Annotated in this window: 56 protein-coding genes and 1 pseudogene (2 of these 57 only partly in view); 47 read left to right on the forward strand and 10 right to left on the reverse strand. The window is 72.1% G+C overall.

Translation table 11 applies throughout. The features are described 5' to 3' along the window. Together ACLQ2N_RS03210 and ACLQ2N_RS03215 are read left to right on the forward strand one after the other, a co-directional pair. Positions 1-417, forward strand: partial view of an NAD(P)H-dependent glycerol-3-phosphate dehydrogenase gene (locus ACLQ2N_RS03210; RefSeq protein WP_425808738.1) — the 3' end only. The gene continues 594 nt to the left of window position 1, outside the view; 417 of the gene's 1,011 nt are visible here — the last part of the coding sequence; the start codon falls outside the window, past its left edge; its stop codon occupies positions 415-417. A gap of 79 nt (positions 418-496) precedes the next feature. After that, positions 497-1,654, forward strand: coding sequence for a D-alanine--D-alanine ligase family protein (locus ACLQ2N_RS03215; RefSeq protein ID WP_425808740.1), 1,158 nt, complete (start codon positions 497-499; stop codon positions 1,652-1,654). Positions 1,655-1,869: 215 nt separating this feature from the next. On the opposite strand, the gene ACLQ2N_RS03220 is transcribed toward ACLQ2N_RS03215, so the two are convergent. Together ACLQ2N_RS03220 and ACLQ2N_RS03225 are read right to left on the reverse strand one after the other, a co-directional pair. Further along, on the reverse strand, positions 1,870-2,355 hold the full coding sequence (locus tag ACLQ2N_RS03220) for a DUF3515 domain-containing protein (protein ID WP_425808742.1): 486 nt from the start codon (positions 2,353-2,355) through the stop codon (positions 1,870-1,872). A 20-nt stretch (positions 2,356-2,375) separates the two neighbouring features. Beyond that, positions 2,376-2,609, reverse strand: coding sequence for an Lrp/AsnC family transcriptional regulator (locus ACLQ2N_RS03225; RefSeq protein WP_425808744.1), 234 nt, complete (start codon positions 2,607-2,609; stop codon positions 2,376-2,378). Positions 2,610-2,849: 240 nt separating this feature from the next. Here ACLQ2N_RS03225 and ACLQ2N_RS03230 point away from each other — a divergent pair, with 240 nt between their 5' ends. Both ACLQ2N_RS03230 and thiD read left to right on the forward strand, forming a co-directional pair. Then, the gene (locus ACLQ2N_RS03230; protein ID WP_425808746.1) at positions 2,850-3,821 is read left to right on the forward strand and encodes a thiamine-phosphate kinase; all 972 of its coding nucleotides are present in this window, start codon (positions 2,850-2,852) and stop codon (positions 3,819-3,821) included. Positions 3,822-3,831: 10 nt separating this feature from the next. Further along, entirely contained in the window at positions 3,832-4,641 is an 810-nt protein-coding gene (thiD, locus tag ACLQ2N_RS03235) for a bifunctional hydroxymethylpyrimidine kinase/phosphomethylpyrimidine kinase (protein WP_425808748.1), read from the forward strand. A 97-nt stretch (positions 4,642-4,738) separates the two neighbouring features. On the opposite strand, the gene rpmB is transcribed toward thiD, so the two are convergent. Beyond that, positions 4,739-4,924, reverse strand: a complete 186-nt coding sequence (gene rpmB / locus ACLQ2N_RS03240) for a 50S ribosomal protein L28 (RefSeq protein WP_003965989.1) — start codon at positions 4,922-4,924, stop codon at positions 4,739-4,741. 279 nt (positions 4,925-5,203) lie between these two features. On the opposite strand from rpmB, the gene ACLQ2N_RS03245 reads away from it, so the two are divergent. The 9 genes from ACLQ2N_RS03245 to mutM all read left to right on the forward strand — a co-directional run bounded on the left by ACLQ2N_RS03245 (position 5,204) and on the right by mutM (position 14,286). Continuing rightward, complete coding sequence (locus tag ACLQ2N_RS03245; protein ID WP_425808751.1) at positions 5,204-6,841, forward strand: DAK2 domain-containing protein; 1,638 nt, start codon at positions 5,204-5,206, stop codon at positions 6,839-6,841. Between the two features lie 63 nt (positions 6,842-6,904). Further along, entirely contained in the window at positions 6,905-9,130 is a 2,226-nt protein-coding gene (recG, locus tag ACLQ2N_RS03250) for an ATP-dependent DNA helicase RecG (protein WP_425808753.1), read from the forward strand. 95 nt (positions 9,131-9,225) lie between these two features. Further along, positions 9,226-9,810, forward strand: a complete 585-nt coding sequence (gene rsmD, locus ACLQ2N_RS03255; protein WP_425808755.1) for a 16S rRNA (guanine(966)-N(2))-methyltransferase RsmD — start codon at positions 9,226-9,228, stop codon at positions 9,808-9,810. Between the two features lie 26 nt (positions 9,811-9,836). Then, positions 9,837-10,316, forward strand: coding sequence for a pantetheine-phosphate adenylyltransferase (gene coaD, locus ACLQ2N_RS03260; RefSeq protein ID WP_425808985.1), 480 nt, complete (start codon positions 9,837-9,839; stop codon positions 10,314-10,316). A 109-nt stretch (positions 10,317-10,425) separates the two neighbouring features. Further along, the gene (locus tag ACLQ2N_RS03265) at positions 10,426-11,523 is read left to right on the forward strand and encodes a cell division initiation protein (protein WP_425808756.1); all 1,098 of its coding nucleotides are present in this window, start codon (positions 10,426-10,428) and stop codon (positions 11,521-11,523) included. A 191-nt stretch (positions 11,524-11,714) separates the two neighbouring features. After that, positions 11,715-12,323 carry a YceD family protein gene (locus ACLQ2N_RS03270; RefSeq protein ID WP_425808758.1) on the forward strand — a complete coding sequence of 203 codons (609 nt, stop codon included), beginning with the start codon at positions 11,715-11,717 and terminating at the stop codon, positions 12,321-12,323. A 2-nt stretch (positions 12,324-12,325) separates the two neighbouring features. Continuing rightward, positions 12,326-12,499: a 50S ribosomal protein L32 gene (gene rpmF / locus ACLQ2N_RS03275; protein ID WP_003965982.1), complete on the forward strand. Its 174-nt coding sequence runs from the start codon at positions 12,326-12,328 to the stop codon at positions 12,497-12,499. A gap of 19 nt (positions 12,500-12,518) precedes the next feature. Then, positions 12,519-13,343 (forward strand): ribonuclease III, encoded by an 825-nt coding sequence (gene rnc, locus ACLQ2N_RS03280; protein ID WP_425808764.1) that lies wholly within the window; start codon positions 12,519-12,521, stop codon positions 13,341-13,343. Between the two features lie 82 nt (positions 13,344-13,425). Beyond that, positions 13,426-14,286 (forward strand): bifunctional DNA-formamidopyrimidine glycosylase/DNA-(apurinic or apyrimidinic site) lyase, encoded by an 861-nt coding sequence (gene mutM / locus ACLQ2N_RS03285; RefSeq protein WP_425808766.1) that lies wholly within the window; start codon positions 13,426-13,428, stop codon positions 14,284-14,286. Positions 14,287-14,306: 20 nt separating this feature from the next. On the opposite strand, the gene ACLQ2N_RS03290 is transcribed toward mutM, so the two are convergent. Beyond that, positions 14,307-14,708 (reverse strand): winged helix-turn-helix transcriptional regulator, encoded by a 402-nt coding sequence (locus tag ACLQ2N_RS03290; protein ID WP_425808768.1) that lies wholly within the window; start codon positions 14,706-14,708, stop codon positions 14,307-14,309. Between the two features lie 98 nt (positions 14,709-14,806). Next, positions 14,807-15,832 carry a CAP domain-containing protein gene (locus tag ACLQ2N_RS03295; RefSeq protein WP_425808770.1) on the reverse strand — a complete coding sequence of 342 codons (1,026 nt, stop codon included), beginning with the start codon at positions 15,830-15,832 and terminating at the stop codon, positions 14,807-14,809. Between the two features lie 142 nt (positions 15,833-15,974). Here ACLQ2N_RS03295 and ACLQ2N_RS03300 point away from each other — a divergent pair, with 142 nt between their 5' ends. The 4 genes from ACLQ2N_RS03300 (at position 15,975) to ACLQ2N_RS03315 (ending at position 22,232) form a co-directional block, all read left to right on the forward strand. Continuing rightward, entirely contained in the window at positions 15,975-16,256 is a 282-nt protein-coding gene (locus tag ACLQ2N_RS03300; RefSeq protein WP_189545860.1) for an acylphosphatase, read from the forward strand. 436 nt (positions 16,257-16,692) lie between these two features. Then, positions 16,693-16,902 (forward strand): hypothetical protein, encoded by a 210-nt coding sequence (locus ACLQ2N_RS03305; protein ID WP_018102403.1) that lies wholly within the window; start codon positions 16,693-16,695, stop codon positions 16,900-16,902. Positions 16,903-17,133: 231 nt separating this feature from the next. Next, positions 17,134-20,706, forward strand: a complete 3,573-nt coding sequence (gene smc, locus ACLQ2N_RS03310; protein ID WP_425808772.1) for a chromosome segregation protein SMC — start codon at positions 17,134-17,136, stop codon at positions 20,704-20,706. A gap of 62 nt (positions 20,707-20,768) precedes the next feature. Beyond that, positions 20,769-22,232 carry a sugar porter family MFS transporter gene (locus ACLQ2N_RS03315; RefSeq protein WP_425808774.1) on the forward strand — a complete coding sequence of 488 codons (1,464 nt, stop codon included), beginning with the start codon at positions 20,769-20,771 and terminating at the stop codon, positions 22,230-22,232. Here the strand turns inward: ACLQ2N_RS03315 and ACLQ2N_RS03320 are convergent. Continuing rightward, on the reverse strand, positions 22,229-23,608 hold the full coding sequence (locus ACLQ2N_RS03320; RefSeq protein ID WP_425808776.1) for a purine-cytosine permease family protein: 1,380 nt from the start codon (positions 23,606-23,608) through the stop codon (positions 22,229-22,231). The genes ACLQ2N_RS03315 and ACLQ2N_RS03320 overlap by 4 nt on opposite strands. A 124-nt stretch (positions 23,609-23,732) precedes the next feature. On the opposite strand from ACLQ2N_RS03320, the gene ftsY reads away from it, so the two are divergent. Beyond that, entirely contained in the window at positions 23,733-24,932 is a 1,200-nt protein-coding gene (gene ftsY / locus ACLQ2N_RS03325; RefSeq protein ID WP_425808778.1) for a signal recognition particle-docking protein FtsY, read from the forward strand. Positions 24,933-25,004: 72 nt separating this feature from the next. On the opposite strand, the gene ACLQ2N_RS03330 is transcribed toward ftsY, so the two are convergent. Then, positions 25,005-25,664: a bifunctional DNA primase/polymerase gene (locus tag ACLQ2N_RS03330; RefSeq protein WP_425808780.1), complete on the reverse strand. Its 660-nt coding sequence runs from the start codon at positions 25,662-25,664 to the stop codon at positions 25,005-25,007. A 361-nt stretch (positions 25,665-26,025) separates the two neighbouring features. Between ACLQ2N_RS03330 and ACLQ2N_RS03335 the strand changes: the two genes are divergently transcribed. From ACLQ2N_RS03335 to ffh, 5 genes are all read left to right on the forward strand, one after another. Continuing rightward, a complete protein-coding gene (locus ACLQ2N_RS03335) occupies positions 26,026-27,498 on the forward strand; it encodes a hypothetical protein (RefSeq protein ID WP_425808782.1) in 1,473 nt (490 codons plus the stop codon). A gap of 377 nt (positions 27,499-27,875) precedes the next feature. Continuing rightward, the gene (locus ACLQ2N_RS03340; protein WP_425808784.1) at positions 27,876-29,225 is read left to right on the forward strand and encodes an ammonium transporter; all 1,350 of its coding nucleotides are present in this window, start codon (positions 27,876-27,878) and stop codon (positions 29,223-29,225) included. Then, the gene (locus ACLQ2N_RS03345) at positions 29,222-29,560 is read left to right on the forward strand and encodes a P-II family nitrogen regulator (RefSeq protein ID WP_425808786.1); all 339 of its coding nucleotides are present in this window, start codon (positions 29,222-29,224) and stop codon (positions 29,558-29,560) included. The genes ACLQ2N_RS03340 and ACLQ2N_RS03345 overlap by 4 nt, the downstream gene beginning before the upstream one ends. A gap of 52 nt (positions 29,561-29,612) precedes the next feature. Further along, a complete protein-coding gene (locus ACLQ2N_RS03350; RefSeq protein ID WP_425808788.1) occupies positions 29,613-32,066 on the forward strand; it encodes a [protein-PII] uridylyltransferase in 2,454 nt (817 codons plus the stop codon). Between the two features lie 234 nt (positions 32,067-32,300). Continuing rightward, on the forward strand, positions 32,301-33,848 hold the full coding sequence (ffh, locus tag ACLQ2N_RS03355) for a signal recognition particle protein (protein ID WP_425808790.1): 1,548 nt from the start codon (positions 32,301-32,303) through the stop codon (positions 33,846-33,848). A gap of 61 nt (positions 33,849-33,909) precedes the next feature. Here ffh and ACLQ2N_RS03360 read toward each other — a convergent pair whose 3' ends face one another. Continuing rightward, entirely contained in the window at positions 33,910-34,755 is an 846-nt protein-coding gene (locus ACLQ2N_RS03360) for an SAM-dependent methyltransferase (RefSeq protein ID WP_425808792.1), read from the reverse strand. Positions 34,756-35,270: 515 nt separating this feature from the next. On the opposite strand from ACLQ2N_RS03360, the gene ACLQ2N_RS03365 reads away from it, so the two are divergent. The 18 genes from ACLQ2N_RS03365 to ACLQ2N_RS03450 all read left to right on the forward strand — a co-directional run bounded on the left by ACLQ2N_RS03365 (position 35,271) and on the right by ACLQ2N_RS03450 (position 48,999). Beyond that, positions 35,271-35,864, forward strand: coding sequence for a hypothetical protein (locus tag ACLQ2N_RS03365; RefSeq protein WP_018521397.1), 594 nt, complete (start codon positions 35,271-35,273; stop codon positions 35,862-35,864). Between the two features lie 157 nt (positions 35,865-36,021). Next, positions 36,022-36,456, forward strand: coding sequence for a 30S ribosomal protein S16 (gene rpsP, locus ACLQ2N_RS03370; protein WP_164400952.1), 435 nt, complete (start codon positions 36,022-36,024; stop codon positions 36,454-36,456). Positions 36,457-36,458: 2 nt separating this feature from the next. Next, entirely contained in the window at positions 36,459-36,698 is a 240-nt protein-coding gene (locus ACLQ2N_RS03375) for an RNA-binding protein (protein WP_005311361.1), read from the forward strand. Between the two features lie 79 nt (positions 36,699-36,777). Next, a complete protein-coding gene (rimM, locus tag ACLQ2N_RS03380) occupies positions 36,778-37,362 on the forward strand; it encodes a ribosome maturation factor RimM (protein ID WP_425808795.1) in 585 nt (194 codons plus the stop codon). After that, positions 37,362-38,183 (forward strand): tRNA (guanosine(37)-N1)-methyltransferase TrmD, encoded by an 822-nt coding sequence (trmD, locus tag ACLQ2N_RS03385; RefSeq protein ID WP_425808797.1) that lies wholly within the window; start codon positions 37,362-37,364, stop codon positions 38,181-38,183. The genes rimM and trmD overlap by 1 nt, the downstream gene beginning before the upstream one ends. A 128-nt stretch (positions 38,184-38,311) precedes the next feature. Next, entirely contained in the window at positions 38,312-38,662 is a 351-nt protein-coding gene (gene rplS / locus ACLQ2N_RS03390) for a 50S ribosomal protein L19 (RefSeq protein WP_425808799.1), read from the forward strand. 45 nt (positions 38,663-38,707) lie between these two features. After that, a complete protein-coding gene (gene lepB, locus ACLQ2N_RS03395; RefSeq protein ID WP_425808801.1) occupies positions 38,708-39,490 on the forward strand; it encodes a signal peptidase I in 783 nt (260 codons plus the stop codon). Continuing rightward, positions 39,483-40,544: a signal peptidase I gene (gene lepB / locus ACLQ2N_RS03400; RefSeq protein ID WP_425808803.1), complete on the forward strand. Its 1,062-nt coding sequence runs from the start codon at positions 39,483-39,485 to the stop codon at positions 40,542-40,544. The genes lepB (ACLQ2N_RS03395) and lepB (ACLQ2N_RS03400) overlap by 8 nt, the downstream gene beginning before the upstream one ends. Continuing rightward, positions 40,426-41,352: a signal peptidase I gene (gene lepB / locus ACLQ2N_RS03405; RefSeq protein ID WP_425808987.1), complete on the forward strand. Its 927-nt coding sequence runs from the start codon at positions 40,426-40,428 to the stop codon at positions 41,350-41,352. Before lepB (ACLQ2N_RS03400) ends, lepB (ACLQ2N_RS03405) begins: the two co-directional genes overlap by 119 nt. Then, positions 41,349-42,275: a signal peptidase I gene (lepB, locus tag ACLQ2N_RS03410; RefSeq protein WP_425808805.1), complete on the forward strand. Its 927-nt coding sequence runs from the start codon at positions 41,349-41,351 to the stop codon at positions 42,273-42,275. Before lepB (ACLQ2N_RS03405) ends, lepB (ACLQ2N_RS03410) begins: the two co-directional genes overlap by 4 nt. A 49-nt stretch (positions 42,276-42,324) precedes the next feature. Continuing rightward, complete coding sequence (gene lepB / locus ACLQ2N_RS03415; protein ID WP_425808807.1) at positions 42,325-43,074, forward strand: signal peptidase I; 750 nt, start codon at positions 42,325-42,327, stop codon at positions 43,072-43,074. Further along, on the forward strand, positions 43,064-43,552 hold the full coding sequence (locus ACLQ2N_RS03420) for an NUDIX hydrolase (protein ID WP_425808809.1): 489 nt from the start codon (positions 43,064-43,066) through the stop codon (positions 43,550-43,552). Before lepB (ACLQ2N_RS03415) ends, ACLQ2N_RS03420 begins: the two co-directional genes overlap by 11 nt. Positions 43,553-43,615: 63 nt before the next feature. Beyond that, complete coding sequence (locus tag ACLQ2N_RS03425; protein ID WP_018102380.1) at positions 43,616-43,924, forward strand: DUF2469 domain-containing protein; 309 nt, start codon at positions 43,616-43,618, stop codon at positions 43,922-43,924. A gap of 84 nt (positions 43,925-44,008) precedes the next feature. Further along, the gene (locus ACLQ2N_RS03430) at positions 44,009-44,368 is read left to right on the forward strand and encodes a YraN family protein (protein ID WP_425808811.1); all 360 of its coding nucleotides are present in this window, start codon (positions 44,009-44,011) and stop codon (positions 44,366-44,368) included. Continuing rightward, on the forward strand, positions 44,368-45,993 hold the full coding sequence (locus tag ACLQ2N_RS03435) for a YifB family Mg chelatase-like AAA ATPase (protein WP_425808813.1): 1,626 nt from the start codon (positions 44,368-44,370) through the stop codon (positions 45,991-45,993). Before ACLQ2N_RS03430 ends, ACLQ2N_RS03435 begins: the two co-directional genes overlap by 1 nt. After that, entirely contained in the window at positions 45,990-47,198 is a 1,209-nt protein-coding gene (dprA, locus tag ACLQ2N_RS03440; RefSeq protein WP_425808815.1) for a DNA-processing protein DprA, read from the forward strand. Before ACLQ2N_RS03435 ends, dprA begins: the two co-directional genes overlap by 4 nt. A gap of 288 nt (positions 47,199-47,486) precedes the next feature. After that, positions 47,487-48,323: an RNA polymerase sigma factor WhiG gene (whiG, locus tag ACLQ2N_RS03445; RefSeq protein WP_026242485.1), complete on the forward strand. Its 837-nt coding sequence runs from the start codon at positions 47,487-47,489 to the stop codon at positions 48,321-48,323. 103 nt (positions 48,324-48,426) lie between these two features. After that, a complete protein-coding gene (locus tag ACLQ2N_RS03450; RefSeq protein WP_425808989.1) occupies positions 48,427-48,999 on the forward strand; it encodes a TetR/AcrR family transcriptional regulator in 573 nt (190 codons plus the stop codon). 68 nt (positions 49,000-49,067) lie between these two features. Here ACLQ2N_RS03450 and ACLQ2N_RS03455 read toward each other — a convergent pair. Continuing rightward, a pseudogene (locus tag ACLQ2N_RS03455) lies at positions 49,068-49,646 on the reverse strand (murein hydrolase activator EnvC family protein); the annotation flags it as partial. A 277-nt stretch (positions 49,647-49,923) separates the two neighbouring features. Between ACLQ2N_RS03455 and rpsB the strand changes: the two are divergent. From rpsB to ACLQ2N_RS03480, 5 genes are all read left to right on the forward strand, one after another. Next, a complete protein-coding gene (gene rpsB, locus ACLQ2N_RS03460) occupies positions 49,924-50,832 on the forward strand; it encodes a 30S ribosomal protein S2 (RefSeq protein ID WP_425808817.1) in 909 nt (302 codons plus the stop codon). A gap of 97 nt (positions 50,833-50,929) precedes the next feature. After that, complete coding sequence (gene tsf / locus ACLQ2N_RS03465) at positions 50,930-51,766, forward strand: translation elongation factor Ts (RefSeq protein WP_093705743.1); 837 nt, start codon at positions 50,930-50,932, stop codon at positions 51,764-51,766. A 156-nt stretch (positions 51,767-51,922) separates the two neighbouring features. Continuing rightward, entirely contained in the window at positions 51,923-52,699 is a 777-nt protein-coding gene (pyrH, locus tag ACLQ2N_RS03470) for a UMP kinase (protein WP_425808819.1), read from the forward strand. A 157-nt stretch (positions 52,700-52,856) separates the two neighbouring features. Then, complete coding sequence (gene frr, locus ACLQ2N_RS03475; RefSeq protein ID WP_018102371.1) at positions 52,857-53,414, forward strand: ribosome recycling factor; 558 nt, start codon at positions 52,857-52,859, stop codon at positions 53,412-53,414. Then, positions 53,414-54,508 (forward strand): phosphatidate cytidylyltransferase, encoded by a 1,095-nt coding sequence (locus tag ACLQ2N_RS03480; protein WP_425808821.1) that lies wholly within the window; start codon positions 53,414-53,416, stop codon positions 54,506-54,508. The genes frr and ACLQ2N_RS03480 overlap by 1 nt, the downstream gene beginning before the upstream one ends. 65 nt (positions 54,509-54,573) lie before the next feature. Here ACLQ2N_RS03480 and ACLQ2N_RS03485 read toward each other — a convergent pair whose 3' ends face one another. Beyond that, entirely contained in the window at positions 54,574-55,101 is a 528-nt protein-coding gene (locus tag ACLQ2N_RS03485) for a hypothetical protein (RefSeq protein WP_425808823.1), read from the reverse strand. 113 nt (positions 55,102-55,214) lie between these two features. On the opposite strand from ACLQ2N_RS03485, the gene rlmN reads away from it, so the two are divergent. Continuing rightward, positions 55,215-56,143 carry the 5' portion of a 23S rRNA (adenine(2503)-C(2))-methyltransferase RlmN gene (gene rlmN / locus ACLQ2N_RS03490; protein ID WP_164401695.1) on the forward strand. It continues 178 nt past the right edge of the window, so 929 of the gene's 1,107 nt are visible here — the first part of the coding sequence; the start codon lies at positions 55,215-55,217; the stop codon falls past the right edge of the window.

Raw genomic sequence — 56,143 nt, forward strand, 5'->3', positions numbered from 1 at the left:
CTCGCCGTCGGCATCGCGGACGGCATGGGGCTCGGCGACAACGCCAAGGGCTCGCTCATCACCCGGGGCCTCGCCGAGACGATCCGGCTGGGCGCGGCCATGGGCGCCGACCCGCTGACGTTCTCCGGACTCGCCGGCCTCGGCGACCTGGTGGCGACCTGCTCCTCGCCGCTCTCGCGCAACCACACCTTCGGCACCAACCTCGGCCGGGGCATGACGCTCCAGGAGACCATCGCCGCCACCAAGCAGACCGCCGAGGGAGTCAAGTCCTGCGAATCGGTGCTCGACCTGGCGCGCAGGCACGGCGTCGAGATGCCGCTGACCGAGACCATCGTCGGCATCGTCCACGAGGGCAAGCCGCCGAAGGTCGCGGTCAAGGAGCTCATGTCGCGCAGCGCGAAGGCCGAACGCCACTGAGGCCACCCGGGTCCCGCCCGCCCCGGGCGGCCCGTGCCGCGCTGACGTGGCCGGTACCAGCAGGTACGCTCATCGCGATATGAGCAGCGAGAACCTCCCCCAGAGCCCGGAGCAGCAGCTCCGCAAGCCGCGCGTGGCCGTCGTGTTCGGCGGCCGCAGCTCCGAACACGGCATTTCGGTGGTCACGGCCGGCGCCGTCCTGAACGCCATCGACCGGACCGCGTACGACGTCCTGCCGATCGGCATCACGACGGACGGCCGCTGGGCGCTCACCGCCGACGAGCCGGAACGCATGGCCATCGCGAACCGGACCATGCCGGACGTGGCGCAGCTGGCCGAGTCCGAGGAGGGCGGGGTCGTGCTCTCCGTCGACCCCGGCAGCCGCGAAGTCGTCTACACCGAACCCGGCGCGGTCCCCAAGGCGCTCGGCGAGGTCGACGTCGTCTTCCCCGTCCTGCATGGCCCGTACGGCGAGGACGGCACCCTCCAGGGACTCCTGGAGCTGTCCGGTGTGCCGTACGTGGGCGCGGGCGTCCTCGCCTCGGCCGTCGGCCAGGACAAGGAGTACATGAAGCGGGTCTTCACCTCCTTCGGCCTCCCGGTCGGCCCGTACCTGGTGGTCCGCCCCCGCGAATGGGACAACGACCCCGCCGGCGCCCGCGAGCGCATCACCGGCTTCGCCGCCGAGCACGGCTGGCCGCTCTTCATCAAGCCCGCCCGGGCCGGCTCGTCCATCGGCATCACCAAGGTCGAGGACGCCTCCGGTCTCGACGCGGCCATCGAGGAGGCCCGCCGCCACGACCCGAAGTTCCTGGTCGAGTCGCTGCTGCGGGGCCGCGAGATCGAGTGCGGCGTCCTGGAGTTCGAGGACGGGCCGCGCGCCAGCGTGCCGGCCGAGATCCCGCCGGTCACCGCGCACGACTTCTACGACTTCGAGGCCAAGTACATCGACGCCGCCTCCGGGATCGTGCCGGCGCCGCTCACCGAGGAGCAGACCGCCGAGGTCCAGCGGCTCGCCGTCGAAGCCTTCGAGGCGTGCTCCTGCGAGGGCCTGGTGCGCGCCGACTTCTTCCTCACCGAGGACGGCGGCTTCGTCATCAACGAGATCAACACCCTGCCGGGCTTCACCCCGATCTCCATGTACCCGCGCATGTGGCAGGAGAGCGGCGTCAGCTACCCGCAACTGGTGGACCGGCTCATCCAGGCCGCGCTCAACCGGCCGACCGGCCTGCGCTGACCCGGCGGAACACGGCGAAGGGTGTGCGCTCCCCGCGAGGAGCGCACACCCTGGTGCCGCGTCGGCCAAGGTTCGCCCCGTCGCGACGCCATGCACGCACTCTCGCCGCACCGGCCGGAAGCCCGAGTACGTCCCGTACGAGGGCATCCGGCCGGCACGCCGAGAGCACGCACCTGACGCCGCTCCTCACCGGGCCAACCTTGGCCGACGCGGCACTACAACCGGTTCGGGACCGTCTTCTTCACCGCAGGGGCGAACGCCGCGAGCGGCGTCGTGTCATGTGCGTACGCCTCCGAGAGCGACACCTCGACGTACGTCTTCCGCAGGGTCGTCGTCAGCCGGGGACCGTCGTTCTCCCGCTGCTCCAGCATCCAGTTGACCCCGCTCGCGGTGATGCCCTTCGACTGGTCGTCGTCCATCTTCGCGGGGCGCTCCACCCCGCAGCGCAGTACGATCGCCCCGTCCCCCCACCCGGCGGTCAGCTCCGAGGCGGGTTCGGGGTCACTCCGCTCCAGACCGCCGACGGTGTCCGGCAGTTCCCGGTCCAGCGCGCGGCAGTAGGCTGCGGCTTCCGGGGACGGGGAGGGCACCGTGACCGACGCCGTCGCGTCGCCCCCGGAACAGCCCGCCGTCAGCAGCACCAGGGCGGCGGACGGAACGAGGAGCACGGGGTGGAGGAGCCGGCGGCTGGAGGACGTCACCGGCCCAGCGTAGACGGGGGCTACAGGTGAACGACCGGGCAGGTCAGGGTTCGGGTGATGCCGTCCACTTGCTGGACCCGCGCCACCACCATGCGCCCGAGCTCGTCCACCGTGTCGGCCTGGGCACGCACGATCACGTCGTAGGGGCCGGTGACGTCTTCTGCCTGGATGACTCCCGGAAGCTTGGAGACGGTTTCGGCGACGGTCGACGCCTTGCCCACCTCGGTCTGGATGAGGATGTACGCCTGTACCACGGAACCTCCAGGGCGGCCACGAGGATCATGTGGGGGAAAGGGACGCCACGTTATCGCGTCGCCGCGCGGAGCGGGGAGACCCGCGGGCCGGATGACGTCCTCAGCGTGGCGTACAGAACGCGCAAGTTGACGTAACTCTTGACAGTACCGACAGCAGAGACGGCACGCGACCGCGAGTGGGGCGGCGCGCACGGGGGACAGGCCGGAGCGTCCGGCCCGACAGATGAGAGGTGACACTCGGTGAAGGCAACCGTGGGCGAGTTGGGGGAGTTCGGGCTCATCAGAGAGCTCACGTCCCGGCTCACCACCACTCCGGCGGTCCGGCTCGGCCCGGGCGACGACGCCGCGGTCGTGACAGCCCCCGACCGCAGGGTCGTGGCCAGCACGGACATCCTGCTGGAGGGACGGCACTTCCGGCGCGACTGGTCGACGGCCTACGACGTGGGCCGCAAGGCCGCCGCGCAGAACCTCGCCGACATCGCCGCCATGGGCGCCGTGCCCACCGCGCTCCTCCTCGGCCTCGTCGTCCCCGCCGAACTCCCGGTCACCTGGGCCGCCGAGCTGATGGACGGACTGCGCGACGAGTGCCAGGTCGCGGGGGCGGCCGTGGTGGGCGGGGACGTGGTGCGCGGTGACACCATCACCGTCGCGATCACCGCGCTCGGCGACCTGCGCAACCACGAGCCCGTCACCCGGGCCGGCGCCCAGCCCGGGGACGTCGTTGCCGTCACCGGCTGGCTCGGCTGGTCCGCCGCCGGGTACGCCGTGCTCTCCCGGGGCTTCCGCTCGCCGCGCGCCTTCGTGGAGGCCCACCGCCGCCCCGAACCGCCTTACCACGCGGGGCCCGCCGCCGCCGGGCTCGGCGCCACCGCCATGACCGACGTCAGCGACGGGCTCGTCGCCGACCTCGGGCACATCGCCGAGGCCAGCAAGGTCCGCATCGACCTGCGGTCCGGGCTCATCGACGTGCCGTCCCAGATGTCGGACATCGGGCAGGCCGTCGGCGTCGACCCCATGCAGTGGGTGCTGACCGGTGGCGAGGACCACGCCATCGTCGCGACCTTCCCGCCCGACGTGAAGCTGCCGGCCCGCTGGAAGGTGATCGGTGAGGTCCTCAACCCCTCGGCGCTGCCCCAGGTGACGGTCGACGGAGCGCCCTGGACCAGCAAGAACGGCTGGGACCACTTCGGCGACATCGAGGACTCCCAGTAGATTGCGGCGTATGCCGATACCCACCTCCGTACCTCCCCGCGTGCTCACCGTCGCCGGATCCGACTCCGGCGGCGGTGCGGGCATCCAGGCCGACCTCAAGACGATGCTCGCGCTCGGCACGCACGGGATGAGCGTGCTCACCGCCGTCACCGCGCAGAACTCCCTCGGCGTCCAGGGCGCCTGGGAACTGCCCCCCGAGGCGGTCCGCGCCCAGTACCGCAGCGTCGTGGACGACATCGGCGTCGACGCCGTCAAGACCGGGATGCTGGCGTCCGCCCCGCTCGTGGAGACCGTCGCGGAACTCCTCGCGGACACCGGGGCGCCCGTCGTCGTGGACCCCGTCGGCGTCTCCAAGCACGGCGACCCGCTCCTCGCCGCCGACGCCCTGGAATCCGTCCGTACGAAGCTGCTCCCCGTCGCGACGGTGGCGACGCCCAACCTGGACGAGGTGGCGCAGCTCACGGGCATCAGCGTCGCCGACGAGGCCGGGATGCGCCGGGCCGCCGACGCGCTGCTCGCCTTCGGGCCCCGCTGGGTCGTGATCAAGGGCGGCCACCTGCCCGGTGAGCCCGTCGACCTGCTCACCGACGGCAGCGAGGAGCACTGGCTGCGCGCCCCCCGTCACGACAACCGGCACACCCACGGCACCGGCTGCACCCTCGCCTCCGCCATCGCGAGCCACCTGGCACGGGGCGCCGGGGTGCCGGAGGCGGTCCGGGCCGCGAAGGCGTACGTCACCGGAGCGATCGCGGCGGGCTTCCCGCTGGGCGCGGGCATCGGCCCGGTCCGCCACGGCTGGCGGCTGCGCGACGCGGGCTGACCGGGAGGCGCGCACCGCACGGGCACAGCAAAAAGCCGGTCCACCGAGGTGGACCGGCTTTTCGGGCAACCGGTAGGGCTGCGCTACGACGGGAACGTCAGCGCGCGACCTTGCCGGCCTTGATGCACGAGGTGCAGACGTTGAGCCGCTTCGGCGTCCGACCGACCACGGCACGCACGCGCTGGATGTTGGGGTTCCAGCGACGGGACGTACGGCGGTGCGAGTGCGAAATGCTGTTGCCGAAGCTCGGCCCCTTGCCGCAAACGTCGCAGTTGGCAGCCACGGGTCACTCCAAAACTTCAGGTGCACTTACAGTGAATTCCGGCACGCCGGATTCATTGACTGAAGCGGCGGTACCGGGGGAATGTCCCGACTTTCGTCGGGCAACCGAAGCAGCATACAACGCCTGCTCCGGAGATACGAAACTACCATGTCTTCCGCCCCCGCCCTCCCCGCCCCCGGACCGCCCGCACCCCCCGACCGGGGCTAACCTGCGGTGCAGCCAGCCGCCCCGCCCCCGTCACGAGTCCCCGTTCCGAGTCCCGTCCGAGGAGGACCCGAGGTGCCGCAGACCGCCGACGAACCGGATGCCGTCGCGGTACGGAGCTGGTGCTCCCTGGCCCTCGAAGCGCTCGGCCGGGAGCGGGAGGCGATCGACGCGATCAACGTCTACCCCGTCGCCGACGGGGACACCGGCACCAACCTCTACCTGACCGTGGAATCCGCGGCGGCCGCCGTCGAAGCGGTCTTCGCCGCCCACGAGACCGGCACCTCGGTGCCCTCCGCGGCGGACGCGGTACGGGCCATGGCCCACGGCGCCCTCATCGGCGCCCGCGGCAACTCCGGCACGATCCTCGCCCAGCTCCTGCGCGGCATGGCCGGCGTCCTCGCGGAGGGCACCGGCGGCGACCGGATGCGCCTCGCCCTCGACCGGGCCGCCGCCTGGGCCCGTGAGGCGGTCGCCCATCCCGTCGAGGGCACCGTCCTCACCGTCGCGGACCGGGCCGCGGCCGCCGCCGGACAGGCGGCACCCGGCGCGGACACGGCCGAGGTGGCCCGGGCCGCCTACGAGGGCGCCCGCGCCGCGCTCGACGCGACGCCCGGACAGCTCCCCGCCCTCGCCAGGGCCGGGGTGGTCGACGCCGGCGGGCGCGGCCTGGTCACCCTCCTCGGGGCCCTGGTCGAAGCCGTCTCGGGACGGGGCCCGGAGCGGCCGTACGAGGCCCCCGCCCTGTTCGTCCCGGCGGACGGCGACGACGCGCAGTGCCCGGCGGGCGACGACGGGGACGAGGGCGGCCCCGCCTTCGAGGTCATCTACCTGCTGGAGGCCGGGGACGAGGCCGTCGAGCGGCTGCGCGCCCGGCTGGACGCCCTCGGCGACTCCCTGGTGGTGGTCGGCGGCGACGGGCTGTGGAACGTCCACGTCCACGTGGACGACGCCGGCGCCGCGGTCGAGGCGGGCGTCGAGGCCGGCCGGCCGTACCGCATCCGCATCACCCACTTCGCCGCCGACCGCGCCCACGCCCGCCCCGAGCCCGCCGGGCGCGCGGTCGTCGTGGTCGTCCCGGGGGACGGGCTCGCCGCCCTCTGCCGGGAGGCCGGCGCGACGACCGTGCTCGCGCGGCCCGGCGAACCGCCCGCCAGCGGCGAACTGGCCGACGCCGTCCGCCGCGCCCACGCCCGCGAGGTGGTCCTGCTCCCGAATGACGCGGACCTGCGCCACACCGCGGCCGCCGCCGCCGAACAGGCCAGGGCCCACGGTGTCCGGGTCGCCGTCATCCCGACCCGGGCCGCCGTCCAGGGCATCGCGGCCCTCGCCGTCCATGAGCCGGACCGCAGCTTCGACGAGGACGTGGTCGCCATGACCTCGGCGGCCGGCGCCACCCGCTACGCCGAACTGGCCGTCGCCGAACGGCAGTCCTGGACCTCGGCGGGCATCTGCCAGGCCGGGGACGTCCTCGGCCTCATCGACGGCGACGTGGCGGTCATCGGCCAGGACGTCCCCGGCACGGCCCGCAAGGTGCTGGACCGGATGCTCGCGGCCGGCGGCGAGCTGGTCACCCTGGTCCTGGACGAGGACACCCCGCCCGCGCTGGCCGAAGCCCTGGAACAGCACGTCCGAGACGGCCACCTCGCGGTGGACACCACCACCTACCGGGGCGGCCGCCAGGGCGCGCCGCTGCTGATCGGCGTCGAATAGCATCCGGCGCGACGACGGGCCGCGGCGGCGCCCGACGGACAACTGTCACTGCCGTGGTGTGCAATGGACCGCGTGTCTGCGTTCGAAGAACCCCTCAAGAAGCTGCTCGGCGGACCCACCGCGAAGGTGATGGCCGAGCATCTCGACCTGCACACGGTCGGTGATCTCCTCCATCACTACCCGCGCCGGTACGAGGAGCGCGGCCGGCTCACGGCGCTGACCGACCTCCCGCTGGACGAGCACGTCACGGTCGTCGCCCAGGTCGCCGACGCCCGCGTGCTCACCTTCAACGGCGGACGCGGCAAGCGCCTCGAAGTGACCCTCACCGACGGCCACGGCCGCCTCCAGCTCGTCTTCTTCGGCCACGGCGTCCACAAGCCGCACAAGGAGCTGCTGCCCGGCCGGCGCGCGATGTTCGCCGGCAAGGTCTCGGTCTTCAACCGGAAGATGCAGCTCGCCCACCCCACGTACCAGCTGCTCGACGCCGCCTCCGCGGACGACGCCGGGGCGACCGAGGCGGTGGACGCCTTCGCCGGCAAACTGCTGCCGATCTACCCCGCCTGCAAGCAGTTCGACTCCTGGCGGATCGCCAAGGCGGTCGACGCCGTGCTGCCCAGCGCCCGCGAGGCCGTCGACCCGCTCCCCGAAGCCCTGCGCGAGGGACGCGGCTTCACCTCGCTGCCCGAGGCCCTGCTGAAGATCCACCGGCCGGCCACCAAGGCCGACGTGGCGGCTGCCCGGGATCGGCTCAAGTGGGACGAGGCGTTCGTCCTCCAGGTCGCCCTCGCCCGCCGCAGGTACGCCGACACCCAGCTCCCCGCCGTCGCCCGCAGACCCGCCCCCGGCGGCCTCCTCGACGCCTTCGACGCGAAGCTCCCGTTCACTCTCACCGACGGCCAGCAGAAGGTCTCCCGGGAGATCTTCGACGACCTCGCCACCGAGCACCCGATGCACCGCCTCCTCCAGGGCGAGGTCGGTTCCGGGAAGACCATGGTGGCCCTGCGCGCCATGCTCGCCGTGGTCGACGCGGGCGGCCAGGCCGCCATGCTCGCCCCCACCGAGGTCCTGGCCCAGCAGCACCACCGGTCCATCACCGAGATGATGGGGGAGCTGGCGGAGGGCGGCATGCTGGGGGGCTCCGACCAGGGCACCAAGGTCGTCCTGCTCACCGGGTCCATGGGCACCGCCGCCCGCCGGCAGGCCCTGCTCGACCTGGTCACCGGCGAGGCCGGCATCGTCATCGGGACGCACGCCCTGATCGAGGACAAGGTCAAGTTCCACGACCTGGGCCTGGTCGTCGTGGACGAACAGCACCGCTTCGGGGTCGAACAGCGCGACGCCCTCAGGTCCAAGGCGCACTCCCAGGGGGAGAAGAGGTCGCCCCACCTCCTCGTCATGACCGCGACCCCCATTCCCCGCACCGTCGCCATGACCGTCTTCGGGGACCTGGAGACCTCCGTCCTCGACCAGCTCCCGGCCGGCCGCTCGCCCATCGCCAGCCACGTCGTCCCCGCCAAGGACAAGCCGCACTTCCTCAGCCGCGCCTGGGAACGGGTCCGCGAGGAGGTGGAGAACGGCCACCAGGCGTACGTCGTCTGCCCCCGCATCGGGGACGACGAGGACGACCCCGCCAAGAAGAAGGGGAAGAAGGCGGCCGAGGAGGACGGCGACAAGCGGCCCCCGCTCGCCGTCCTGGAGATCGCCGAACAGCTCTCCCAGGGCCCCCTGAACGGACTGCGCGTCGAGGTGCTGCACGGCAGGATGCAGCCCGACGACAAGGACGACGTGATGCGCCGCTTCGCCGCCGGCGACGTGGACGTCCTGGTCGCCACCACCGTCATCGAGGTCGGCGTCAACGTCCCCAACGCCACCGCGATGGTCATCATGGACGCCGACCGCTTCGGCGTCTCCCAGCTGCACCAGCTGCGCGGCCGGGTGGGCCGCGGATCCGCCCCCGGACTCTGCCTGCTGGTCACCGAGGCCCACGAGGCGAGCCCCGCCCGCGCCCGGCTCTCCGCCGTCGCCGCGACCCTGGACGGCTTCGAGCTCTCCCGCATCGACCTCGAACAGCGCCGCGAGGGCGATGTGCTCGGCCAGGCCCAGTCCGGGGTGCGCTCCTCGCTGCGCGTCCTGAACGTCATCGACGACGAGGAGGTCATCGCCGCCGCCCGCCAGGAGGCCGTCGCCGTCGTCGCCGCCGACCCCGGCCTGGAGCACCTGCCCGAGCTGCGCACCGCCCTGGACGCCCTGCTCGACAAGGAGCGCGAGGAGTACCTGGACAAGGGGTGAGCCCGCACGCCCCCGGCAGCCCCCGACGCCATATCGTGGGAGGTACGGCGCCCACGGCACCCCGCGCGCCGCCCCGACCCGAGGACCAGACACCCATGACCCGCGTGATCGCAGGCGTGGCCGGCGGACGCCGCCTGGCCGTCCCGCCCGGCACCGGCACCCGGCCCACATCCGACCGCGCACGCGAGGGCCTGTTCTCCACCTGGCAGGCGCTCCTGGGCACCCTGGACTCCATCCGGGTCGCCGACCTCTACGCCGGCTCCGGCGCCGTCGGCCTCGAAGCGCTCTCCCGGGGCGCCGCGCACGCCCTGCTCGTGGAGGCCGACGCCAAGGCCCTGCGCACCGTCAAGGAGAACGTCCGCACCCTCGGCCTGCCCGGCGCCGAGGTCCGCGGCGGCAAAGCCGAACAGATCGTGACGGGTCCGGCACCGGCGGAGCCGTACGACGTGGTCTTCCTGGACCCGCCGTACGCGGTCACCGACGTGGATCTTGGCGAGATCCTGCTCACACTCCGTACGCAGGGGTGGCTCACGGGCGACGCACTCGTCACCGTGGAACGCAGCACCAGAGGCGGAGAATTCAGCTGGCCCAAGGGTTTCGAGCCGTTGCGATCCCGTCGCTACGGCGAGGGAACGCTTTGGTACGGTCGCGCCGCCGCCACGTGCGAAGACGCACGATGACCGGACCGGAGAGCGAGGGAATCAAGTTGCGCCGCGCCGTATGCCCGGGGTCGTTCGACCCCATCACCAACGGACATCTCGACATCATCGGCCGAGCCTCGAAGCTGTACGACGTCGTGCACGTCGCGGTGATGATCAACCAGTCCAAGAAGGGCCTGTTCACGGTCGATGAGCGGATCGAGCTCATCCGTGAGGTCACCGCCGAGTTCGGCAACGTCGAGGTCGAGTCCTTCCACGGCCTGCTCGTGGACTTCTGCAAGCAGCGCGACATCCCGGCGATCGTGAAGGGCCTGCGGGCCGTCAGCGACTTCGACTACGAACTCCAGATGGCCCAGATGAACAACGGGCTCTCCGGCGTCGAGACGCTCTTCGTGCCGACCAACCCCACCTACAGCTTCCTGTCGTCCTCCCTGGTCAAGGAGGTCGCGGCCTGGGGCGGCGACGTCTCCCACCTGCTGCCGCCCGTCGTGCAGCGGGCCCTGACCGAACGCCTCGCGCAGCGCTGAGCCACTGACAGCGCGTCAGCGTCACGCACCGCAGGTGCCGGGGGGCGCCGACTGGCCGTACAGTCGTCCCGTCCGTCTCCAACCGGCAGTAGAGAGTGGCGAGCACACGGTGGACGTGCAGAAGAAGCTGGACGAGATCGTCGCGACGGTCGGGAACGCCCGGTCCATGCCCATGTCGGCGTCCTGCGTGGTCAACCGCGCCGAACTGCTCGCGATGCTCGAAGAGGTGCGCGAGGCCCTGCCCGGCTCGCTCGCCCAGGCCGCCGAGGTCATCGGCGGCCACGAGCAGCTGGTGGAGCAGGCCCGCCAGGAGGCCGGCCGCATCATCGAGAGCGCCCACGCCGAGCGCACCGCCCTGATCGCCGACACGGAGATCGCCCGGCGCTCGCAGGCCGAGGCGGACCGCATCCTCGCCGACGCCCGCAAGGAGGCCGACGAGGTCCGTGCCGAGGCCGACGAGTACGTCGACAGCAAGCTCGCCAACTTCGAGGTCGTCCTCACCAAGACCATCGGCTCCGTCGACCGGGGCCGCGAGAAGCTCCTCGGCCGCGGCCAGGGTCTCGACGAGCAGGGCTACGAGGATCCGGACTTCGCCGAGGCCCCCGAGCGCAGCACCGACCCGGACACGCTCCGCCGGCGCGCCGACGCGTACGTGGACACCAAGCTAGGCGCCTTCGAGGCGGTGCTCGCCAAGACCCTGGAGGCCGTCGGCCGGGGCCGGCAGAAGCTGCACGGCCGGGTCGCCACCGACGAGCTCGGCGCGCACATCGCCGCCCAGGACGCGGCCGGCGACCAGGGGCACACCAGTGACGAGGACCACTGGGCCGGACTGGCCGAGGTCGCCGCCCCGCAGCCGCTCCCGATCCCGCACCAGGCCGAGCCGCAGTACGGCCGGCCGGAACCGCAGTACGCCCAGGGCTACGGCTACCAGGACCAGCAGCAGGACGCCTACCAGGCGCCTCAGCAGGACGTCTACGGCTACCAGCAGCAGCCCGACCCGTACGCGGCCTACCAGCAGCAGGGCTACGACCAGGGCCAGGCGCAGGACGCGATGCAGGCGCAGGGCGGCTACGACGCCTGGCAGCAGCCGGCCCAGCCCCAGCAGCCCCTTCCGCAGCACGGCGACGCCGCCCTGGACGAGACCAGCCTCTTCGACACCAGCATGATCGACCTGGACCAGCTGCGCCGTTACGAACAGGAGCGCTGACCGCCGGAAGGGCCCGGATTGGGAGCTGGGCGGTGTGTCCAGTATCCTGGCTCTTCGGTCGCGCGTATGTCCGCGATCCCGGCTGCCCGCTTCGACTCCGGACGGGCCGGCCCCCTCCCACCACGCGTGACGCGTTCGATCCGAAAGCAGGAGAAGCCCTGAACGGCCACCTCGACCACCGAAACCCCCTCGTGTTCGATACGCACGAGCTGGGCCGGCGTCCCGGTGCCATGAAGCGGCTGACCCGCACGGCGGACGCCCCCGCCGACCTCGGTATCGGCGACGTCATCGGAGTGCCGGAAGGCGCACCGGTGGAGCTGGACCTCCGTCTCGAATCCGTCATGGAGGGCGTGCTCGTCACCGGGACCGCCCGTGCGACGGTCGAGGGGGAGTGCGTAAGGTGTCTGGAGCCGCTGAGCCGCGAGGTGGAGGCGGACTTCCAGGAGATGTTCTCGTACCCTGACGCCGATGACCGGAACCACGGCAAGCCCGCGGACCCGGTCGACGACGCCGAGGACGACGAGGACAGGCTATTTCTCGAGGACGGCCTGTTCGACCTCGAGCCGGTGCTGCGTGATGCGGTGGTGCTCGCACTGCCGATGCAGCCGGTGTGCAAGGAATCCTGTGCCGGTCTGTGCTCCGAGTGCGGAGTCAGGCTGGACGAGAATCCCGGCCACCACCACGATGCCGTCGACGCTCGTTGGGCGGCACTGCAAGGACTCGCCGAGACCGTTCAGGACGGCGAGAAGGACAACATGGGCGGCGCCGCACCCGGCGTCGACAAGAAGCAGGAGAAGTAGCCGTGGCTGTTCCGAAGCGGAAGATGTCGCGCAGCAACACGCGCCACCGCCGGTCGCAGTGGAAGGCTGCGGTCCCCACCCTGGTTTCGTGCGAGCGCTGCCAGGAGCCGAAGCTGCAGCACATCGCGTGCCCCAGCTGCGGCACGTACAACAAGCGCCAGGTCCTCGAGGTCTGAGCGGCTGGTGAGAGGCCCGATGTCTGAGTTGTCCCACGCCAAGAAGCAGGCAGACAACGTCAACACAGCCTCGTCCCACACGCTTCTGGAAGGGCGGCTCGGGTACCACCTCGAGTCCGCCCTTCTGGTGCGTGCGCTGACCCACCGTTCGTACGCGTACGAGAACGGCGGTCTGCCCACCAACGAGCGGCTGGAGTTCCTCGGGGACTCCGTGCTCGGTCTGGTGGTCACGGACACGCTGTACCGCACCCACCCCGACCTGCCCGAAGGCCAGCTGGCCAAGTTGCGGGCCGCGGTGGTCAACTCGCGTGCGCTTGCGGAGGTGGGCCGCGGCCTCGAACTCGGCTCCTTCATCCGGCTCGGCCGCGGTGAAGAGGGCACGGGGGGCCGGGACAAGGCTTCCATCCTCGCCGACACCCTGGAAGCGGTGATCGGCGCGGTCTATCTCGATCAGGGCCTCGACGCGGCGTCCGAGCTGGTCCACCGGCTCTTCGACCCGCTGATCGACAGGTCCTCCAACCTCGGCGCCGGCCTGGACTGGAAGACCAGCCTCCAGGAGCTCACCGCGAGCGAGAGCCTCGGAGTCCCCGAGTACCTCGTCACGGAGACCGGCCCGGACCACGAGAAGACCTTTACTGCTGCTGCTCGCGTCGGTGGTGTCTCGTACGGCACCGGCACCGGCCGTAGCAAGAAGGAAGCGGAGCAGCAGGCGGCCGAGTCCGCCTGGCGCGAAATCACCGCCGCCGCCGAGGCGCGGGAGGTGGCGGCGAAGGCCGCCGCCGACGGAGGGGCCGCCGACACCCCTGCCGACCCCGCCCCGTCCACGGACGTCGCTCCGGCCTGACCATGCGAGAACCCCCCCGGTGCCGCCGTGCGCCGGGGGGTTCTTCCTTTCTCTGTACGCCTTTCGTCCCAGGAGCCGTGCCGTGCCCGAACTGCCCGAGGTCGAAGTCGTCCGCCGTGGTCTGGAGCGCTGGGTCGCCGGGCGGACGGCCGGTGAGGTCGAGGTCCTGCATCCGCGCGCGGTCCGCCGCCACCTCGCGGGCGGCGTGGACTTCGCGGCCCGGCTCACGGGGGCGCGGTTCGGGACGGCGATGCGCCGGGGCAAGTACCTGTGGGTGCCGCTGGACGAGGCGGCCGGCTCGCTCCTCGGCCACCTGGGGATGAGCGGTCAGCTTCTCGTCCAGCCCGAGGGGGCGCCGGACGAGAAGCACCTGCGGGTCAGGATCAGGTTCGCCGACGCGGTCGGCACCGAGCTGCGCTTCGTGGACCAGCGCACCTTCGGCGGGCTCTCGCTCCACGAGAACACCCCGGACGGGCTGCCCGACATCATCGCCCACATCGCCCGCGACCCCCTGGACCCGGCCTTCGACGACGCCGCCTTCCACACGGCGCTGCGACTGCGCCGTACGACGATCAAGCGCGCGCTGCTCGACCAGTCGCTGATCAGCGGGGTCGGCAACATCTACGCGGACGAGGCGCTGTGGCGGGCCAGGCTGCACTACGACCGGCCGACCGCGACGCTCACCCGCCCCAGGTCCGCCGAACTCCTCGGCCACGTCCGCGACGTGATGAACGCGGCCCTGGCGCAGGGCGGCACCAGCTTCGACAGCCTCTATGTGAACGTGAACGGCGAGTCCGGCTACTTCGACCGCTCGCTCGACGCCTACGGCCGCGAGGGCGAGCCCTGCCACCGCTGCGGTACGCCGATGGCCCGGCGCCCCTGGATGAACCGGTCCAGCTACTACTGCCCCCGCTGCCAGCGCCCGCCGCGCGTGCGGCCCTAGGGATCAGGGCCGGACAGGCCCTAGTCTTCCCGGGCGTCGTACCGCGCCCGGGCCGCCAGGACCTCGGGCATCCGGCCCTCCACGAAGTGGATCAGGCCGAGCAGCCGCTCCGCGACCTCGTGGCCGAGCGGAGTGAGCTCGTAGTCCACCCGGGGCGGGTTGGTGAGCTGGGCCTCGCGGTGCACCAGGCCGTCCCGCTCCAGCGCGTGCAGCGTCTGGGAGAGCATCTTCTCGCTCACCCCGTCGACCCGGCGGCGCAGCGCGTTGAACCGCAGGCTCTCCTCGTGCAGGGCGCCGAGCGTGAGGGCGCCCCAGCGGCCGGTGGCGTGTTCGAGCAGGCCGCGCGAGGGACACTGCTTCGAGAACACGTCGAAGGGCAGGTCGTCCGTCGCCGACGTCTCCGGTGCGGTGCTCTGGTCCATGAAACCAGCGTACGCCCGCACAGCGCTTTCCCTGAGTCAGTGTGATCCAGGAGAGGCGCGTGGGGCGTACGAGGTGGTGGGTACGGCGGTGATCCGGGTCAGAAGCCGAAGTCCTGGGTCCACCAGGGGCCGCCGGCCCCGTAGTGGACGCCGACGCCGAGCGTCTTGTAATCGCAGTTGAGAATGTTTGCTCGGTGGCCGTCGCTGTTCATCCAGGCGTCCATCACGGCCTGCGCGTCGGCCTGCCCGCGGGCGATGTTCTCGCCGCCGAGGCCCGTGACACCGGCCGCGTCCGCCCGGTCCCAGGGGCTCTTGCCGTCGGGGTCGGTGTGGTCGAAGAAGCCGCGCGCCGCCATGTCGTCGCTGAAGTCCTGGGCGAGCGAGGCGAGCGGGGCGCTCGCGGTGACCGGGCTGCACCCGACCTTGCCGCGTTCCTCGTTGACGAGAGCCAGGATCGCGGCCTGGGCCGAGGCGGCGGTGGCCTTCGGCGCGCTGCTCTTCGACGGCGCCGGCGCGGAGGGCTTCGGGGCGGCAGGCGCCGAGCTCTTCGCGGCCTTGGCGGCCGGGGCCTTCGACGTCGAGGAGGAGGGCTCGGCCGACTCCTTCTTCTGGGCCGACGCCTTCTTGCCGGACGCGGTCTTCGACGGCGATACGGACGTGGAGGGCTTGGCCGTCTTCGAGGGCGAGGCGGAAGCGGAATGCGAAGCGGAGGGCGAGTGGGAGGCGCTGGGCGAGGCCGACTCGGAGGGCTTCGACGACGCGGAATGCGACTTCTTCTTGGGCGCGGCGGGGCGGTCGGTGCTCCGGCTCGCCGGTGTCGAAGCGGAGGAGCGGTCGGAGGGCGATGCGGTGATGCCCCCCTGGGTGAGCAGGTCCGGGGCGGCCTGGGAGCGGATCTGGTCGGCGGCCGGACCGCCGCCCACGGTGTGGCTGTCCCCGCCGGGCAGCAGACCCGACGCCACGGCGACGGCACCGACGGCCACGGCCGCCGAGACGCCTATGAGTCCAGTGCGCACGGGGATCGAGGACCGCTTCCTGCGGCCCGGCCCGCGGTGCCCGGCCGAGGCCCCGTCCGCGTGTTCCTCAGCGGCGGGGACCGCGGCGCTGCGTCGATGGCGTCCCATCTGCTGTGCCCTTCTGACGACCTGGACGCCGTTTTCGACGCCCGTGCTCACCCGAACGAGTGAAGCTTTTGCGAGGGGACTGTACGCCATGGCGATTCGCCGGGACGTGCTCCAAAAGCAAGGGGACCGATAACGTTCGGGCATGAACGAAGAGGTACGGCTCACCGCTTGGGTACGCGGCCGAGTACAGCAAGTAGGCTTTCGCTGGTTCACCAGGGCAAACGCTTTGGAGATCGGCGGCCTCACCGGTTTCGCCCTCAATCTGGACGACGGCCGGGTGCAGGTCGTGGCGGAGGGCCGGCGTGAGAATTGCCACCGTCTTCTCGACTGGCTCCGCTCCGACGACACACCCGGCCGTGTCGACGGCGTGACTGAGATATGGGACACGCCGCGCGGTGGATACGAGGGATTCGCGATCCGCTGAGACCGCTCCCGAAAGGCCCTGGAAAGGGCTCGTGTCCGGCCCGTGTCCGATGCGCGGCGGGCGGTGACGGCATACGCCCCCGTCGCGCGTACACATGAAATGACCTGCGGAATGTCCTGATGGTTGCCAAGATTCGGTTGGCATGCCAGGCTGCCGCCCTGAGGATGATCTCCGTACCCCTGAGGGCCCCGTCGGAGAGCCGCGCCGCGTGATCGTCTCGCCGCGCGCCCCCGGGACGCCCGCCTCTGCGGGGTGTGATCGTGTTGACCGTCAAACTTTTTGGTGAGACTCTGAAATCCCCGCGCACCTCAGCTGTTCGGCAGAGCTGGTAGGCAGCAGGACAGCAGTGACAGTGAGCACTGCCGAACACCGCGGGTGCGATCCCTCACGACCCACACCGCATCGGTCGGTCACTCATTGTGGAGGACCATCCATCATGGCAAAGGCGCTTCTCGGTTACGTCGGCGGTTCCGACCCGCGACTCCTCGCCGAGATGCGACGGCTCCAGCAGCGCGTCCAGGACCTCGAATCCGAGCTCGTACGGATTCAGGAGGAGAACGACGCGCTGAACGCCGCCGCTCAGCACCAGTCGCTGCTCGACAGCATCGACATCGACGTACCCCAGGCGGAGCCGGCACTGACCTGACCCGCACGGCGACCTGATCCGCACGGCACACCCGCATTCTCCGTCGAGACGCGGGCACGTGTGCGCTAACGCCTGATCCGCAGAATCACAGGGGACGCTTCGGCGTCCCTTCTTTCTTTTCCCCCCGGCTTCGCGCAGGTCCCGCCTCGGACATACACCCCTTCCCTTACCGTCTGATGTGCCCTGCACCTTCATCAGCGAAACCGAGAGTGAAAGGTAGAGTCCGGCGGCGTGCACCTCAAGGCCCTGACCCTGCGCGGATTCAAGTCGTTCGCCTCCGCCACGACGCTGCGGTTCGAACCCGGCATCACCTGCGTCGTCGGGCCCAACGGCTCGGGCAAATCCAATGTGGTGGACGCGCTCTCCTGGGTCATGGGAGAACAGGGAGCGAAATCCCTGCGCGGCGGCAAGATGGAAGACGTGATCTTCGCCGGGACCACCGGCCGCCCGCCGCTGGGCCGGGCCGAGGTCTCGCTGACCATCGACAATTCCGACGGCGCCCTGCCCATCGAGTACGCCGAAGTCACCCTTACGCGGATCATGTTCCGCAACGGCGGCAGCGAATACCAGATCAACGGCGACACCTGCCGGCTGCTGGACATCCAGGAACTCCTCTCCGACTCCGGCATCGGCCGCGAAATGCACGTCATCGTCGGCCAGGGCCAGCTGGACTCCGTCCTGCACGCCGACCCCATGGGCCGCCGCGCCTTCATCGAGGAGGCGGCCGGCGTCCTCAAGCACCGCAAGCGCAAGGAGAAGGCGCTGCGGAAGCTGGACGCGATGGGGGCGAACCTCGCCAGGGTCCAGGACCTCACCGACGAACTGCGCAGACAGCTGAAGCCCCTCGGCCGGCAGGCGGCCGTGGCCCGCCGTGCCGCCGTCATCCAGGCCGACCTGCGCGACGCCCGGCTGCGCCTCCTCGCCGACGACCTCGTGACGCTGCGCACCGCCCTGAGCAGCGAGATCGCCGACGAGGCCGCGCTCAGACAGCGCCGGGAGGCGGCCGAGGCGGAGCTCAAGGCCGCCCTCGCCCGCGAGGCCGAGCTGGAGGACCGGGTACGGCGCCTGACGCCCCGGCTCCAGCGCGCCCAGCAGACCTGGTACGAGCTCTCGCAGCTCGCCGAACGGGTACGCGGCACGATCTCGCTGGCCGACGCCCGGGTGAAGAGCGCCACCGCGCCGCCCGAGGAGGAGCGCCGGGGCCGCGACCCCGAGGACATGGAGCGCGAGGCCGCCCGCATCCGCGAGCAGGAGGCCGAGCTGACCGCCGCCCTGGAAGCGGCGGAGCACGCGCTGGACGACACCGCCTCCCACCGCGCCGAGCTCGAACGCGAGTTGGCGGCCGAGGAGCGCCGCCTCAAGGACGCCGCCCGGGCCCTCGCCGACCGCCGCGAAGGGCTCGCCCGGCTGCACGGCCAGGTCAACGCCGCCCGCGGCCGCGCCGGTTCCGCCCAGGCGGAGATCGACCGGCTCTCCGCCTCGCGCGACGAGGCCCGGGAGCGGGCCGTCGCCGCCCAGGAGGAGTACGAGGAGCTGAAGGCCGAGGTCGACGGCCTGGACGCCGGGGACACCGAACTCGGCGAACAGCACGAAGCCGCCCGCCGCGCGCTGAAGGAGGCCGAGGCAGCGCACTCCCGGGCCCGCGAGGAGGCCACCGCCGCCGAACGCCGGCGCGCCGCCGTAGCGGCCCGGCACGACGCGCTCGCCCTCGGGCTGCGGCGCAAGGACGGCACGGGGGCGCTGCTCGGGGCCCGCGGCCGGCTCACCGGCCTGCTCGGGCCCGCCGCCGAACTGCTGACGGTGGCCCCGGGCCACGAGGTCGCGGTGGCGGCGGCGCTGGGCGCGGCGGCGGACGCCGTCGCGGTCACGGACCCGGCCACGGCGGCCGAAGCGCTCCGGCTGCTGCGCAAGCAGGACGCGGGCCGCGCGGCCCTGCTCATGGGCGGGGTGCGGCGGGCGGATGCCGGAGCGCCGGAGCCCGTGGCGCCGGCGGGCACCCCTGCCGTCGCCGATCTCGTCGGCGGCCCCGTCGAACTGGTGGCCGCCGTCCGCAGGCTGGTGCGGGACATGGTGGTCGTCGCGACCCTGGAGGACGCCGAGGACCTGGTCGCCGCGCACCCGGAGCTGACCGCGGTGACCGGCGAGGGCGACCTGCTCTCCGCCCACTTCGCGCACGGCGGCTCCGCCGGGGCGCCCAGCCTCCTCGAAGTACAGGCGTCCGTGGACGAGGCCGCCGCCGAACTCGCCGGGCTCGCCGTGCGCTGCACCGAACTGGCCGAGGCCCAGCGGCTCGCGGCCGGGCGGCGGACCGAGGCGGCGGCCCTGGTCGAGGAGCTGGGGGAGCGGCGCAGGGCCGTCGAGCGGGAGCGGTCCGGGGTCGCCCAGCAGTTGGGCCGCCTCGCCGGACAGGCGCGGGGCGCCGTTGGTGAGGCCGAGCGCATGGACGCCTCCGCCGCCCGGGCCCAGGAAGCGCTGGAGCGGGCCACCGAGGAGGCGGAGGAGCTGGCCGAGCGGCTGCTCGTCGCCGAGGAGGCGGCCGGGGACGGCGCCGACGACGAACCGGACACCGGCGTGCGCGACCGGCTCGCGGCCGACGGTGCCAACGCCCGACAGACCGAGATGGAGGCCCGCCTCCAGGTCCGTACGCACGAGGAGCGCGTCAAGGCCCTCGCCGGGCGCGCCGACTCGCTGGACCGGGCCGCGCGCGCCGAGCGCGAGGCGCGGGCCCGGGCGGAGCGGCGGCGCGCCCGGCTGCGCCACGAGGCGGAGGTGGCGGCGGCCGTGGCGTCGGGGGCCCGGCAGCTGCTCGCGCACGTCGAGGTGTCCGTCGTACGGGCGGAGCGGGAGCGGGCGGAGGCCGAGGCGTCCAAGGGGGAGCGGGAGCGGGAGCTGGCGGCGGAGCGGCTGCGCGGCCGGGACCTCAAGGGGGAGCTGGACAAGCTGACGGACTCGGTGCACCGGGGTGAGGTGCTGGGGGCCGAGAAGCGGCTGCGGATGGAGCAGCTGGAGACGAAGGCGCTGGAGGAGCTGGGCGTCGAGCCGGCCGGTCTGGTGGCGGAGTACGGCCCCGGCCAGCCGGTGCCGCCGTCGCCGCCGGCCGAGGGCGAGGAACTGCCCGAGGACCCGGAGCATCCCCGTAACCGGCCCAGGCCGTTCGTCAGGGCCGAGCAGGAGAAACGGCTCCGGTCGGCCGAACGGGCGTACCAGCAACTCGGGAAGGTGAATCCGCTCGCCCTGGAGGAGTTCTCCGCGCTGGAGGAACGGCACAAGTTCCTCTCCGAGCAGCTGGAGGACCTGAAGAAGACCCGGGCCGATCTGCTCCAGGTCGTCAAGGAGGTCGACGAGCGGGTCGAGCAGGTGTTCACCGAGGCGTACCGGGACACCGCGCGCGAGTTCGAGGGCGTCTTCTCGCGCCTCTTCCCCGGCGGTGAGGGGCGGTTGATCCTGACCGATCCCGACCACATGCTCACCACCGGTGTCGACGTCGAGGCCCGGCCGCCGGGCAAGAAGGTCAAGCGGCTCTCCCTGCTGTCCGGCGGCGAAAGGTCCCTGACGGCCGTGGCGTTGCTGGTCTCGATCTTCAAGGCGAGGCCCAGCCCGTTCTACGTGATGGACGAGGTCGAGGCGGCGCTGGACGACACCAACCTCCAGCGGCTGATCCGGATCATGGAGGAGCTCCAGGAGAGCTCTCAGCTCATCGTCATCACGCACCAGAAGCGGACGATGGAGGTCGCCGACGCGCTGTACGGGGTGTCGATGCAGGGCGACGGCGTCTCGAAGGTGATCAGTCAGCGTCTTCGCTGAGCACGGGGGTAGCCGAGTGGTGGCGGAGCCGAAGATGTGCGCCACTTGAGATCCACTCACCCATGTCCGATGCCGTGGCCCCGCCCCCAGGGAGGACTTACGTGACCAGTACGCCGCCAGGATCCGGACCGGAGTCCGGGGCCCGCACGGCCCACCCGGACCACCTCGGTCATGTCATCTTCATCACCGCCGCGGCTGCGATGGGCGGCTTCCTCTTCGGCTACGACAGCTCCGTGATCAACGGCGCCGTCGAGGCGATCCGCCACCGTTACGACATCGGCTCGGGAACGCTCGCCCAGGTGATCGCCATCGCGCTCATCGGCTGCGCGATCGGCGCCGCCACGGCCGGCCGGATCGCCGACCGGATCGGGCGCATCCGCTGCATGCAGATCGCCGCCGTCCTGTTCACCATCAGCGCCGTGGGCTCCGCGCTCCCGTTCGCGCTCTGGGACCTGGCGATGTGGCGCATCATCGGCGGCTTCGCGATCGGCATGGCCTCGGTGATCGGTCCCGCCTACATCGCCGAGGTCTCGCCGCCCGCCTACCGGGGCCGTCTCGGCTCCTTCCAGCAGGCCGCGATCGTCATCGGCATCGCCATCTCCCAGCTCGTCAACTACGGCATCCTGCAGATCGCGGACGGCGACCAGCGAGGCAAGATCGGCGGGCTCGAAGCCTGGCAGTGGATGCTCGGCGTGATGGTCGTGCCCGCCGTCCTCTACGGCCTGCTCTCGTTCGCGATCCCCGAGTCGCCGCGCTTCCTGCTCTCCATCGGCAAGCGGGAACGGGCCCGGAAGATCCTCGAAGAGGTCGAGGGCAAGGGTGTCGACCTCGACGCGCGGGTCGAGGAGATCGAGACGGCGATGCGCCGTGAGCACAAGTCCAGCTTCAAGGACCTGCTGGGCAGTCGGTTCGGCTTCCTGCCGATCGTCTGGGTCGGCATCGGCCTCTCCGTGTTCCAGCAGCTCGTCGGTATCAACGTGGCGTTCTACTACTCGGCGACGCTGTGGCAGTCGGTCGGCATCGACCCGACCGACTCCTTCTTCTGGTCGTTCACCACGTCGATCGTCAACATCATCGGTACCGTCATCGCGATGATCCTGGTCGACCGCGTCGGCCGCCGCCCGCTCGCCCTCGTCGGCTCCTGCGGCATGGCCGTCGCCCTCGCCTTCGAGGCGTGGGCCTTCTCCGCCGACCTGGTCGACGGCAAGCTCCCGACGGCCCAGGGCGCGGTCGCCCTCGTCGCCGCCCACGTCTTCGTGCTCTTCTTCGCCCTGTCGTGGGGTGTGGTGGTCTGGGTCTTCCTCGGCGAGATGTTCCCCAACCGCATCCGCGCCGCCGCGCTGGGCGTCGCCGCGTCCGCGCAGTGGATCGCCAACTGGGCGATCACCGCCAGCTTCCCGAGCCTCGCGGACTGGAACCTCTCGGGCACGTACATCATCTACGCCTGCTTCGCGACGCTCTCGATCCCCTTCGTCCTCAAGTTCGTCAAGGAGACCAAGGGCAAGGCGCTGGAGGAGATGGGCTAAGACGTCTCGTCAGGGCGGCCCGGGCGCGGCAGCAGCGCGTACAGGCCGCCCGAGACGAGCGCCGTGGCCGCCCAGCCCAGGCCGCTGCGGCCCGGCCAGGTACCGGCCAGCGGACCGGTGAACCACTCCACGCCGGTGAACAGCAGCCCCACCGCGAGACCCGCGCCCCACGCGGCGACGGCGGGCCAGGCGACGCCTCCCGTGTACCAGTACGCACCAGCCCGGCCGGTGTCCACGAGCGCCACCGGGTCGTAGGCGCGGCCGCGCAGCATGTCCGTGGCGAAGACCCCGATCCACGCCGAGAACGTCACCGCGAGCAGACGCAGGAACGACACGAAGGCGTCGATGAAGCTGCCGGCCACCATCATCAGGAGCGCGCCCAGGAACAGGCTGATCGCCGCGTTCACCCCGACGGCCCAGGCGCGCGGCACGGCGAAGCCGAGGGCCTGCGCGGTGAACCCGGCCGAGTACATCGACAGCGCGTTGATCAGCACCATGCCCGTGACCGCGACGACCAGATACGGGACGGAGAGCCAGGTCGGCAGCAGGACGCCGATGAAGGAGACCGGATCGCGGGTCAGCGCCAGTTCCGGCGTCCGCACCGCCATCACCGCCCCCATCATCACCAGCGGCACCAGCACCACCAGCGCCCCGCCCACCGTCGCCGCGACCATCGCCCGGCCCGGCGCGGAGCGCGGCAGATAGCGGGCGAAGTCCGGGCCGGACGGCGCCCAGCTGATCCCCCCGGCCGTCAGCGTGCCGATGCCCGCGATCACCATCGACACCGGTCCCGCCGGCCGGTCGAGCACCGCGCGCCACGGCACCGCCACGGCCAGATGCGCCAGCACCAGGACGCTGAAGGCGCCGAAGAGGTACGCCGACCAGGTGCAGCCCACCCGCAGCGCCCGCAGCCCCAGCCCCGACAGCAGGAAGCTGCCCGCCACGAACGCCAGCAGCGTCGCCATGATCAGCGCGGGCGTGCTCCGGACCCCGAACAGCACATCGCCCACGGTCAGCAGGGCGTACGCGCCGGTCACCGCGTTCATCGTCTCCCAGCCCCACCGCGCCACCCAGATCAGCGCCCCCGGCGCCAGATTGCCCCGCACGCCGAAGACCGCCCGCGACAGCGCCATGCCGGGGGCACCGCCGCGCTTCCCGGCCAGCGAGACGAAGCCGACCAGGCCGAACGAGATCAGCGGCGCCACCACGGCCGCCACCAGCACCTGCCAGAGACTCAGCCCGTTCAGCACGACGAGCCCCGCGCCCACGGTGAGGAGCAGCACGGTCATGTTGGCCGTGGCCCAGGTGGGGAAGAGGGCGCGGACCCGGCCGGTGCGCTCCTCGTCGGGCACGGGGTCCAGGCCACGGGTCTCCACGACCGGGATCGTACCTTTCCGGCATACCGCGCGTAACGACCACGAGGTCGTGCGGGCCCGCGCCCCTGTGCCGCACCCGTCCCTTCCCCGTTTGCCGGCCCGGGTGACTGATACTGGGTGGGTTATGGAATTCGTCATCCTTGCTGTAGTCATCGCCCTGGTCGCGGTCGGCGTGATCAGCGGGCTCGTGGTCAGCAGCCGCAAGAAGAAGCAGCTGCCCCCGGCACCGTCGAGCACGCCGACCATCACACCTCCCGCCGAGCCCCGTGTCGGCGAGGAGGCCGAAGAGCCGCGCGAGGAATCGCGCCGCACCGTCGAGGACGTCGCGGCCCCGCCCGCCGAGGCCGAGCCGGAGACCGTGGAGCCGGAGGCGCCCGCCGCCCCCGCGCTCGACGTCCCCGAGCCCACCGCCGGCCGGCTCGTCCGGCTGCGGGCCCGCCTCGCCCGTTCGCAGAACACCCTCGGCAAGGGGCTCCTCGCGCTCCTGTCCCGGGACAATCTGGACGAGGACACCTGGGAGGAGATCGAGGACACCCTCCTCACCGCCGACGTCGGCGTCGCCCCCACCCAGGAACTGGTCGAGCGCCTCCGCGAGCGCGTCCGCGTGCTCGGCACCCGCACGCCCGAGGAGCTGCGCAGCCTGCTCCGCGAGGAGCTGCTCGCCCAGCTCGGCACCGACTTCGACCGCGCCGTGAAGACGGAGGGCGGTCTGGAGACCCCCGGGATCGTGATGGTCGTCGGCGTCAACGGCACCGGCAAGACCACCACCACCGGCAAGCTGGCCCGGGTGCTGGTCGCCGACGGCCGCAGCGTCGTGCTCGGCGCGGCCGACACCTTCCGCGCAGCCGCCGCCGACCAGCTCCAGACCTGGGGCGAGCGCGTCGGCGCCCGTACCGTGCGCGGCCCCGAGGGCGGCGACCCGGCGTCCATCGCCTTCGACGCCGTCAAGGAGGGCATCGCCGAGGGCGCCGACGTGGTGCTCATCGACACCGCCGGCCGGCTCCACACCAAGACGGGGCTCATGGACGAGCTGGGCAAGGTCAAGCGGGTCGTGGAGAAGCACGGCCCGCTGGACGAGGTGCTGCTCGTCCTGGACGCCACCACCGGTCAGAACGGCCTGGTGCAGGCGCGGGTCTTCGCCGAGGTGGTCGACATCACCGGCATCGTCCTCACCAAGCTGGACGGCACCGCCAAGGGCGGCATCGTCATCGCCGTCCAGCGCGAGCTGGGCGTCCCGGTCAAGCTCGTCGGACTCGGCGAGGGCCCGGACGACCTGGCCCCGTTCGAGCCGGAGGCGTTCGTGGACGCGCTGATCGGGGACTGACTCCCACCGGACCGCTGCGAAGCCCGGCCGCCGCGTGCGGCCGGGCTTCACGCTGTGCGGACGGTACGCGGCTCAGCCGCAGGGCGCCGCCCACCGGTGGCAGAGGTACGCCAGCGTGCCCAGCAGCAGCCGGGCCTCCGGCGGCGTCGCGCTGTCGGGTCCCGGCGCCCGCAGCCAGCGGACCGGTCCGAGCCCGCCCCGGTCCGAGGGCGGCGCCGTGATGTGGCTCCCCGGGCCGAGCGCCCGCAGATCGAGTCCCGCGTCGTCCCAGCCCATCCGGTACAGCAGCCGGGGCAGCTCGTCGGCGGCCCCCGGCGCGACGAAGAACTGCGCGCGGCCCTGCGGGGTCACCGAGACCGGGCCCAGCGGCAGGCCCATCCGCTCCATCCGGACCAGGGCCCGGCGCCCGGCTCCCTCCGCCACGTCGAGCACGTCGAAGCTCCGGCCCACGGGGAGCATCATCGAGGCGCCCGGCACCTCGGCCCAGGCGCGTGCCGCCGCGTCGAGCGTCGCCCCGGCCGGCACCTCCCGGGCGAACTCCAGGGGATGGGCGCCCGGGGCGGCGCAGCCGGGGGCCCCGCAGGAGCAGACGCCGCCCGCCGCGCGGGCCCCGGGCACCACGGCCCAGCCCCACAGCCCGGTGTACTCCGCCACCTCGGTACCGCCGGCGGCGGCACGGGCGCGACGCCGTGCGCCGGTGCGCATCTCGCGGATTCCGATCGTGAAGCCCATGCCCCCTCCAACGGGTCCCGTGCGCCGGTGGTTACGACGAGGAGCGTGCAACCGTCCGCGCGCCCCCGGACGCTTCCTCACGCCCGTACGAATCGTCCTGTCAAGTGAATCGCGGCCCACGGGGGTGGCGTTCAATCGAAGGGGTGGCGAATGGTGGCGATTACGCAAAGGGCCTCGCGGGGGCCGTGATCGCAGGATTACCGTCGGTACACGAACCGTGGAAGTATGTGCGCCCGTGGGTATGCCGCAGGCAACCCGGTTCTCTGTTCGGTCGGGCCCAACGCCCGTACGGGCGACATGAGTTCGAGGCATTCTGGCAATGCTTCGCGCGAGACGTATTCGGTGGGATGGGGGCTTATCCGTGAGTGGCAGCGGCGCAGGCGAGGCGAACGCCGGCAAGCGCCCGAACGGGCAACTGGGATCGTGGTTCGTGCGCAGCGGCTGGTCGAAGGGCGAGCTGGCACGGCAGGTGAACCGCCGGGCGCGCCAGATGGGTGCCCACCACATCAGCACCGACACGTCCCGGGTGCGGCGCTGGCTGGACGGCGAGCAGCCGCGCGAGCCGATCCCGCGCATCCTGTCCGAGCTGTTCTCCGAGCGTTTCGGCAGCGTCGTCGCGGTCGAGGACCTGGGGCTGCGCACCCCGCACCAGGCACCCTCCGTGGCCGGCGTGGACCTGCCCTGGGCGGGCCCGCAGACCGTCGCCCTGCTCAGCGAGTTCTCGCGGAGCGACCTGATGCTCGCCCGCCGGGGCTTCCTCGGCAGCTCCCTCGCCCTCGCCGCGGGCCCCGCGCTCATCGAGCCCATGCAGCGCTGGCTGGTGCCGGTGGCGGCCGCCCCCGCCGCCGAACCGGAACCCGCCGCCGCCCGCCGTCCGTCGCGCCTCTCCGGCCCCGAGCTGGACCTGCTGGAGTCGACCACCGTGATGTTCCGCCAGTGGGACGCGCAGTGCGGCGGCGGACTGCGCCGCAAGGCCGTCGTCGGCCAGCTCCACGAGGTCACCGACCTGCTCCAGGAGCCCCAGCCCGCCGCCACCTCCAAGCGCCTCTTCCGCTGCGCCGCCGAACTGGCCGAGCTGGCGGGCTGGATGAGCTACGACGTCGGCCTCCAGCCCACCGCCCAGAAGTACTTCGTGCTCGCCCTGCACGCCGCTAAGGAGGCCGGCGACAAACCGCTCGGGTCGTACGTGCTGTCCAGCATGAGCCGGCAGATGATCCACCTCGGCCGCCCCGACGACGCCCTGGAGCTGATCCACCTCGCCCAGTACGGCAGCCGCGACTGCGCGACCCCGCGCACGCAGGCCATGCTGTACGCGATGGAGGCCCGCGCCTACGCCAACATGGGCCAGCCCAGCAAGTGCAAGCGGGCGGTCCGCATGGCCGAGGACACCTTCCTGGACGCCGGGGTCGACGGCGAGCCGGAGCCCGACTGGATCCGCTTCTTCTCCGAGGCCGAGCTCAACGGCGAGAACTCGCACTCGTACCGGGACCTCGCCTATGTGGCCGGCCGCAGCCCCACGTACGCCTCGCTCGCCGAGCCCGTCATGCGGAAGGCGGTCCAGCTCTTCGGCGAGGACGACGAGCACCAGCGCTCCTACGCGCTCAATCTGATCGGCCTCGCCACCGTCCACCTCCTCAAGGGCGAGCCCGAGGCGTCCACCGAGCCGGCCGAACGGGCGCTGCGCGTCGCCAGGAAGGTGCGCTCCGAGCGGGTCAACACCCGGCTCCGCAAGACCGTCGACACCGCTGCCAGGGACTACGGGGACGTGCCCGAGGTCGCCCGGCTCACCGAGCTCCTCATCGAACAGCTGCCCGAGACCGTGGAAACCGTCTAGCGACGGCCACCGGGCCCTCTGACCCCGGCCACGACGATCACCCAGCACAGACCGACTTCGGCTCCCCCCATTGCCAGGTCAACGGGTGATCGCCGTGGCCGGTTCGTGTGGTCGTTCCCCCGCCGGAGCGTCGTAACCGCACCGTATGCGGCCCGGGCCGCAGAGTGGGCGCGAGCGCGGGTACGGCATGCGCGGTTCATGGGGACGTAACACGTCGCTTCCCTTCGTCACTGCGGCGAAACATCACGGCGCACCGGCCGAAACGGCACTGGGCGAACCTCATGGCGCATAACCGGCCCGCACCTTTCCCCAGTGGTCCCGCAGTGGTTGTGCCCCCACCGCCCGCACGCGGCCGCACCGACGACGAGGAGACGCCGATGCCCCCAGGCATCACGACGCTTGCCGCAGACACCCCGACGCTGTCTGCCGCCAACACCGGCTTCATGCTCATCTGCTCGGCCCTGGTGATGCTCATGACCCCGGCCCTCGCCTTCTTCTACGGAGGCATGGTCCGCGTCAAGAGCACTCTCAACATGCTGATGATGAGCTTCATCAGCCTCGGGATCGTCACGGTCCTGTGGGTGCTGTACGGCTTCAGCCTCGCCTTCGGGACCGACGCCGGATCGGTCATCGGCTGGAGCCAGGACTTCCTCGGCCTCAGCGGGATCGGCGTCACGGAACTCTGGGACGGCTACACCATCCCGGTCTACGTCTTCGCCGTGTTCCAGCTGATGTTCGCCGTCCTCACGCCCGCGCTGATCAGCGGTGCCCTCGCCGACCGCGTCAAGTTCACCTCCTGGGCCCTGTTCATCACGCTGTGGGTCACCGTCGTCTACTTCCCGGTCGCGCACTGGGTGTGGGGCGCCGGCGGCTGGCTGTTCGAACTCGGCGTCATCGACTTCGCCGGCGGTACGGCCGTCCACATCAACGCGGGTGCCGCCGCCCTCGGCGTGATCCTGGTGATCGGCAAGCGCGTCGGCTTCAAGAAGGACCCGATGCGGCCGCACAGCCTGCCGCTCGTCATGCTCGGCGCCGGTCTCCTCTGGTTCGGCTGGTTCGGCTTCAACGCCGGCTCCTGGCTCGGCAACGACGACGGCGTGGGCGCGGTCATGTTCGTCAACACCCAGGTCGCCACCGCCGCCGCGATGCTCGCCTGGCTCGCCTACGAGAAGATCCGCCACGGCGCCTTCACCACCCTGGGTGCCGCGTCCGGCGCGGTCGCCGGACTCGTCGCCATCACCCCGGCCGGCGGCGCGGTCAGCCCGCTCGGCGCCATCGCGGTCGGCGCCATCGCCGGTGTGCTGTGCGCCATGGCCGTCGGCCTCAAGTACAAGTTCGGCTACGACGACTCCCTCGACGTCGTCGGCGTCCACCTCGTCGGCGGCATCATCGGCTCCCTGCTCGTCGGCCTCTTCGCCACCGGAGGCGTCCAGTCCGACGCCAAGGGCCTCTTCTACGGCGGCGGCCTCGACCAGCTCGGCAAGCAGGCCGTCGGCGTCTTCGCGGTCCTGGCGTACTCTCTCGTCGTCTCCGCGCTCCTCGCCTTCCTGGTCGACAAGATCCTCGGAATGCGCGTGGACGAGGACGCCGAGATCTCCGGTATCGACCAGGTCGAGCACGCCGAGACCGCGTACGACTTCAGCGGCGCCGGCGGCGGCGCGGCCTCCCGTACCGCCGCCCCCGCCCCCGGCCCGGCCGCCCCGACGAACAAGAAGGTGGACGCATGAAGCTCATCACCGCAGTCGTGAAGCCCCACCGCCTCGACGAGATCAAGGAAGCCCTCCAGGCCTTCGGCGTCCAGGGCCTCACCGTCACCGAGGCCAGCGGCTACGGACGTCAGCGCGGCCACACCGAGGTCTACCGGGGCGCCGAGTACACCGTCGACCTCGTCCCCAAGATCCGCATCGAGGTCCTGGTCGAGGACGAGGACGCCGAACAGCTCATCGACGTCGTCGTCAAGGCGGCCCGCACCGGAAAGATCGGCGACGGCAAGGTCTGGACCGTCCCCGTCGAGACCGCCGTCAGGGTCCGTACGGGCGAACGCGGCCCGGACGCCCTCTGACCGGCCCCCGCCGACTGTTTCGCACGGTTCCGCACACGGAAAGGGCAGCTGGGTGACGAGCACCGAAGCGACCACCGAATCCGAGGACTCGCGCCCCAGCGGCTACGCGGCGGCCCGGCTGCGCCTTCTCCAGGAGAAGGAGCGGCCCGGGCCGCCGCGCCGTGCGGCCCTCGCCGCCCTCACCGACGACTGGCTCACCGCCCTGTTCACCGGCGCCGCCCGGCACGCCGGGGTCCGGGGCGCCGCCCTCGTCGCCGTCGGCGGCTACGGCCGGGGCGAACTCTCCCCGCGCAGCGACCTCGACCTCCTCCTGCTGCACGACGGCACCGCCGACCCCGCGGCCGTCGCCGCCCTCGCCGACCGGATCTGGTACCCCGTCTGGGACCTGGGCCTCGCCCTCGACCACTCCGTACGCACCCCCGCCGAAGCCCGGAAGACCGCCGCCGACGACCTCAAGGTCCAGCTCGGACTGCTGGACGCCCGCCCCGTCGCCGGCGACCTCGGCCTCGTCGCGTCCCTGCGCACCGCGATCCTCGCCGACTGGCGCAACCAGGCGCCCAAGCGCCTGCCCGACCTCCACGACCTCTGCCGCGAACGCGCCGAACGCCACGGCGAACTCCGGTTCCTCCTCGAACCCGACCTCAAGGAGGCCCGCGGCGGTCTCCGCGACGTCACCGCCCTGCGCGCCGTCGCCGCCTCCTGGGTCGCCGACGCCCCCCGCGAAGGACTCGCCGAGGCCCGCCGCACCCTCCTCGACGCCCGCGACGCCCTCCACCTCACCACCGGCCGGGCCACCGACCGCCTCGCCCTCCAGGAACAGGACCAGGTCGCCCAGGCCCTCGGCCTCCTCGACGCCGACGCCCTGCTCCGCCAGGTCTACGAGGCCGCCCGCACCGTCTCGTACGCCACCGACGTCACCTGGCGCGAGGTCGACCGGGTCCTGCGCGCCCGCTCCGCCCGGCCCCGGCTGCGCGCCCTGCTCGGCGGCGGCCGGACCCCGGCCCCCGAGCGGACCCCGCTCGCCGACGGCGTCGTGGAGGCCGACGGCGAGGCCGTCCTCGCCCGCACCGCCCGGCCCGAACGTGATCCGGTGCTCGTCCTGCGCGCCGCCGCCGCGGCCGCCCAGTCCGGACTGCCGCTCTCCCGCCATGTCGTACGCCACCTCGCCACCACCGCCCAGCCGCTCCCGGTGCCCTGGCCGGCCGACGCCCGCGAGGAGCTGGTCACCCTCCTCGGCGCGGGCGAGGCCACCATCCCCGTCTGGGAGGCCCTGGAGGCCGAAGGGCTGATCACCCGCCTCCTGCCCGACTGGGAACGCGTGCACTGCCGCCCCCAGCGCAACCCCGTCCACACCTGGACCGTCGACCGCCACCTGGTCGAGACGGCCGTCCGCGCCGCCTCGCTCACCCGCCGCGTCGGCCGCCCCGACCTCCTCCTGGTCGCCGCCCTGCTGCACGACATCGGCAAGGGCTGGCCCGGCGACCACTCCGTCGCCGGCGAGGTCATCGCCCGCGACATGGCCGCCCGCATCGGCTTCGACCAGCACGACGTGGGCGTCGTCGCCGCCCTCGTACGCCACCACCTCCTGCTCATCGAGACCGCCACCCGGCGCGACCTGGACGACCCCGCCACCGTCCGCGCCGTCGCCGACGCCGTCGGCAGCACCGCGACCCTGGAGCTGCTGCACGCCCTCACCGAGGCAGACGCCCTGGCCACCGGGCCCGCCGCCTGGTCCGCCTGGCGCGCCTCCCTCGTCACCGCCCTCGTCGAACGCGTCGCCCAGGTCCTGGCGGGGGAAGCACCCGAGGAGCCCGAGCCCGCCGCCCCGAGCGCCGAGCAGGAACGCCTCGCGATCGAGGCGCTGCGCACCGGCACCCCCGTCCTCGCCCTGCACACCAGGCCCGAGACCCCGCACGAGGCGGACGGCCCCGAACCCGTCGGCGTCGAACTCCTCATCGCGCTCCGCGACCGGCCCGGCGTGCTGCCCGCCGCCGCCGGCGTCCTCGCCCTGCACCGCCTCACCGTCCGCGCCGCCGACCTGCGCGCCGTGGAACTGCCCACGGAGCTGGGGGACTCCGCAGACCTGCTGCTGCTCAGCTGGCGGGTGGCCGCCGAATACGGCGCGCTGCCCCGGGCGGACCGGCTGCGCGCCGACCTCGTACGCGCCCTGGACGGCACCCTGGACATCCCCGCCCGCCTCGCCGAGCGCGAGGCGGCCTACCCCCGGCGGCGCGGTCTGAAGGCGCCGCCGCCCCGGGTGACGGTCGCCCCGGCGGGCTCCCGGCTCGCCACGGTGATCGAGGTCCGCGCGCAGGACGCCCCCGGGCTGCTGCACCGCATCGGGCACGCGCTGGAGCGGAGCGCGGTACGGGTGCGGAGCGCCCATGTGTCGACGCTGGGGGCGAACGCGGTGGACACGGTCTACGTCACGCGTGAGGACGGCACACCGCTGGCCGACGCGGAGGCCGCCGCGCTGGCCAGGGCGTTGGAGGACGCCCTGCAGTGAGCCGTGACCGGCCGCGGGCCACGTCGTTGCTCGAGAAGAGAATGGTTCCCTCGGGTCAGAGGGATGGCCCGGCATCCACTGCCTTCGCGCCCCGTGTCGACACGTGCTCCCCACCGCTGCGGGGATCCCAGCCCTTGCAGGTCGAATGCGACCGGCAAGGGCTGGCGTTTGCGTGGGCCAGATACCCTAGGCAGCGAAGCTACCCGCCCCCGACCCTGAGGACCGACGAGCGCCGTGTTCGATACTCTCTCCGACCGCCTTGCCGCGACTTTCAAGAACCTCCGGGGCAAGGGCCGCTTGTCCGAGGCGGACATCGACGCCACGGCTCGCGAGATCCGTATCGCCCTGCTCGAAGCGGACGTGGCGCTGCCCGTCGTCCGGTCCTTCATCGCCAACGTCAAGGAGCGGGCGCGCGGCGCCGAGGTCTCCCAGGCGTTGAACCCGGCCCAGCAGGTCGTCAAGATCGTCAACGAGGAGCTCGTCTCCATCCTCGGCGGCGAGACCCGGCGGCTGCGGTTCGCCAAGAACCCGCCCACCGTGATCATGCTCGCCGGTCTCCAGGGTGCCGGTAAGACGACCCTCGCCGGAAAGCTCGGCCTCTGGCTCAAGGGCCAGGGCCACTCCCCGCTGCTCGTCGCCTGCGACCTCCAGCGCCCCAACGCCGTCAACCAGCTGAGCGTCGTCGCCGACCGCGCCGGTGTCGCGGTGTACGCCCCCGAGCCGGGCAACGGCGTCGGCGACCCGGTCCAGGTCGCCAAGGACTCCATCGAGCACGCCCGGACCAAGCAGTACGACGTCGTGATCGTGGACACCGCCGGCCGCCTCGGCATCGACCAGGAGCTGATGCAGCAGGCCGCGGACATCCGCGACGCCGTCAGCCCGGACGAGATCCTGTTCGTGGTCGACGCGATGATCGGTCAGGACGCGGTCAACACCGCCGAGGCGTTCCGCGACGGCGTCGGCTTCGACGGCGTGGTGCTCTCCAAGCTCGACGGTGACGCCCGCGGTGGTGCCGCCCTGTCGATCGCCCACGTCACGGGCAAGCAGATCATGTTCGCGTCGAACGGCGAGAAGCTGGACGACTTCGACGCGTTCCACCCGGACCGCATGGCGTCCCGGATCCTCGACATGGGTGACCTGCTCACCCTGATCGAGCAGGCGGAGAAGACCTTCAGCCAGGAAGAGGCCGCCAAGATGGCCTCCAAGCTGGCGTCCAGCAAGGGCAAGGACTTCACGTTCGACGACTTCCTGGCCCAGATGGAGCAGGTCAGGAAGATGGGCTCCATCTCCAAGCTGCTCGGCATGCTGCCCGGCATGGGGCAGATCAAGGACCAGATCAACAACATCGACGAGCGCGACATCGACCGCATGGCCGCGATCATCAAGTCGATGACCCCGAAGGAGCGCGCCGACCCGACGATCATCAACGGCTCGCGCCGGGCCCGGATCGCCAAGGGCTCCGGCTCCGAGGTCTCCGCCGTCAAGGGACTGGTCGAGCGGTTCTTCGAGGCCCGCAAGATGATGTCGAAGATGGCGCAGGGCGGCGGCATGCCGGGGATGCCCGGGATGCCGGGCATGGGCGGCGGTCCGGGCCGGCAGAAGAAGCAGGTCAAGCAGGCCAAGGGCAAGCGCAAGAGCGGCAACCCGATGAAGCGCAAGGCCGAGGAGCAGGCCGCGGCCGCCCGCCGCGAGGCGGCCCAGAACGGCGTCCCCGGTTTGCCGGCCGGCCAGGACGCGCAGAACTTCGAGCTGCCGGACGAGTTCAAGAAGTTCATGGGCTGACGGCCCACGTCATGCCGGAGGGGCGCCCACCGTCCGTGGTGGCCGCCCCTCCGGCGTACGTTCACGTCGTGCAGACCAGGTACCGGAACACGTTGGACATCCACACCGTGCCGTCCGGGCGCCGGTGCGGGTGCAGGGCCTCGGTGAGCTCCTTCTCCACCTGCCACCGGTCCGTCGCCCGGACCGCCGCCTCGAACAGCCGGGTCGACAGCAGGCCGCGTACCGCGCTGTCCATGTCCGCGTAGCCGAACGGGCAGGCCACCCGGCCGGAGCCGTCCGGCCGCAGCCCGGACCGGAAGGCCACGTCCTCCAGATCGTCGCGGCGCGGCCCGCGCCAGCCGCCGCCCGGTCCGCGCCCGTCGTCGGCGAGCCGCCCGGCCACCCGGAGCACCGCCTCCGTCGCGCACCGCTCCGGCGGGCCCCAGCCGGTCAGCACGACCGTGGCACGCCGGTCCGCCGAGGGGACGGCGGTCGCCAGCGCCCGCACGAGATCCTCGCCGTCGTCCGCCTCGCAGCCGATCGGGGTGAACGCGGTGATCAGGTTGTGCGGTCCGCCGTCCGCCGCGGCGGCGACGCTGTCCGTGAGCAGCGGGGCGCCGGCCGGCGCCCCGCGGTCCTCCGGGGCGGGCAGCAGCCGGGCCCGGGCGAGGGCGAGCCGGTCCGGGTCGGTGTCCACGCCGGTGACCCCGGCACCCCGGCCCACGGCCATCAGCAGCGCCAGGCCGGAGCCGCAGCCGAGCGAGAGCATCCGCGTGGCGGCTCCCACCTCCAGCCGCGTGTACACCGCTTCGTACAGCGGTGCCAGCATGCGTTCCTGGATCTCCGCCCAGTCGCGGGCGCGGGAGGCGCCGTCCGCGGGGGCGGACGACTCCGTGTGCCGGTGGTGCCGAACGAGCGTTGGTGTCATGGAATGCGCCCCAATCCGCCGAGGTTGCCGGTTCTGCCGATCGGTCGTGCCCGAGTGGACGGCCGTGCCGTCCGTGACGCGCGCTTCCCCCGTATGCCAGAGAACTGCGCATCCGGCGCCGCGTCCAGAGGTCTGCGGGGCATGGTTGTCCGCACTGCCGTCCGGCGCACGACGGCACCGGCGCACCCGGACGGCGGGGACGCCCCGGGGGGCCCGTCCCGTCCTCTGCCGGTCCCAGTCTCACCCGGCGCGCCGGTGGAGGCACGTCGAGCACGTCAGGGCGGTGCGGCTACCCTCGGGCCCTGCGTCCGCGCTCGGAGGGGGCGCGTACCGCGTCTACGCGCGCAGGCGTACGCGCCGCTACGTACCGGCTTGGTGCGAGCTGTGCGGCTTCTCCGCAGATCAGCGCACCCGCCCTCGTCGCGACGCATGAAGGTCAACCGACTGGTACGTGCAAATTATTTGGGATGGCCCGGAATCGGAACACCGAGGGCCCCGCGCTCGTTGGTCACGACGTGAGCACGACACCACCTGTACTTGCCGCAGAGCTGGCGCAGGCGTGGGCCGACATTCAGCGGTACCACCCCGAGCTGCCCGATCTCGCCGCACCCGAGTCCCTGATCGGAGAGTCCTCGTCCGCCTGTGGCGCCGAACTCTCCTTCGAGCGACTGCTCCACGAGGCAGTCCACGGCATCGCCGCCGCCCGAGGTGTCCGCGACACCTCGCGCGCCGGCCGTTATCACAACCGACGATTCCTGGCGATCGCCGAGGAGCTGGGCCTCGACCATGCCGAGGAGCCCCATCCCAGCAGCGGCTTCTCGCTGGTCACGCTCAACCCCGAGGCCAAGCGCCGCTACCGGCCGACGACGGAACGGCTTCAGCGCGCCCTCAAGGCGCACACCGTGGCCACCGCCGCCGACACCAAGCGCTCCTTCCGCGGCCCGGCCGCCCGGCACGGCTCCTCCGGAGGGGGCGTGCGGGTCAAGGCCGTCTGCGACTGCGGCCGCAACGTGCGCGTGGTCCCCTCGGTCCTCGCCCAGGCGCCGATCGTCTGCGGCGGCTGCGGGAAGCCGTTCAGGATCCCGGAGACCGCGGTCGCGGTGGGGTGAGCCGATGGGGTGTGGCACAATGGCTAGCTGTACTCGACAGTCGCACAGGACCCCTCTCTCCTCCGGCTGACGCGTCCGTCGGGCACCCGAGTACCGCAACCCCACGTGGCATCTTCGTTGTGCCCAACCACGTCATAGACCAGGAGACACCACTTCCGTGGCAGTCAAGATCAAGCTGAAGCGTCTGGGCAAGATCCGTTCGCCTCACTACCGCATCGTCGTCGCCGACTCCCGTACCCGCCGTGACGGCCGGGCCATCGAGGAGATCGGCCTGTACCACCCGGTGCAGAACCCGTCGCGCATCGAGGTCAACTCGGAGCGTGCGCAGTACTGGCTGTCCGTCGGCGCCCAGCCGACCGAGCCGGTTCTCGCGATCCTGAAGCTCACCGGCGACTGGCAGGCACACAAGGGCCTCCCGGCCCCCGCGCCGCTGCTGCAGCCGGAGCCCAAGGCCGACAAGCGCGCCCTGTTCGAGGCTCTCGCCGGCGACGGTGAGGAGTCGAAGGGCGAGGCCATCACGCCGAAGGCGAAGAAGGCCGACAAGAAGGCGGACGAGGCTGCTGCCGCCTCCGCCGAGTCGACCGAGGCCTGAGCATGCTCGAGGAGGCTCTCGAGCACCTCGTGAAAGGCATCGTCGACAACCCCGACGATGTGCAGGTCGCCTCGCGCAACCTGCGCCGCGGCCGCGTGCTGGAGGTCCGGGTCCACCCCGATGACCTCGGCAAGGTGATCGGCCGCAACGGCCGCACCGCCCGCGCGCTGCGTACCGTCGTGGGCGCCATCGGCGGCCGTGGCATCCGTGTCGACCTCGTCGATGTGGACCAGGTTCGCTGACAGAGTTGAACACCGGCACGGGCCGGGGAGGGCCGAGCGCCCGCCCCGGCCCGTCGTCGTACGACAGGAGAGACACAAGGTGCAGTTGGTAGTCGCGCGGATCGGTCGCGCCCACGGCATCAAGGGCGAGGTCACCGTCGAGGTGCGCACGGACGAGCCGGAGCTGCGGCTCGCGCCAGGCGCCGTCCTGGCCACCGACCCCGCCACGGCGGGCCCGCTGACGATCGAGACCGGCCGGGTGCACAGCGGCAGGCTGCTGCTGCGCTTCGAGGGCGTCAAGGACCGTACGGGCGCCGAGGCGCTGCGCAACACCCTGCTGATCGCCGACGTCGACCCGGCGGAGCTCCCCGAGGACCCCGAGGAGTTCTACGACCACCAGCTGATGGACCTGGACGTGGTCCTCGCCGACGGCACCGCGATCGGGCGGATCACCGAGATCACGCACCTGCCCTCGCAGGACCTCTTCATCGTGGAGCGGCCGGACGGCAGCGAGGTGATGATCCCGTTCGTGGAGGAGATCGTCGCCGAGATCGACCTGGAGGAGCAGCGCGCGGTGATCACCCCGCCGCCCGGCCTGATCGACGCGAGCGAGGCGGTCGTCGCCTCCGCGCGCGAGGAGGAGACCGGGACCGAGGGCTCCGCGCCGAAGGCCGGGGACGCCTGATGCGGCTCGACGTCGTCACGATCTTCCCCGAGTACCTGGAACCGCTGAACGTCTCCCTGGTCGGCAAGGCCCGTGCGGCCGGCCGCCTCGACGTCCATGTGCACGACCTCCGCGACTGGACGTACGACCGGCACAACACCGTGGACGACACCCCGTACGGCGGTGGCCCCGGCATGGTCATGAAGACCGAGCCGTGGGGCGAGGCCCTGGACGAGGCCCTGGCGGACGGATACGAGGCCGGCGCGCACTCCCCGGTCCTCGTGGTGCCCACGCCGAGCGGCCGGCCGTTCACCCAGGAACTCGCCGTCGAGCTCTCCGAGCGGCCCTGGCTGGTCTTCACCCCGGCCCGCTACGAGGGCATCGACCGGCGCGTGACCGAGGAGTACGGCACCCGGATGCGGGTGGTCGAGGTGTCCATCGGCGATTACGTGCTGGCGGGCGGGGAAGCCGCGGTGCTGGTGATCACCGAGGCGGTGGCCCGGCTGCTGCCCGGCGTCCTCGGTAACGCGGCCTCCCACCAGGACGACTCCTTCGCCCCCGGCGCGATGGCCAATCTGCTGGAGGGCCCGGTCTACACCAAGCCGCCCGAGTGGCGCGGCCGGGGTATTCCCGATGTGCTGCTCAGCGGCCACCACGGACGGATCGCCCGCTGGCGGCGGGACGAGGCGCTGCGGCGTACGGCCGCCAACCGGCCCGATCTGATCGAGCGGTGCGAGGCGTCCGCCTTCGACAAGAAGGACCGGGAGATGCTCTCCATCCTCGGCTGGTCCCCGGAGCCGGGTGGCCGATTTTGGCGCAGGCCCGAGGCCGTGGAAGAATAGGCCGCTGCTGTCCGTCCGGCGTGCGCCCCTGCCACAGGGGGACACGACGCCCGTCCGACGCGATCGGCCCCTAGCACTCATCACTCTCCCGTCGATGACCTGTGGCATCGGCGAAGAAAGCAGACAACATGGCTTCCCTGCTCGACGACGTCACTGCCGCGTCGCTGCGGTCCGACATCCCGGCCTTCCGCCCGGGTGACACGGTCAACGTTCACGTCCGCGTGATCGAGGGCAACCGCTCCCGTGTCCAGCAGTTCAAGGGCGTCGTCATCCGCCGCCAGGGCGCGGGCGTCAGCGAGACCTTCACGGTCCGCAAGGTCTCCTTCAGCGTCGGCGTCGAGCGCACCTTCCCGGTGCACAGCCCGATCTTCGAGAAGATCGAGCTCGTGACCCGTGGTGACGTCCGCCGCGCCAAGCTGTACTTCCTCCGTGAGCTGCGCGGCAAGGCCGCGAAGATCAAGGAGAAGCGCGACCGCTGATCTGACTGCCTCGTCCACAGGGTGTCCGGTTAAGCTCTGGCCCCGATGGACACGCAAGCAGAACTCCAGGAGCGCGATCCCTCCTCCGCACCCGATCCGGGTCCGGGGGAGGGGTCGCGCTCTTCGCGTGTCCGCGGCCGGCTCGCCGGACTCATGCCGTGGCGGCTGTCCTGGCGGGGGACGCTCGGGCTCGGCGCCGTCTGCGCGGCCTTCGTGCTCCTCTTCAGCACCTTCGTGGTGCAGCCCTTCCTGATTCCCAGCGGTTCCATGGAGCGGACGCTCCGGGTGGGCGACCGGGTGCTCGTCAACAAACTCGCGTACCGCTTCGGTGCCGTCCCGCGCCGCGGTGACGTGGTGGTCTTCGACGGCACCGGCTCGTTCGTACGCGAGGGGGCGGAGCAGAACCCCGTCACCGCGCTGCTGCACGGGGCCGCAGCGTCCCTCGGGCTCGCCGAGCCCGCCGAGACCGACTTCGTGAAGCGGGTGGTGGGCGTGGGGGGCGACCGGGTGGTCTGCTGCGACGTTCGGGGCCGGATCCAGGTGAACGGCCGGCCGCTGGACGAGGACTACCTCTTCCCCGGGGACGTGCCCTCCAAGGTGCCCTTCGACATCGTGGTGCCGGACGGCACCCTCTGGATGATGGGCGACCACCGCGGCCGTTCCCGGGACTCCCGCGACCACCTGGGGGAGCCGGGCGGCGGCATGGTGCCGGTGGAGCGGGTGATCGGGCGGGTCGACTGGTTCGGCTGGCCGCTCAGCCGGATGGGCTCGCTGCCGGGGACCGCCGCCTTCGACTCCGTACCGGCGCCCGGCCCGTCCCATGGGTAGCCACGGGCGCCACGGCGCCCCGGCTGCGGACCAGGGGCCGCGCTCCCTGCCCACCCGGGCCGAGCGGCGCAAGCTCGCCCGCAAGGTGAAGCGCAAGCGGCGCGGATCGGCCGTCCGGGAGATTCCGCTGCTCATCACGGTCGCGCTGCTGATCGCGCTCGTCCTCAAGACCTTCCTCGTGCAGGCGTTCGTGATCCCGTCCGGGTCGATGGAGCAGACCATCCGGATCGGCGACCGGGTGCTCGTGGACAAGCTGACGCCCTGGTTCGGCTCGAAGCCGCAGCGCGGTGACGTCGTCGTGTTCCGCAACCCGCCGGACTGGCCGCCGCCGAACCCGGAGAGCTCCGGTGAGTCCCCCGTCGTCGTCAAGCAGGTGAAGCAGGTGCTCACCTTCGTCGGGCTGCTGCCGTCGGACGACGAGCAGGACCTGATCAAACGGGTCGTGGCCGTCGGCGGTGACACGGTGAAGTGCTGCGCGTCGGACGGGAGGCTCCTCGTCAACGGCGTGGCGGTCGAGGAACCGTACGTCTATCCAGGGGATTCACCCTCCACCATCAAATTCGAGGTAAAGGTTCCTGAGGGCCGCCTCTTCGTCATGGGGGACCACCGCTCCAACTCCGCCGATTCGCGCTTCCACCTGGACAAGACGGCGAACGGCACGATTTCCGAGGACGCGGTCGTGGGACGGGCGAAATGGATCGTCTGGCCCTTCGGGCACTGGGCCGGACTCGAGGAGCGCTCGGCGTTCGCCTCGGTCCCGGACGCGCGCGGCGGTACGGGGGGCGCCTCTGGGCCGTCGAATAGTGTGTCCAGTGATCCAGGCGGATCGATCCGGCTCCCGACCCCTGCGGAACTCCCGCTCGTTATGGGAGTGGTGGGCCTGCGTCGGCTAGGACGCGGGCGGTGGCACGGAGTAAGGAGTGGATGTGGGGGATTTGGCGGTCGGCGCACGATCCGGACACGACGAACCCGAGGACCGGCCGGGCCGTTCGGCGCATTCCGAGTCCGCCGGTGCGGCGGAGGACGGGACAACGGTGAGCGGTACGGAAGGTGACGGCGGCACGTCCGGGGGCAGCACGGCCCGGAAGAAGAATCCCCGCCCGTTCTGGAAGGAGCTGCCGCTCCTCATCGGTGTCGCGCTGGTCCTGGCGCTGCTGATCAAGACGTTTCTGGTGCAGGCGTTCTCGATTCCGTCGGACTCGATGCAGAACACGTTGCAGCGGGGGGACCGGGTCCTGGTGGACAAGCTGACGCCGTGGTTCGGGTCGGAGCCGGAGCGCGGCGAGGTCGTCGTCTTCCACGACCCGGGCGGATGGCTGGAGGACAGCCAGGCCCCCGAACCGAACGCGGTGCAGAAGTTCCTCAGCTTCATCGGTCTCATGCCCTCGGCCGAGGAGAAGGACCTGATCAAGCGGGTCATCGCGGTCGGCGGTGACACCGTGGAGTGCAAGAAGGGCGGCCCGGTCCAGGTCAACGGCAAGGCGCTGGACGACAAGTCCTTCATCTTCGAGGGCAACAGCGCCTGCGACGACGAGCCGTTCGGGCCGGTCAAGGTGCCCAAGGGCCGGATCTGGGTCATGGGCGACCACCGGCAGAACTCCCTGGACTCCCGCTACCACCAGAACCTGCCGGGCGGCGGCACCGTCTCCAACGACGAGGTGGTCGGCCGGGCCATCGTGATCGCGTGGCCGGTCAGCCGCTGGGCGACCCTCCCGGTCCCGAAGACCTTCGACCAGCCCGGCATCAACGCCGCCGCCGCGGCGGCCCCCGGAGTGATCGGCCTCGCGGGTGCGGTGCCCCTCGTGCTCTGGCGCAGGCGGCGCCGGACCGCGATCGCCGGCACAGTGAGGAACGACGCGTGAGCGACCTGGCAGACGGAGCACGGTCCGAACAGGAGCGGTCGGCGGAGCCTTCCGACGTCGCGCCTTCCGCCGCCGAGCCTTCCGAGGCCGAGCCTTCCGCCTCCGGGCCGGAGTCCGGCGCGGACAGCGGCACCGACGGCGCCGACGGCACCGCGGGCAAGAAGAAGGGCAACCGCCCGTTCTGGAAGGAGCTGCCGCTCCTCATCGGCATCGCGCTGGTCCTGGCGCTGTTCATCAAGACGTTTCTGGTGCAGGCGTTCTCGATTCCGTCGGACTCGATGCAGAACACGTTGCAGCGGGGTGACCGGGTCCTGGTGGACAAGCTGACGCCGTGGTTCGGGTCGGAGCCGGAGCGCGGCGAGGTCGTCGTCTTCCACGACCCGGACAAGTGGCTCGAGGGCGAACCGACCCCGACGCCCAACGCCGCGCAGAAGTTCCTGAGCTTCGTCGGGCTGATGCCGTCCGCCGAGGAGAAGGACCTGATCAAGCGGACGATCGCGGTCGCCGGTGACACCGTGGAGTGCAAGAAGGGCGGCCCGGTCGAAGTCAACGGCAAGGCGCTCACCGAGCCCTACGTCTTCCCCGGCAACAGCGCCTGCGACGACATGCCCTTCGGGCCGTTCAAGGTGCCGGACGGCAAGATCTGGGTGATGGGCGACCACCGCCAGGACTCGGCGGACTCCCGCTACCACACCGACGACGTCAACAAGGGCTTCGTGCCGGTGAGCCAGGTCGTGGGCCGGGCCGTGGTCGTCGCGTGGCCCGTGAACCGCTGGTCCGTGCTGTCCGTCCCGGACACCTTCGACCAGCCCGGGATCAGCGCCGCGGCCGGCGCCGCACCGGGCGTCCTGGGGCTCGCGGGCGCTGTCCCGTTCGTGCTCCGGCGCAGGCGGAGGCTGACCGCCGGGCGTACTGCCGGGTAGGGTGCCCACGCGGATCAGCGATTGTCGATCTCCGATGGGGGACGCCGGTATGGGTGCAACAGGTCGTACGGACGACGGCCGCGGCCGGCTCGGCAGCAGGCTGTCCGGGGCCGCGGTGGCCCTCGGCTGCCTGCTCTTCCTCGGCGGCTTCGTCTGGGGCGCGTTCGTCTACCGGCCCTACACGGTGCCCACCGGGTCGATGACGCCGACGGTCGACGCGGGCGACAAGGTCCTCGCGCAGCGCGTGGACGGCAGCGAGGTCCGACGCGGTGACGTCGTGGTGTTCAACGACCCGGCGTGGGGCAACACCCCCATGGTGAAGCGGGTCGTCGGGGTCGGCGGCGACAAGATCGCCTGCTGCGGCGAGGACGGCCGCCTCACCGTCAACGGCATCCCCATGGACGAACCGTATCTGCGGTCGCCCGATCGCGCCTCGGCCCAGGACTTCACCGCCGAGGTCCCCAAGGGACAGCTCTTCCTGCTCGGCGACGACCGCACGGTCTCGCTGGACTCCCGGGTCCACCTGGAGGACGCCACCCACGGCTCGGTGCCCCGGGACGCCGTGGAGGCCAGGCTCGACGCCGTCGCCTGGCCGCTGGGCTCCATGATCGACAGGCCCGAGGCGTTCGCCGCGCTGCCGGGCGGCGTCTCGTCGGCCGGGCCGCTGAGGCTGCAGCTGACCGCCATGGTGGTGGGCATCGTGCTCATCCTGGGCGGGGCGGCGTACGGCCCGTTGGCGGCCCGGGCCGCCCGGCCGAAGCGGAGCGCGAGGCCCGGGGCGGCCGCGCATGTCGGCTGAGGTGCGCAGGGTCGCCCGTCTGGTGCTCCTCGATCCGGACGACCGGATCCTGCTGATGCACGGCTTCGAACCGGAGGACCCCGCCCGCACCTGGTGGTTCACCCCGGGCGGCGGCCTGGAGGGCGACGAGACCCACGAGCGGGCCGCGCTGCGCGAGCTGGCCGAGGAGACCGGGATCACAGACGCCGAACTGGGCCCGGTGATCTGGCGGCGTCAATGCTCGTTCACCTTCGACGGCCGGCTGTGGAACCAGAACGAGTGGTACTTCCTGGCCCGTACGGCACAGACCACCACGGACACCAGCGGCCACACGTGGCTGGAACGCCGCAGTGTCACGGGGCTGAGGTGGTGGACCTACGCCGAACTGTCGGCGGCGCGTGAGACGGTGTACCCCACCGGGCTCGCCGACCTGCTCCGGAGGCTGCTCGACGAGGGCCCTCCGCGTACGCCGGTGGACCTGGCCCCCGGAAGCGGCTGAGCGGCCGGGGCGCCGGAGCCCGGCGCACAATGGGGAAACGCACGGCTGAAGGGGAACATGCCAATGAGCGCCGAGGACCTCGAGAAGTACGAGACCGAGATGGAGCTGAAGCTCTACCGGGAGTACCGCGATGTCGTCGGTCTGTTCAAATTCGTGATCGAGACCGAACGGCGCTTCTACCTCACCAACGACTACGAGATGCAGGTGCACTCGGTCCAGGGTGAGGTGTTCTTCGAGGTGTCCATGGCGGACGCCTGGGTCTGGGACATGTACCGGCCCGCCCGGTTCGTGAAGCAGGTACGGGTACTGACGTTCAAGGACGTCAACATCGAAGAGCTCAACAAGAGCGATCTCGAACTTCCGAGTGGCTGAGTTATCCACAATCGCCCGCTTGTCCACCAAGATCCACTGAAATAGGGCGGACGCGTCAGAGTCGGTGCCGGAGGTGGTGCCGATATGAACGCACGGGGGGCTCTCGGGCGGTACGGCGAGGACCTGGCGGCGCGGCTGCTGGCCGACGCCGGCATGTCCGTACTGGAACGGAACTGGCGCTGTCGCGCCGGTGAGATCGACATCGTCGCGATGGACGGGGACGCGCTCGTCATCTGCGAGGTGAAGACCCGCAGAGCGGGTGCCTACGAGCATCCGATGGCCGCGGTCACCCCGGCCAAGGCCGAGCGGCTGCGCCGGCTGGCCGCGCTCTGGCTGGAGCGGCACGGCGGCCCGCCGCCGGGCGGCGTGCGCATCGACCTGGTCGGGGTGGTGCTGCCCGAGCGCGGCGCACCCCTGGCCGAGCACGCGCGGGGGGTGGCCTGATGGGGTTCGCACGTGCCTGCTCGGTCGCCCTGGTCGGCGTCGAGGGTGTGGTGGTGGAGGTCCAGGCGGACCTGGAGGCCGGTGTGGCCGCGTTCACACTGGTGGGCCTGCCCGACAAGAGCCTGGTGGAGAGCCGGGACCGGGTCAGGGCGGCCGTGGTCAACTCCGGGGCGGAGTGGCCGCAGAAGAAGCTCACCGTGGGGCTGTCGCCGGCCTCGGTGCCCAAGGGCGGCTCGGGCTTCGATCTGGCCGTGGCGTGCGCGGTCCTGGGCGCGGCGGAGCGGATCGACCCGGAGTCGATCGCCGACGTGGTCATGATCGGGGAGCTGGGGCTCGACGGCCGGGTGCGCCCGGTACGGGGGGTGCTGCCCGCGGTCCTGGCGGCGGCCGACGCCGGCTACCGCCAGGTGGTCGTCCCGGAACAGACCGCGGGCGAGGCGGCCCTCGTGCCCGGCGTCTCCGTGCTCGGGGTGCGCAGCCTGCGGCAGCTGATCGCGGTGCTGTGCGACGAACCGGTGCCGGACGAGCATCGCTCCCACGAGGAGGGGCGCCCCGATCCGATGCTCGCCGGACTGTTGGTGCCCGGCGCCGGACTGGGCACCGGCCTCGCCCGGGGCCCGGCGGCGGGGGACGGCGCCCGGCCGGACCTGGCGGACGTGGCGGGCCAGGAACGGCCGCGCAAGGCCCTGGAGGTCGCCGCGGCCGGCGGCCACCACCTGCTGCTGACCGGCCCGCCGGGAGCCGGCAAGACCATGCTGGCCGAGCGCATGCCCGCGATCCTGCCGCCGCTCACCCGGCAGCAGTCCCTCGAAGTGACCGCCGTCCACTCGGTGGCCGGCATCCTGCCACCGGGCGAGCCCCTGATCGCCCGGGCCCCGTACTGCGCGCCGCACCACTCGGCGACCATGCAGTCACTGGTCGGCGGGGGCAACGGACTGCCCAGGCCCGGAGCGGTCTCGCTCGCCCATCGCGGAATCCTCTTCCTGGACGAGGCGCCGGAGTTCTCCGTGAAGACACTGGACGCGCTGCGCCAGCCCCTGGAGTCCGGGCACGTCGTGGTGGCCCGCAGCGCGGGCGTGGTACGGCTGCCGGCCCGCTTCCTGATGGTGCTCGCCGCCAACCCGTGCCCCTGCGGGCGGCACTCCCTCAGCGGCGCCGGCTGCGACTGCCCGCCGTCGGCGGTGCGGCGCTATCAGGCCAGGCTCTCCGGGCCGCTGCTCGACCGGGTGGACCTCAGAGTGACCGTCGCCCCGGTCACGCGGGAGGACCTGATGGGCCGGGGCGGCCGGGGCGAGTCCACCGCGACCGTCGCCGCCCGGGTGCGGGAGGCCCGGGACCGGGCGGCGGAGCGGCTGGCCGGCACGCCCTGGACGACCAACAGCGAGGTGCCCGGCCACGAGCTGCGGACCCGGCTGGCCGCGGCCCCGGGCGCGCTGATGGCGGCCGAGCGGGACATGGAGCGCGGGCTGCTCACGGCCCGGGGCCTGGACCGGGTGCTCCGGGTGGCGTGGACGGTCGCGGACCTGCGCGGCGCGGCCCGCCCCGACGCGTCGGACGTGGCGGCCGCCCTGGAGCTGCGCAGCGGCATCCCGCGCGGGGTGCCGCTCGGGGCGGGCGCGCCATGACGGGCCACGGGGGAGCCGGGCTCGCGTGCGGCGCGGGGGCGGCCGGGGGCACGGACGCGCCGGAGCGGCTGGCGCGGGCGGCGTTGACCCGGGTACTGGAGCCGGGCGACGAGCGGGGCGGACGGTGGCTGAGGGAGTGCGGCGCGGTCGGACTGTGGCGGCGCATCACGGACCCGGCGGGCGAGGCCGAGCGGCTGCGCGGCATGACGGTGCGGCGGCTCGCGGGCTACCGGCTCCGGGCCGCCCGGGCCGACCCGGAGCGGGACCTGGCCGCCGTCGCGGCGGCCGGCGGGCGCTTTGTCTGCCCCGGCGACCGCGAGTGGCCGACGCAGCTGGACGACCTGGGCGACGCGCGGCCGACCGGGCTGTGGGTGCGGGGCGGGCCCGATCTGCGGCTCTGGGCGCTGCGCTCGGTCGCCTTGGTCGGCGCCCGCGCGTGTACCCCGTACGGGGCGCACATGGCGGCGACGCTGGGCGCCGGGCTAGCGGAGCGCGGCTGGGTGGTGGTCTCGGGCGCCGCCTTCGGGGTGGACGGCGCGGCGCACCGGGGCGCGCTGGCGGCCGGCGGGGCGACGATCGCGGTGCTGGCCTGCGGGGTGGACGTGGCCTATCCGCCGGGGCACGCCGAGCTGATCGCACGGGTGGCCGGACAGGGGCTCGTCATCGGGGAGCTGCCACCCTCCGAGCACCCGACGCGGAGCCGGTTCGTCCTGCGGAACAGGGTGATCGCCGCGTTGACACGGGGGACGGTGGTCGTGGAGGCGGAGTACCGCAGCGGTTCGCTGGCCACGGCACGGGTCGCTCAGCGGCTGGGGCGCTTCACCATGGGCGTCCCGGGTCCGGCGACCAGCGGCCTGTCGGCCGGTGTCCACGAGCTCCTGCGCGGGGAGGGCGTGCTGGTGACGGACGCCGCCGAAGTGGCCGAGCTGGTGGGCGACATCGGGGACCTGGCGCCGTCCAGGAGCGGCCCGGTGCTGGCCCGGGACCTGCTCGACGCCGTCGCCGGGCGGGTGCTGGACGCGCTTCCGGCGCGCGGCGCCGTCGATGTCCGGGAGGTGGCGCGGGGTGCCGGGACCAGCGCCGACGAGGCCCTCGGCAAGTTGTACGAACTGCACTCACTGGGATACGTCGAACGCGAGGGCGGGGGATGGAGGTTGACGCGGAGGCCGACTTGCCGGGACGACGCGCGGCGAGGCGGTTCTTGACCAGGCGCATTCGGGTGAAAAGGTGATGCCGATGACCTCGGCGGACGTTTCGACGGTGGCTCCGGGGCCGGTGCCTGCGGCGACGGCCCCGGGCGCCCGACGTGTCCGCACCCCGACGGGCTGTCATGTCCGCCACCGGTTCGCGCGTCGTGTCCGCAGGCCCGGGAGCGCCCGGTCGCCATCCTCTATCCTGCGCGCACCGCGACAACTCAGTCACGCTACGCTCACAAGGATTCCGCCCCAGAGACAAGTCCCAGTACTTCACGGCAGAACGGCTCAAGGCACCACATGCCCCAGCACACCTCCGGGTCTGACCGCGCGGCAGTACCACCGGCTGCGCGTGGCACTGTGCGCCCTCCCGCCCCGTCCTCGCTCGACGAGTTGTGGCGCTCGTACAAGACGACCGGCGACGGGCGGCTGCGGGAGCAGCTGATCCTGCACTACTCGCCCCTGGTCAAGTACGTCGCCGGGCGGGTGAGCGTGGGCCTGCCGTCCAACGTCGAGCAGGCGGACTTCGTCTCGTCCGGGGTGTTCGGGCTGATCGACGCGATCGAGAAGTTCGACATCGAACGGGCCATCAAGTTCGAGACGTACGCGATCACCCGCATCCGGGGCGCGATGATCGACGAACTCCGGGCGCTGGACTGGATCCCGCGCTCGGTGCGGCAGAAGGCGCGCGCCGTCGAACGGGCCTACGCGACGCTGGAGGCGCAGCTGCGCCGCACCCCGTCCGAGGCGGAGGTCGCGGCGGAGATGGACGTCACGCTGGACGAACTGCACGCCGTCTTCAGTCAGTTGTCCCTGGCCAACGTGGTCGCACTGGAGGAGCTGCTGCATGTCGGCGGCGAGGGCGGCGACCGGCTGAGCCTGATGGACACGCTGGAGGACACCGCCGCCGACGACCCGGTGGAGGTGGCGGAGGACCGGGAGCTGCGACGGCTGCTGGCCCGGGCGATCAACACCCTCCCGGACCGCGAGAAGACGGTCGTCACGCTCTACTACTACGAGGGCCTGACCCTCGCCGAGATCGGCAACGTCCTCGGGGTCACCGAGAGCCGGGTCAGCCAGATCCACACCAAGTCGGTGCTCCAGCTCCGCGCGAAGCTGGCGGACGCCGGGCGCTGAGCCGGCCCGCCGGGCGCCCGGGCCGGTCACTTCGGCCCGCACGCGTACCTCTGGGCAGCGGTCGCCGTAGAGTGGAACCGTGCCCAGGATTCGAGCGGCCTCCGTGGCCGAGCACCGGACCATGCAGCGCGGCGCCCTCCTGGACGCAGCGCGCTCCCTCCTGTCCGAAGGGGGCACGGAAGCGCTGACCTTCCCCGCCCTCGCCGAACGGACGGGCCTCGCCCGGTCCTCCGTCTACGAGTACTTCCGCTCCCGCGCCGCCGTCGTGGAGGAGCTCTGCGCCGTCGACTTCCCCGTCTGGGCGGCCGAGGTCGAGGGCGCGATGGAGCGGGCGGGGACGCCCGAGGAGAAGATCGAGGCGTACGTACGGCGCCAGCTCGACCTCGTCGGGGACCGGCGCCACCGGGCCGTGGTCGCGATCTCCGCCAGCGAACTGGACGCGGGCGCCCGCGAGAAGATCCGGGCCGCGCACGGCGGCCTGATCGCCATGATCGTGGAGGCGCTCGGCGACCTCGGCCACGCGGAGCCCCGTCTCGCGGCCATGCTGCTGCAGGGCTCCGTGGACGCCGCCGTCCGGCGCATCGAGCTGACCGTGGCGGAGGAGCCCGGCGTCATCGCCGACACCGCCGTGGCCATGATCCTCGACGGTGTCCGGGGCGCCGGGGCCCCCGGCTGACCCCGGCGCCACCACGGCACGGCGAGCACCACCAGCAGGGCGGACGCGGTGCCCCCGCCCCCGACCGGGGCCCCCGCAGCCTTCGGCGTCCCCGGCAGCGGCACGCCGTACACCGGCAGCAGGCGCGACGGACCGCGCCGCAGGAGCGCCGGCGGCAGCAGCGACAACGGGTCCAGGTACGCGTCGGCCCGGCGCAGCCCCCAGTGCAGGCAGCCCGCCGCACAGTGGGAGGGCCCCGCCCCCAGCACGGCCACCACCTGCCCCGCCGCGACCTCGTCGCCCTCCGCGACCAGCGGGCGCACCGGCTCGTACGTCGTCCGCAGCGGTGGGTCCCCTGTCCCCGCGAGCTCCACGGCGACCACACCGCGCCCGGCGACCGCCCCGGCGAACGAGACCCGGCCCGCGGCGACGGCCCGCACTTCCATGCCCCGAGCGGCGGCCAGGTCCACGCCCCGGTGGCCCGGCCCGTACGGACCGGCGGGCGGCTCCCAGCCCCGTACCACCGAAGGCCGCCCCGCCAGCGGCCAGACGCGCTCGCCCGGGCCGGCCGCGACGGCGGTGCCCGGGCACCCGCCCCACGCCACCAGTGCGGCGAGCACCACGGCCCAGGGCGCCCACCACCGCACCCGTTCACTTGTGATTCGCATGGCACCACCGTCCCCCGTCCCCCGCCGACGGTGGGGATCATGAGCCGGATCTGTGGACTACCGGCCGGTTGTGGACAGCGCCGTCACCCGGGGCCCGGACGGTCCCGTACACTTCTTCTGGCGACCCGGGTCACCGGGTCGACTTCGCACGCCCCGCCACCACCCGTTCAGCGGAGGTGGCCGCGCCCCTCGGTCCCTTGCGGCACGGCGCGCCGGGGCGTCAGGCGCGACAGCAATCCTGCTGCCGCGGCAACCGAGAAAACCAAGGAGTACGGCCATGGCCGTCGTCACGATGCGGGAGCTGCTGGAAAGCGGCGTCCACTTCGGTCACCAGACCCGTCGCTGGAACCCGAAGATGAAGCGCTTCATCTTCACCGAGCGCAACGGCATCTACATCATCGACCTGCTCCAGTCGCTGTCGTACATCGACCGCGCCTACGAGTTCGTCAAGGAGACCGTCGCGCACGGCGGCTCCATCATGTTCGTGGGCACGAAGAAGCAGGCCCAGGAGGCCATCGCCGAGCAGGCGACGCGCGTCGGCATGCCGTACGTCAACCAGCGCTGGCTCGGTGGCATGCTCACCAACTTCTCCACCGTCTACAAGCGCCTCCAGCGCCTGAAGGAGCTGGAGCTCATCGACTTCGAGGACGTGGCCGCCTCCGGCCTCACCAAGAAGGAGCTCCTGGTCCTCTCCCGCGAGAAGGCCAAGCTGGAGAAGACCCTCGGTGGTATCCGCGAGATGCAGAAGGTGCCGAGCGCCGTCTGGGTCGTCGACACCAAGAAGGAGCACATCGCCGTCGGTGAGGCGCGCAAGCTCCACATCCCGGTCGTCGCGATCCTCGACACCAACTGCGACCCCGACGAGGTCGACTACAAGATTCCGGGCAACGACGACGCGATCCGCTCCGTCACCCTGCTCACCCGCGTCATCGCCGACGCCGTCGCCGAGGGCCTCATCGCCCGCTCCGGCGCCGCCACCGGCGACTCGAAGCCGGGCGAGAAGGCCGCCGGCGAGCCCCTCGCCGAGTGGGAGCGCGACCTGCTCGAGGGCGACAAGAAGGCCGACGCCGAGGTCCAGTCCTCCGTCGAGACCGAGAAGGACGCCGCCGCCGACGCGGAGCCGGCCGCCATCGCCGCCGACGCCGAGCAGGCCGAGGCCCCGGCCGCGGACGCCGAGCAGGCCTGACACCCGTCACGGCTGAAGACGGCGGGGGCCGGTGCACCGGCACCGCCCCCGCCGTCCACCCGTAGATCTTTCAGACTTCGAGAGAGAACACAGACTCATGGCGAACTACACCGCCGCTGACGTCAAGAAGCTCCGCGAGCTCACCGGCGCCGGCATGATGGACTGCAAGAAGGCGCTCGACGAGGCCGACGGCAACGTCGACGGCGCCGTCGAGGCGCTCCGTATCAAGGGCCAGAAGGGCGTCGCCAAGCGCGAGGGCCGTTCCGCCGAGAACGGCGCGGTCGTCTCGCTCGTCTCCGAGGACAGCACCTCGGGCGTCCTGGTCGAGCTGAAGTGCGAGACCGACTTCGTCGCCAAGGGCGACAAGTTCCAGGCCGTCGCCAATGCCCTCGCCGCGCACGTCGCCGCGACCTCCCCGGCCGACCTGGAGGCGCTGCTCGCCTCCGAGATCGAGCCCGGCAAGACCGTCCAGGCGTACGTGGACGAGGCAAACGCCAACCTCGGCGAGAAGATCGTCCTGGACCGCTTCGCGCAGTTCCAGGGTGCCTTCGTCTCGGTCTACATGCACCGCACCATGCCCGACCTGCCCCCGCAGATCGGTGTGATGGTCGAGCTGGACAAGGCCGACGCCGACCTGGCCAAGGGCCTCGCCCAGCACATCGCCGCCTTCGCGCCGAAGTACCTCTCCCGCGAGGACGTCCCGGCCGAGGTCGTCGAGGCCGAGCGCCGCGTCGCCGAGGAGACCACGCGCGCCGAGGGCAAGCCCGAGGCCGCCCTCCCGAAGATCGTCGAGGGTCGCGTCAACGGCTTCTTCAAGGAGGCCACCCTCCTCGGCCAGCCGTACGCGCTGGACAACAAGAAGTCGGTCCAGAAGGTTCTGGACGAGGCCGGTGTCACCCTGAAGCGCTTCACGCGCATCAAGGTCGGCATCTGAGTCCGTCCGCGAAAAACGGCGGACCCGGTAGGGTCTGGTGCAGTCGACGGCCGCACACCGCCGTACGACCGCAGATCTGACGAGGAGGCCATTGCCGCAAGGGACACCAGACCCACCGGCAATGGCCTTCTTCGTATGTGCACGAGGAGAATCCCCATGAACAAGGGCGCGGACGCCGCCAAAGACGACCACAAGCGCGAGGACGGCAAGGTGCCCGGACGCTTCATGCTGAAGCTGTCCGGAGAGGCGTTCGCCGGCGGCGGGGGCCTCGGTGTCGACCCCGACGTCGTGCACGCCATCGCCCGGGAGATCGCGGCGGTCGTCCGGGACGGCGCGGAGATCGCGGTCGTCATCGGCGGCGGCAACTTCTTCCGCGGCGCCGAGCTCCAGCAGCGGGGCATGGACCGGGCGCGCTCCGACTACATGGGCATGCTCGGCACCGTGATGAACTGCCTCGCCCTCCAGGACTTCCTGGAGAAGGAGGGCATCGACTCCCGCGTCCAGACCGCCATCACCATGGGCCAGGTCGCGGAGCCGTACATCCCGCTGCGCGCCGTGCGGCACCTGGAGAAGGGCCGCGTCGTGATCTTCGGTGCGGGCATGGGCATGCCCTACTTCTCCACCGACACCACCGCCGCCCAGCGCGCCCTGGAGATCGACGCCGAGGCGCTGCTCATGGGGAAGAACGGCGTGGACGGGGTCTACGACTCCGACCCGAAGACCAACCCCGCCGCGGTCAAGTTCGACGCGCTGGAGTACAGCGAGGTGCTCGCCCGCGACCTCAAGGTCGCCGACGCCACCGCCATCACGCTCTGCCGCGACAACCAGCTGCCGATCCTCGTCTTCGAGCTCACCACCGCGGGCAATATCGCCCGCGCCGTCAAGGGTGAGAAGATCGGCACGCTCGTGAGCGACCAGGACACCCGCGCCTGACCATGGGCGCGTCCACCGGTGAGGCCCGGTGGAACAGGGGCGTGGGACCGCCCCGGAAGATGGACAACGGCCTGCCGGTCCGACACCGTGCAGGTGAGGACGCGACGCAGGACCCGCCGGGCCCGCCGGGCCCGTTCACAACACGCAGGAGCACGTGGTGATCGAAGAAACCCTCCTCGAGGCCGAGGAGAAGATGGAGAAGGCCGTCGTCGTCGCGAAAGAGGACTTCGCCGCGATCCGTACCGGCCGTGCGCACCCGGCGATGTTCAACAAGATCGTCGCCGACTACTACGGTGCGCCGACCCCGATCAACCAGCTGGCCTCGTTCTCGGTGCCCGAGCCCCGTATGGCCGTCGTGACGCCGTTCGACAAGACCGCGCTGCGCAACATCGAGCAGGCCATCCGCGACTCGGACCTCGGTGTCAACCCGAGCAACGACGGCAACATCATCCGGGTCAACTTCCCCGAGCTGACCGAGGAGCGCCGCCGCGACTACATCAAGGTCGCGAAGACCAAGGCCGAGGACTCCAAGATCTCGATCCGCGCCGTCCGCCGCAAGGCCAAGGAAGCGCTCGACAAGCTGGTCAAGGACAAGGAGTCCGGCGAGGACGAGGTGCGCCGCGCCGAGAAGGAGCTCGACGACACCACCGCGAAGTACGTCGCGCAGGTGGACGAGCTGCTGAAGCACAAGGAAGCCGAGCTGCTCGAAGTCTGATGAACGACTCTTCCTGGGGCGCTCCGCAGGGCGCCGGCCACCGGGTCGCTCCGGAGATGCAGGGTGCTGCGGCGGGTCCTGCCTACGATGTGCACGACGCCCAGCAGACTCGGCCCATGCCCATCGTGCCGGACGTTCCCGACGCAGGTAGAGACGCTGAAGACCGTGATCACCGGGACCAGGGGGCCGGACGCCTGAGCGGCGGCCCCCTGTTCCGCGACGAGAAGCCGCAGGAGCCCATGCCGACCGCGCCGCCCCCGCCCCCGCCTCCGCAGAAGAAGCGCGCGGGCCGGGACCTGGGAGCCGCCATAGGGGTCGGCCTGGGCCTCGGCGCCCTGGTCGTCGTCTCGCTCTTCGTCGTCAAGGCGGTCTTCGTCGGCGTGATCGTGCTCGCCGTCGTGGTCGGGCTCTGGGAGCTCACCTCCCGCCTGGAGGAGCGCAAGGGCATCAAGGCGCCCCTCGTACCGCTCGCGGTCGGCGGAGCCGCCATGGTCGTCGCCGGGTACGCGCGCGGGGCCGAGGGCGCCTGGATCGCCATGGCCCTGACCGCCCTGGCGGTGCTCGTGTGGCGGATGACCCAGCCGCCCGAGGACTACCTCAGGGACGTCACGGCGGGCATCTTCGCCGCGTTCTACGTGCCTTTCCTGGCCACCTTCGTCGCTCTGCTCCTGACCGCCGACGACGGCCCGCAGCGGGTGCTGACCTTCCTGCTGCTGACCGTGGTCAGCGACACGGGGGCGTACGCGGTCGGCTGGCGGTTCGGCAAGCACAAGCTGGCTCCGCGCATCAGCCCCGGCAAGACCCGCGAGGGCCTGTTCGGGGCGGTCGCCTTCGCCATGGTGGCCGGTGCGCTGTGCATGCAGTTCCTGATCGACGACGGTTCCTGGTGGCAGGGGCTGCTGCTGGGCCTCGCGGTCGCGGCCAGCGCCACCCTGGGCGACCTGGGCGAGTCCATGATCAAGCGGGACCTCGGGATCAAGGACATGGGCACGCTGCTGCCCGGCCACGGCGGGATCATGGACCGGCTGGACTCGCTGCTGCCGACCGCCCCGGTGGTCTGGCTGCTGCTGGTGCTGTTCGTCGGCTCCGGCTGAGACCGGCGTCCGCACATGGCTGAGGGGCCACCGCTCGCGAGCGGTGGCCCCTCAGCCATGTGGCGTCAGCCCTGATCCCGCAGCGCCGCCCCCATGTCGCGGTAGAGAGTCACCGCCCGGCGGCGCATCCACAGGACCCAGGCGCAGAACACCACCACGAAGGCGGCGACGAGCAGGGCGTACCCGAGGGAGCCACGGACAGCGCCCAGGACGAGCAGACCGACGGCGACCAGGCCCATGACGCCCAGCCAGTACGGCAGCCACCGCTTGCCCCGCTCGATCCGCCCCAGGTGGTCGTCGACCAGCCGCCGCAGTACGGCCCGCTCCTGTGGGTCGCGCGGCACCTCGCCGTGGCGGACCTTGCGCAGCAGCCCGGCGAGGGCGCCCGGGGAGGCACCCGTGACCCGCCTCATCCGCCTCCGCCGGATGACCACGGCCACCATCGCGACGACGGTGTAGACGGCGCCCTGGACCAGCCACATGGCCGCAGGCTCATCGTGTCGTAACAGCGCGTTCAGGCCCACACCGAGTCCGAAGACCAGCAGGCCCTGCCCGACCAGGCTGTCGTTGAACCAGTGCTTGACGGTGTGCACGGCACCTTCCTCCTGCGGCTGCGAACTCCCTGTGCTCCCCCGGTTACCCCGTGAGCCGCCCCTCACCGCGACGCACCCGGGCACCTCCGCACGTCTGCGACACTGGAAGAACCATGCCTAAGCCCGGAGAACTCACTTTCGTCGCGCCCCGCGGAGCCAAGAAGCCGCCGCGGCACCTCGCCGACCTCACGCCCGCCGAGCGCAGGGAGGCCGTCGCCGCGATCGGCGAGAAGCCGTTCCGCGCCCAGCAGCTCTCGCAGCACTACTTCGCGCGGTACGCGCACGACCCGGCCGAGTGGACCAACATCCCGGCCGGATCGCGGGACAAGCTCGCCGAGGCGATGTTCCCCGACCTGATGTCCGTCGTCCGGCACATCAGCTGCGACGACGACACCACCCGTAAGACCCTGTGGAAGCTGCACGACGGGACGCTGGTCGAGTCCGTCCTGATGCGCTACCCGGAGCGCGTCACGATGTGCATCTCCTCGCAGGCCGGCTGCGGGATGAACTGCCCGTTCTGCGCGACGGGGCAGGCCGGTCTCGACCGCAACCTGTCGACCGCGGAGATCGTCCACCAGATCGTGGACGGCATGCGCGCGCTGCGGGACGGCGAGGTGCCCGGCGGCCCCGCCCGGCTCTCCAACATCGTGTTCATGGGCATGGGCGAGCCGCTGGCCAACTACAACCGCGTCGTCGGCGCGATCCGTCGGCTGACCGACCCCGAGCCCGACGGCCTCGGCCTCTCGCAGCGCGGGATCACCGTCTCCACCGTCGGCCTGGTGCCCGCGATGCTGCGGTTCGCCGACGAGGGCTTCAAGTGCCGGCTCGCGGTCTCGCTGCACGCCCCGGACGACGAGCTGCGCGACACCCTCGTGCCGGTGAACACCCGGTGGAAGGTGCGCGAGGTGCTGGACGCCGCGTGGGAGTACGCGGAGAAGTCCGGCCGCCGCATCTCCATCGAGTACGCCCTGATCCGCGACATCAACGACCAGGCCTGGCGCGGCGACCTGCTGGGGCGCCTGCTCAAGGGCAAGCGGGTCCA

The organism is Streptomyces sp. DT224 (assembly GCF_049844595.1).
Classification (GTDB): Bacteria; Actinomycetota; Actinomycetes; order Streptomycetales; family Streptomycetaceae; genus Streptomyces.

Bases quoted from the DNA above. Each gene is read 5' to 3' on its own strand.
- ACLQ2N_RS03215 (WP_425808740.1), top strand. From the start codon at position 497: ATGAGCAGCGAGAACCTCCCCCAGAGCCCGGAGCAGCAGCTCCGCAAG.
- thiD (WP_425808748.1), top strand. From the start codon at position 3,832: ATGCCGATACCCACCTCCGTACCTCCCCGCGTGCTCACCGTCGCCGGA.
- recG (WP_425808753.1), top strand. From the start codon at position 6,905: ATGGACCGCGTGTCTGCGTTCGAAGAACCCCTCAAGAAGCTGCTCGGC.
- rsmD (WP_425808755.1), top strand. From the start codon at position 9,226: ATGACCCGCGTGATCGCAGGCGTGGCCGGCGGACGCCGCCTGGCCGTC.
- rnc (WP_425808764.1), top strand. From the start codon at position 12,519: ATGTCTGAGTTGTCCCACGCCAAGAAGCAGGCAGACAACGTCAACACA.
- ACLQ2N_RS03290 (WP_425808768.1), bottom strand. From the start codon at position 14,708: ATGGACCAGAGCACCGCACCGGAGACGTCGGCGACGGACGACCTGCCC.
- ACLQ2N_RS03295 (WP_425808770.1), bottom strand. From the start codon at position 15,832: ATGGGACGCCATCGACGCAGCGCCGCGGTCCCCGCCGCTGAGGAACAC.
- ACLQ2N_RS03300 (WP_189545860.1), top strand. From the start codon at position 15,975: ATGAACGAAGAGGTACGGCTCACCGCTTGGGTACGCGGCCGAGTACAG.
- ACLQ2N_RS03305 (WP_018102403.1), top strand. From the start codon at position 16,693: ATGGCAAAGGCGCTTCTCGGTTACGTCGGCGGTTCCGACCCGCGACTC.
- ACLQ2N_RS03315 (WP_425808774.1), top strand. From the start codon at position 20,769: ATGTCCGATGCCGTGGCCCCGCCCCCAGGGAGGACTTACGTGACCAGT.
- ftsY (WP_425808778.1), top strand. From the start codon at position 23,733: ATGGAATTCGTCATCCTTGCTGTAGTCATCGCCCTGGTCGCGGTCGGC.
- ACLQ2N_RS03330 (WP_425808780.1), bottom strand. From the start codon at position 25,664: ATGGGCTTCACGATCGGAATCCGCGAGATGCGCACCGGCGCACGGCGT.
- ACLQ2N_RS03340 (WP_425808784.1), top strand. From the start codon at position 27,876: ATGCCCCCAGGCATCACGACGCTTGCCGCAGACACCCCGACGCTGTCT.
- ACLQ2N_RS03345 (WP_425808786.1), top strand. From the start codon at position 29,222: ATGAAGCTCATCACCGCAGTCGTGAAGCCCCACCGCCTCGACGAGATC.
- ACLQ2N_RS03360 (WP_425808792.1), bottom strand. From the start codon at position 34,755: ATGACACCAACGCTCGTTCGGCACCACCGGCACACGGAGTCGTCCGCC.
- ACLQ2N_RS03375 (WP_005311361.1), top strand. From the start codon at position 36,459: ATGCTCGAGGAGGCTCTCGAGCACCTCGTGAAAGGCATCGTCGACAAC.
- trmD (WP_425808797.1), top strand. From the start codon at position 37,362: ATGCGGCTCGACGTCGTCACGATCTTCCCCGAGTACCTGGAACCGCTG.
- rplS (WP_425808799.1), top strand. From the start codon at position 38,312: ATGGCTTCCCTGCTCGACGACGTCACTGCCGCGTCGCTGCGGTCCGAC.
- lepB (WP_425808801.1), top strand. From the start codon at position 38,708: ATGGACACGCAAGCAGAACTCCAGGAGCGCGATCCCTCCTCCGCACCC.
- lepB (WP_425808803.1), top strand. From the start codon at position 39,483: ATGGGTAGCCACGGGCGCCACGGCGCCCCGGCTGCGGACCAGGGGCCG.
- lepB (WP_425808807.1), top strand. From the start codon at position 42,325: ATGGGTGCAACAGGTCGTACGGACGACGGCCGCGGCCGGCTCGGCAGC.
- ACLQ2N_RS03420 (WP_425808809.1), top strand. From the start codon at position 43,064: ATGTCGGCTGAGGTGCGCAGGGTCGCCCGTCTGGTGCTCCTCGATCCG.
- ACLQ2N_RS03425 (WP_018102380.1), top strand. From the start codon at position 43,616: ATGAGCGCCGAGGACCTCGAGAAGTACGAGACCGAGATGGAGCTGAAG.
- ACLQ2N_RS03430 (WP_425808811.1), top strand. From the start codon at position 44,009: ATGAACGCACGGGGGGCTCTCGGGCGGTACGGCGAGGACCTGGCGGCG.
- ACLQ2N_RS03435 (WP_425808813.1), top strand. From the start codon at position 44,368: ATGGGGTTCGCACGTGCCTGCTCGGTCGCCCTGGTCGGCGTCGAGGGT.
- dprA (WP_425808815.1), top strand. From the start codon at position 45,990: ATGACGGGCCACGGGGGAGCCGGGCTCGCGTGCGGCGCGGGGGCGGCC.
- whiG (WP_026242485.1), top strand. From the start codon at position 47,487: ATGCCCCAGCACACCTCCGGGTCTGACCGCGCGGCAGTACCACCGGCT.
- rpsB (WP_425808817.1), top strand. From the start codon at position 49,924: ATGGCCGTCGTCACGATGCGGGAGCTGCTGGAAAGCGGCGTCCACTTC.
- tsf (WP_093705743.1), top strand. From the start codon at position 50,930: ATGGCGAACTACACCGCCGCTGACGTCAAGAAGCTCCGCGAGCTCACC.
- pyrH (WP_425808819.1), top strand. From the start codon at position 51,923: ATGAACAAGGGCGCGGACGCCGCCAAAGACGACCACAAGCGCGAGGAC.
- ACLQ2N_RS03480 (WP_425808821.1), top strand. From the start codon at position 53,414: ATGAACGACTCTTCCTGGGGCGCTCCGCAGGGCGCCGGCCACCGGGTC.